This is a genomic window from Collinsella sp. AF31-11, assembly GCF_003475605.1.
Lineage (GTDB): Bacteria > Actinomycetota > Coriobacteriia > Coriobacteriales > Coriobacteriaceae > Collinsella.
In genome coordinates, this window is record NZ_QRQS01000004.1 from 45,529 (window position 1) to 103,199 (window position 57,671).

General features: G+C 59.8%; 49 protein-coding genes and 5 tRNA genes (1 of these 54 running past the window's edge). 37 read left to right on the plus strand and 17 right to left on the minus strand.

The window, feature by feature from the left end; genetic code table 11:
* Positions 1 to 162: 162 nt before the first annotated feature.
* From tatA to DWZ22_RS03320, 6 genes are all read left to right on the plus strand, one after another.
* Positions 163 to 438, plus strand: coding sequence for a twin-arginine translocase TatA/TatE family subunit (gene tatA, locus DWZ22_RS03295; RefSeq protein WP_022094895.1), 276 nt, complete (start codon positions 163 to 165; stop codon positions 436 to 438).
* 106 nt (positions 439 to 544) lie between these two features.
* Positions 545 to 1,015 carry a transcription elongation factor GreA gene (gene greA / locus DWZ22_RS03300; RefSeq protein WP_117798305.1) on the plus strand — a complete coding sequence of 157 codons (471 nt, stop codon included), beginning with the start codon at positions 545 to 547 and terminating at the stop codon, positions 1,013 to 1,015.
* Between the two features lie 79 nt (positions 1,016 to 1,094).
* Positions 1,095 to 3,059, plus strand: coding sequence for a lysine--tRNA ligase (gene lysS / locus DWZ22_RS03305; protein WP_117798306.1), 1,965 nt, complete (start codon positions 1,095 to 1,097; stop codon positions 3,057 to 3,059).
* A 387-nt stretch (positions 3,060 to 3,446) separates the two neighbouring features.
* Positions 3,447 to 5,015 carry a threonine/serine exporter ThrE family protein gene (locus DWZ22_RS03310; RefSeq protein ID WP_199583435.1) on the plus strand — a complete coding sequence of 523 codons (1,569 nt, stop codon included), beginning with the start codon at positions 3,447 to 3,449 and terminating at the stop codon, positions 5,013 to 5,015.
* A 300-nt stretch (positions 5,016 to 5,315) separates the two neighbouring features.
* Entirely contained in the window at positions 5,316 to 7,958 is a 2,643-nt protein-coding gene (locus tag DWZ22_RS03315) for an ATP-dependent Clp protease ATP-binding subunit (protein ID WP_117637594.1), read from the plus strand.
* 214 nt (positions 7,959 to 8,172) lie between these two features.
* The gene (locus DWZ22_RS03320) at positions 8,173 to 9,630 is read left to right on the plus strand and encodes an aminoacyl-histidine dipeptidase (RefSeq protein WP_117806094.1); all 1,458 of its coding nucleotides are present in this window, start codon (positions 8,173 to 8,175) and stop codon (positions 9,628 to 9,630) included.
* 125 nt (positions 9,631 to 9,755) lie between these two features.
* Here the strand turns inward: DWZ22_RS03320 and DWZ22_RS03325 are convergent, their stop codons facing one another.
* The 3 genes from DWZ22_RS03325 to DWZ22_RS03335 form a co-directional block, all read right to left on the minus strand.
* The gene (locus DWZ22_RS03325; RefSeq protein WP_118405432.1) at positions 9,756 to 11,060 is read right to left on the minus strand and encodes a type II toxin-antitoxin system HipA family toxin; all 1,305 of its coding nucleotides are present in this window, start codon (positions 11,058 to 11,060) and stop codon (positions 9,756 to 9,758) included.
* A complete protein-coding gene (locus DWZ22_RS03330; protein WP_158573291.1) occupies positions 11,061 to 11,492 on the minus strand; it encodes a helix-turn-helix domain-containing protein in 432 nt (143 codons plus the stop codon).
* Between the two features lie 128 nt (positions 11,493 to 11,620).
* Positions 11,621 to 12,199 carry a manganese efflux pump MntP family protein gene (locus tag DWZ22_RS03335; RefSeq protein WP_117635969.1) on the minus strand — a complete coding sequence of 193 codons (579 nt, stop codon included), beginning with the start codon at positions 12,197 to 12,199 and terminating at the stop codon, positions 11,621 to 11,623.
* A gap of 376 nt (positions 12,200 to 12,575) precedes the next feature.
* On the opposite strand from DWZ22_RS03335, the gene disA reads away from it, so the two are divergent.
* From disA to DWZ22_RS03370, 7 genes are all read left to right on the plus strand, one after another.
* Complete coding sequence (disA, locus tag DWZ22_RS03340) at positions 12,576 to 13,616, plus strand: DNA integrity scanning diadenylate cyclase DisA (protein ID WP_369831362.1); 1,041 nt, start codon at positions 12,576 to 12,578, stop codon at positions 13,614 to 13,616.
* Positions 13,616 to 14,344 carry a 2-C-methyl-D-erythritol 4-phosphate cytidylyltransferase gene (gene ispD, locus DWZ22_RS03345; RefSeq protein ID WP_118405434.1) on the plus strand — a complete coding sequence of 243 codons (729 nt, stop codon included), beginning with the start codon at positions 13,616 to 13,618 and terminating at the stop codon, positions 14,342 to 14,344. Before disA ends, ispD begins: the two co-directional genes overlap by 1 nt.
* The gene (ispF, locus tag DWZ22_RS03350; protein WP_006234975.1) at positions 14,334 to 14,828 is read left to right on the plus strand and encodes a 2-C-methyl-D-erythritol 2,4-cyclodiphosphate synthase; all 495 of its coding nucleotides are present in this window, start codon (positions 14,334 to 14,336) and stop codon (positions 14,826 to 14,828) included. The genes ispD and ispF overlap by 11 nt, the downstream gene beginning before the upstream one ends.
* Positions 14,829 to 14,831: 3 nt before the next feature.
* Entirely contained in the window at positions 14,832 to 16,298 is a 1,467-nt protein-coding gene (gene cysS / locus DWZ22_RS03355; protein ID WP_118405435.1) for a cysteine--tRNA ligase, read from the plus strand.
* A 255-nt stretch (positions 16,299 to 16,553) separates the two neighbouring features.
* Positions 16,554 to 17,474, plus strand: coding sequence for a 23S rRNA (guanosine(2251)-2'-O)-methyltransferase RlmB (gene rlmB, locus DWZ22_RS03360; RefSeq protein WP_118405436.1), 921 nt, complete (start codon positions 16,554 to 16,556; stop codon positions 17,472 to 17,474).
* Between the two features lie 3 nt (positions 17,475 to 17,477).
* Positions 17,478 to 18,155 carry an NYN domain-containing protein gene (locus DWZ22_RS03365; protein WP_055309418.1) on the plus strand — a complete coding sequence of 226 codons (678 nt, stop codon included), beginning with the start codon at positions 17,478 to 17,480 and terminating at the stop codon, positions 18,153 to 18,155.
* A 224-nt stretch (positions 18,156 to 18,379) separates the two neighbouring features.
* Positions 18,380 to 18,454: transfer RNA gene (locus DWZ22_RS03370), tRNA-Thr, on the plus strand.
* 532 nt (positions 18,455 to 18,986) lie between these two features.
* Here the strand turns inward: DWZ22_RS03370 and DWZ22_RS03375 are convergent.
* The 3 genes from DWZ22_RS03375 to DWZ22_RS03390 all read right to left on the minus strand — a co-directional run bounded on the left by DWZ22_RS03375 (position 18,987) and on the right by DWZ22_RS03390 (position 22,183).
* Entirely contained in the window at positions 18,987 to 19,523 is a 537-nt protein-coding gene (locus DWZ22_RS03375; RefSeq protein WP_118405437.1) for a PTS transporter subunit EIIC, read from the minus strand.
* Between the two features lie 362 nt (positions 19,524 to 19,885).
* The gene (locus DWZ22_RS03385; RefSeq protein WP_118405438.1) at positions 19,886 to 20,755 is read right to left on the minus strand and encodes a PTS transporter subunit EIIB; all 870 of its coding nucleotides are present in this window, start codon (positions 20,753 to 20,755) and stop codon (positions 19,886 to 19,888) included.
* 9 nt (positions 20,756 to 20,764) lie between these two features.
* Complete coding sequence (locus DWZ22_RS03390) at positions 20,765 to 22,183, minus strand: glycoside hydrolase family 1 protein (RefSeq protein ID WP_118405439.1); 1,419 nt, start codon at positions 22,181 to 22,183, stop codon at positions 20,765 to 20,767.
* A gap of 151 nt (positions 22,184 to 22,334) precedes the next feature.
* Between DWZ22_RS03390 and DWZ22_RS03395 the strand changes: the two genes are divergently transcribed.
* The 13 genes from DWZ22_RS03395 to DWZ22_RS03455 all read left to right on the plus strand — a co-directional run bounded on the left by DWZ22_RS03395 (position 22,335) and on the right by DWZ22_RS03455 (position 29,521).
* Entirely contained in the window at positions 22,335 to 23,168 is an 834-nt protein-coding gene (locus DWZ22_RS03395; RefSeq protein ID WP_158573292.1) for a MurR/RpiR family transcriptional regulator, read from the plus strand.
* Between the two features lie 429 nt (positions 23,169 to 23,597).
* A tRNA-Tyr gene (locus DWZ22_RS03400) sits at positions 23,598 to 23,679 on the plus strand.
* Positions 23,680 to 23,689: 10 nt separating this feature from the next.
* A tRNA-Thr gene (locus DWZ22_RS03405) sits at positions 23,690 to 23,765 on the plus strand.
* Positions 23,766 to 23,768: 3 nt separating this feature from the next.
* Positions 23,769 to 23,845: transfer RNA gene (locus DWZ22_RS03410), tRNA-Met, on the plus strand.
* 96 nt (positions 23,846 to 23,941) lie between these two features.
* Positions 23,942 to 25,132 carry an elongation factor Tu gene (gene tuf, locus DWZ22_RS03415; protein ID WP_089572520.1) on the plus strand — a complete coding sequence of 397 codons (1,191 nt, stop codon included), beginning with the start codon at positions 23,942 to 23,944 and terminating at the stop codon, positions 25,130 to 25,132.
* A 279-nt stretch (positions 25,133 to 25,411) separates the two neighbouring features.
* Positions 25,412 to 25,561 carry a 50S ribosomal protein L33 gene (gene rpmG, locus DWZ22_RS03420; protein WP_102372646.1) on the plus strand — a complete coding sequence of 50 codons (150 nt, stop codon included), beginning with the start codon at positions 25,412 to 25,414 and terminating at the stop codon, positions 25,559 to 25,561.
* Positions 25,562 to 25,574: 13 nt separating this feature from the next.
* A tRNA-Trp gene (locus DWZ22_RS03425) sits at positions 25,575 to 25,650 on the plus strand.
* 75 nt (positions 25,651 to 25,725) lie between these two features.
* Positions 25,726 to 26,064 carry a preprotein translocase subunit SecE gene (secE, locus tag DWZ22_RS03430; RefSeq protein ID WP_117583102.1) on the plus strand — a complete coding sequence of 113 codons (339 nt, stop codon included), beginning with the start codon at positions 25,726 to 25,728 and terminating at the stop codon, positions 26,062 to 26,064.
* A gap of 3 nt (positions 26,065 to 26,067) precedes the next feature.
* A complete protein-coding gene (gene nusG, locus DWZ22_RS03435; protein ID WP_006234984.1) occupies positions 26,068 to 26,604 on the plus strand; it encodes a transcription termination/antitermination protein NusG in 537 nt (178 codons plus the stop codon).
* A 120-nt stretch (positions 26,605 to 26,724) separates the two neighbouring features.
* On the plus strand, positions 26,725 to 27,153 hold the full coding sequence (rplK, locus tag DWZ22_RS03440) for a 50S ribosomal protein L11 (RefSeq protein ID WP_022093893.1): 429 nt from the start codon (positions 26,725 to 26,727) through the stop codon (positions 27,151 to 27,153).
* 117 nt (positions 27,154 to 27,270) lie between these two features.
* A complete protein-coding gene (gene rplA / locus DWZ22_RS03445) occupies positions 27,271 to 27,978 on the plus strand; it encodes a 50S ribosomal protein L1 (protein ID WP_022093892.1) in 708 nt (235 codons plus the stop codon).
* Between the two features lie 544 nt (positions 27,979 to 28,522).
* Positions 28,523 to 28,651, plus strand: coding sequence for a hypothetical protein (locus DWZ22_RS10385; RefSeq protein ID WP_233546434.1), 129 nt, complete (start codon positions 28,523 to 28,525; stop codon positions 28,649 to 28,651).
* A gap of 108 nt (positions 28,652 to 28,759) precedes the next feature.
* A complete protein-coding gene (locus DWZ22_RS03455) occupies positions 28,760 to 29,521 on the plus strand; it encodes an isocitrate/isopropylmalate family dehydrogenase (RefSeq protein WP_118405441.1) in 762 nt (253 codons plus the stop codon).
* A 49-nt stretch (positions 29,522 to 29,570) separates the two neighbouring features.
* On the opposite strand, the gene DWZ22_RS03460 is transcribed toward DWZ22_RS03455, so the two are convergent.
* The 10 genes from DWZ22_RS03460 to DWZ22_RS03505 all read right to left on the minus strand — a co-directional run bounded on the left by DWZ22_RS03460 (position 29,571) and on the right by DWZ22_RS03505 (position 41,529).
* The gene (locus DWZ22_RS03460; RefSeq protein WP_118405442.1) at positions 29,571 to 30,281 is read right to left on the minus strand and encodes a metallophosphoesterase; all 711 of its coding nucleotides are present in this window, start codon (positions 30,279 to 30,281) and stop codon (positions 29,571 to 29,573) included.
* Entirely contained in the window at positions 30,278 to 32,194 is a 1,917-nt protein-coding gene (locus DWZ22_RS03465; protein ID WP_118405443.1) for a BMP family ABC transporter substrate-binding protein, read from the minus strand. The genes DWZ22_RS03460 and DWZ22_RS03465 overlap by 4 nt, the downstream gene beginning before the upstream one ends.
* A gap of 93 nt (positions 32,195 to 32,287) precedes the next feature.
* Positions 32,288 to 33,055, minus strand: a complete 768-nt coding sequence (locus DWZ22_RS03470; RefSeq protein WP_118405444.1) for a mechanosensitive ion channel family protein — start codon at positions 33,053 to 33,055, stop codon at positions 32,288 to 32,290.
* Between the two features lie 128 nt (positions 33,056 to 33,183).
* The gene (locus DWZ22_RS03475; RefSeq protein ID WP_118405445.1) at positions 33,184 to 35,214 is read right to left on the minus strand and encodes a bifunctional UDP-sugar hydrolase/5'-nucleotidase; all 2,031 of its coding nucleotides are present in this window, start codon (positions 35,212 to 35,214) and stop codon (positions 33,184 to 33,186) included.
* Between the two features lie 72 nt (positions 35,215 to 35,286).
* Positions 35,287 to 36,081, minus strand: a complete 795-nt coding sequence (locus tag DWZ22_RS03480) for an ABC transporter ATP-binding protein (RefSeq protein WP_118272908.1) — start codon at positions 36,079 to 36,081, stop codon at positions 35,287 to 35,289.
* On the minus strand, positions 36,074 to 36,997 hold the full coding sequence (locus DWZ22_RS03485; protein ID WP_118345150.1) for an ABC transporter permease: 924 nt from the start codon (positions 36,995 to 36,997) through the stop codon (positions 36,074 to 36,076). The genes DWZ22_RS03480 and DWZ22_RS03485 overlap by 8 nt, the downstream gene beginning before the upstream one ends.
* A 204-nt stretch (positions 36,998 to 37,201) precedes the next feature.
* Complete coding sequence (locus tag DWZ22_RS03490; RefSeq protein ID WP_117734309.1) at positions 37,202 to 38,182, minus strand: ABC transporter substrate-binding protein; 981 nt, start codon at positions 38,180 to 38,182, stop codon at positions 37,202 to 37,204.
* A 160-nt stretch (positions 38,183 to 38,342) separates the two neighbouring features.
* Entirely contained in the window at positions 38,343 to 39,131 is a 789-nt protein-coding gene (locus DWZ22_RS03495; protein WP_118405446.1) for a hypothetical protein, read from the minus strand.
* 249 nt (positions 39,132 to 39,380) lie between these two features.
* Entirely contained in the window at positions 39,381 to 40,784 is a 1,404-nt protein-coding gene (asnS, locus tag DWZ22_RS03500; RefSeq protein ID WP_118405447.1) for an asparagine--tRNA ligase, read from the minus strand.
* Between the two features lie 181 nt (positions 40,785 to 40,965).
* A complete protein-coding gene (locus tag DWZ22_RS03505; RefSeq protein WP_117743083.1) occupies positions 40,966 to 41,529 on the minus strand; it encodes a PTS glucose transporter subunit IIA in 564 nt (187 codons plus the stop codon).
* 248 nt (positions 41,530 to 41,777) lie between these two features.
* Here DWZ22_RS03505 and DWZ22_RS03510 point away from each other — a divergent pair, with 248 nt between their 5' ends.
* The 5 genes from DWZ22_RS03510 (at position 41,778) to DWZ22_RS03530 (ending at position 48,838) form a co-directional block, all read left to right on the plus strand.
* Positions 41,778 to 42,680, plus strand: a complete 903-nt coding sequence (locus tag DWZ22_RS03510) for an alpha/beta hydrolase (protein WP_118272907.1) — start codon at positions 41,778 to 41,780, stop codon at positions 42,678 to 42,680.
* A 404-nt stretch (positions 42,681 to 43,084) separates the two neighbouring features.
* Positions 43,085 to 45,445 (plus strand): ferrous iron transport protein B, encoded by a 2,361-nt coding sequence (feoB, locus tag DWZ22_RS03515; protein WP_118405448.1) that lies wholly within the window; start codon positions 43,085 to 43,087, stop codon positions 45,443 to 45,445.
* 124 nt (positions 45,446 to 45,569) lie between these two features.
* Complete coding sequence (locus DWZ22_RS03520) at positions 45,570 to 46,766, plus strand: MFS transporter (protein ID WP_118405449.1); 1,197 nt, start codon at positions 45,570 to 45,572, stop codon at positions 46,764 to 46,766.
* Positions 46,767 to 46,894: 128 nt separating this feature from the next.
* Positions 46,895 to 48,271, plus strand: a complete 1,377-nt coding sequence (locus DWZ22_RS03525; RefSeq protein WP_118405450.1) for an alpha-amylase family glycosyl hydrolase — start codon at positions 46,895 to 46,897, stop codon at positions 48,269 to 48,271.
* A gap of 3 nt (positions 48,272 to 48,274) precedes the next feature.
* Complete coding sequence (locus tag DWZ22_RS03530; RefSeq protein WP_118405451.1) at positions 48,275 to 48,838, plus strand: uracil-DNA glycosylase family protein; 564 nt, start codon at positions 48,275 to 48,277, stop codon at positions 48,836 to 48,838.
* 1 nt (position 48,839) lies between these two features.
* Here DWZ22_RS03530 and DWZ22_RS03535 read toward each other — a convergent pair whose 3' ends face one another.
* Positions 48,840 to 49,502 (minus strand): hypothetical protein, encoded by a 663-nt coding sequence (locus DWZ22_RS03535; RefSeq protein WP_117743076.1) that lies wholly within the window; start codon positions 49,500 to 49,502, stop codon positions 48,840 to 48,842.
* Positions 49,503 to 49,595: 93 nt separating this feature from the next.
* Between DWZ22_RS03535 and DWZ22_RS03540 the strand changes: the two genes are divergently transcribed.
* The 6 genes from DWZ22_RS03540 to DWZ22_RS03565 form a co-directional block, all read left to right on the plus strand.
* The gene (locus DWZ22_RS03540; RefSeq protein ID WP_118405452.1) at positions 49,596 to 50,732 is read left to right on the plus strand and encodes a pyridoxal phosphate-dependent aminotransferase; all 1,137 of its coding nucleotides are present in this window, start codon (positions 49,596 to 49,598) and stop codon (positions 50,730 to 50,732) included.
* Between the two features lie 504 nt (positions 50,733 to 51,236).
* A complete protein-coding gene (rplJ, locus tag DWZ22_RS03545; protein ID WP_089572500.1) occupies positions 51,237 to 51,758 on the plus strand; it encodes a 50S ribosomal protein L10 in 522 nt (173 codons plus the stop codon).
* Positions 51,759 to 51,860: 102 nt separating this feature from the next.
* Positions 51,861 to 52,238 (plus strand): 50S ribosomal protein L7/L12, encoded by a 378-nt coding sequence (rplL, locus tag DWZ22_RS03550; RefSeq protein WP_006235005.1) that lies wholly within the window; start codon positions 51,861 to 51,863, stop codon positions 52,236 to 52,238.
* 314 nt (positions 52,239 to 52,552) lie between these two features.
* A complete protein-coding gene (locus DWZ22_RS03555; RefSeq protein ID WP_118405453.1) occupies positions 52,553 to 53,461 on the plus strand; it encodes a UTP--glucose-1-phosphate uridylyltransferase in 909 nt (302 codons plus the stop codon).
* A gap of 370 nt (positions 53,462 to 53,831) precedes the next feature.
* Positions 53,832 to 57,260 (plus strand): DNA-directed RNA polymerase subunit beta, encoded by a 3,429-nt coding sequence (locus DWZ22_RS03560; protein WP_233539369.1) that lies wholly within the window; start codon positions 53,832 to 53,834, stop codon positions 57,258 to 57,260.
* Positions 57,261 to 57,266: 6 nt separating this feature from the next.
* Positions 57,267 to 57,671, plus strand: partial view of a DNA-directed RNA polymerase subunit beta' gene (locus DWZ22_RS03565; protein WP_199583439.1) — the 5' end (the start) only. Its footprint extends 4,071 nt past the window's final position; the window shows 405 of its 4,476 coding nt (coding positions 1-405); its start codon is at positions 57,267 to 57,269; its stop codon lies beyond the right edge, outside the window.

Below are 57,671 nucleotides of genomic sequence, written 5' to 3' on the forward strand. Positions count from 1 at the left end.
GCACGATGGCTATCGGTCCGGGTTCGCAATAGGCGAACTGTACCCGACCAGAGCATGAGGAGGGACCGCTTCTTGCGGTCCCTTTTTTTAGCTATTGTTGTGATACCGCGATACCCGCGGTATACTCATTCGAGCTTGTCTCGCTGTATTGTGGAGGTCTACATGTTTGGACTGAGGGCTCCTGAGCTCATCATTATTCTCGTCGTTGTCCTGATTATCTTCGGGCCCAAGAACCTGCCGAAGCTCGGCAAGTCCCTCGGCTCTACCGTCAAGAATATCCGCGAGGGTATGGAGGGCGACGATAAGGCCGAGACCAAACAGGCCGAGGAGGTCGTGGTCGAGCAGTCCGAGGAGGACAAGGAGATCGCTGAGCTCGAGGCCAAGCTCGCTGCTGCCAAGAAGAAGCAGGCAGAGGACAGCGACGCGGACGCAGAGTAGTCCCATCCCTTTGGGGTGAGCACCTGACCGGCTTGCCCGCAGGCTAGCCGGTCTTTTTCGTTTTGTTGACAGTTGATTGTTTGATCAGAGTTGGGGAGATATCCGTATGGACGCAAGCCAGATCGTACTGACCGCTGAGGGCCGCCAGAAGCTCGTCGAGGAGCTCGCTTGGCGTGAGGGCGATTACGCCAAGGAGATCGTCGAGGACATCAAGGAAGCCCGCGCGTTCGGCGACCTTTCGGAGAACTCCGAGTATGACGCCGCCAAGGACAAGCAGGCCCAGAACGCCGCTCGTATTGCCGAGATCCAGGCCATCCTCGCCAACGCTCAGGTTGCTGCCACCGCGGGCGATCTGACCGTCTCCATCGGTTCCACCGTTTCTCTGATTGATCCCAACGGTGAGGTCATGGAAGTCACGCTCGTCGGTACCACCGAGACCAACTCGCTCGAGCACAAGATTTCCAACGAGTCTCCGGTCGGTCACGCCATCATCGGTCACGGCGAGGGCGACTCCGTCGAGGTCGTTACGCCTTCCGGCAAGACTCGCGTCTACACCATCGCCAAGATCGCACGCTAGACCACGGTCCCGCGTAAAGGTATGTTTTCGCTCCCTGGGACCGAATCCTGGGGAGCGTTTTAGTTTGAGGAGCTAACTTATGGCAGAGAACCAGAACGCCGCCGATCAGGCATCGACGCTCAACGACGAGCGCGCCACCCGCCTGGCCAAGCGCGCCGCCCTGTTCGAGGCGGGCCAGAACCCCTATCCCGAGCACTCTGAGCTTGAGGACTACGTCGCCGATATCGAGACTAAGTACGCCGAGCTTGCCGATGGCGAGGACACCGAGGACGTCGTGAAGATCGCCGGCCGCGTGGTCGCCAAGCGCGGTCAGGGCAAGATCATGTTCATCGTCGTGCGCGATGCGACTGCCGAGATTCAGCTGTTCTGCCGCATCAACGACATGGACGAGGCTGCCTGGAGTACGCTCAAGGCCCTCGACCTGGGCGACATCCTGGGTGTGACCGGCGTGGTCGTGCGCACCCAGCGTGGCCAGCTTTCCGTTGCCCCTAAGAGCGCGACCCTGCTTGCCAAGGCCGTTCGTCCGCTGCCCGAGAAGTTCCACGGTCTTTCCGACAAGGAGACCCGCTATCGCCAGCGCTATGTCGACCTGATCGCCAACGACGACGTTCGCGAGACCTTCCGTAAGCGTTCGCAGATTCTCTCCACCTTCCGCCGCTTTATGGAGTCCGACGGCTACATGGAGGTTGAGACCCCTATCCTGCAGACCATCCAGGGTGGTGCCACGGCCAAGCCGTTCATCACGCACTTTAACGCGCTCGATCAGGAGTGCTACCTGCGTATTGCCACCGAGCTTCACCTCAAGCGCTGCATCGTCGGTGGTTTTGAGCGCGTGTTCGAGATCGGCCGCATCTTCCGTAACGAGGGCATGGACCTTACCCACAACCCCGAGTTCACCACGATGGAGGCCTACCGTGCCTTCTCCGACCTCGAGGGCATGAAGGCGCTCGCCCAGGGCGTCATCAAGGCTGCGAACAAGGCCATCGGCAACCCCGAGGTCATCGAGTACCAGGGCCAGACCATCGACCTTTCTGGTGAGTGGGCCAGCCGTCCCATGACCGACATCGTCTCCGACGTGCTCGGCAAGCAGGTCACCATCGATACGCCGGTCGAGGAGCTTGCTGCCGCTGCGCGCGAGAAGGGCCTGGAGATTAAGCCCGAGTGGACCGCCGGCAAGATTATCGCCGAGATCTACGATGAGCTGGGCGAGGACACCATCGTCAACCCCACGTTCGTGTGCGATTACCCCATCGAGGTCAGCCCGCTTGCCAAGCGCTTTGAGGACGACCCGCGCCTGACGCACCGCTTTGAGCTGGTTATTGCCGGTCACGAGTACGCCAACGCGTTCTCCGAGCTCAACGACCCGGTCGACCAGGCTGAGCGCTTTGCTGCCCAGATGGCCGAGAAGGCCGGCGGCGACGATGAGGCCATGGAGTATGACGAAGACTACGTGCGCGCCCTCGAGTACGGTATGCCTCCCGCGGGCGGCATCGGCATCGGTATCGACCGCGTGGTCATGCTGCTCACCAACCAGGCTTCCATCCGCGACGTGCTGCTGTTCCCGCACATGAAGCCCGAGAAGGGTTTCCAGTCCGGTGCCGCTGCTGCCAAGGCTGCCGAGGCCGGCAACGCCGCGAGCCCGTTCGTTAAGTCGCTCAAGCCCACGGTTGATTATTCCAAGATTGCCGTTGAGCCGCTGTTTGAGGAGTTCGTCGACTTTGATACCTTCTCCAAGAGCGACTTCCGCGCCGTGAAGGTCAAGGCATGCGAGGCCGTCAAGAAGTCCAAGAAGCTGCTGAACTTTACGCTCGACGACGGCACCGGCACCGACCGTACCATCCTCTCCGGCATTCATGGCTACTATGAGCCCGAGGACCTGGTCGGTAAGACGCTGCTCGCCATCACCAACCTGCCTCCGCGCAAGATGATGGGTATTCCCAGCTGCGGCATGCTGATCAGCGCTGTCCACGAGGAGGAGGGCGAGGAGCGCCTCAACCTGATCCAGCTCGACGCTTCCATCCCCGCCGGCGCAAAGATGTACTAACTAGTTACGCGGTTCTACGAACCGCGTAACGGCTCGACGCTGCGCGGGCCGCATTTGGACAATCTGACCTTCAACTTCAAGGGCGCGACCAGAAGGTCAGCGCCCTTTCGTTTCACGTCACCTTGTCTCAAATGCGACCCGCTCGCTGACTTATGCTCAACCTATGGTGGCATCTCGTTTCAAAGCACCTTGCTCGCTCTGGCGGGCTTTCGCTGTCGTTGCCAGGGCATCGACGTTGCCTTGGCTGTCAATAGTCATTGGGGACGTTCTTAAACGACTACCCAACGGCTATTGCGCGCATGGCTCGCATGACAGTCGTCTCTTTTATGTTTCCTTTAGCCGTCGCTGCCTAGGATGGGGGTTAGTCGGTAGGAAGGGAGCGTCTATATGGACGACGCGAGCGAGCGTGCAATCGAAGAGGACATGCTCGATCAGTTCAATTACTTTGACGATGAGGATGAGGAGCTAATCGATCGTCGCGAGCCGGCATCGCTTGACTCATTTGATCTGGTCGATGAAGAGACTGATGAGGTTGAGGACGAATCAACGGAGTCCCCACAGTCTTCGCGCCTTGACTCGCTGCTTTCGAGAGCCCCCATGCACCACGGTGTTCGTGCCGGCGCACTCCATATGAAAACTGACTGGCACCAGATCGTGACGGCAGGCGATGAGCTTGCCGTCGATGCGCCGCTCACCGATAAGTCATCCATCATCTGCCGCACCGGTATGCTTATGCTCGCGAGCGGAACGGGTGCCTGGCGTGTACGCGATACCATGAATCGCGTCGCCGCCGTACTCGGTGTCACCGTCCACGTTGACTTAAGTCTTCTGTCGTTTGAGTGCACCTGCATCGAAGATGGCCACTGCTTTAACGAGGTTGTCAGCCTGCCCACAACGGGAGTCAATACCCATCGCATTTGGATGATGGAGAGCTTCCTAAAGGAAATCGAGACGTATGGGCGCCGGTTTACCGTGCACGAATACCACGAGATGCTCAAGACCGTTGAGAGTTCAAAACCCGATTACTCTCCCTGGCAACAGGGCCTTGCGGCAGCTTGTGCTTGCGGCGCCTTCGTCTTTTTGCTCGGCGGCGGCCCTATCGAGATGGCCTGCGCATTCGTAGGCGCTGGTGTTGGCAACTTTGCTCGCTCTCATATTCTCAAGCAGGGTCTTGGCCAGTTTAGCGCGCTGACGATTGGCGTTGCGCTCGCTTGCGTCTCGTATCTGCTGGCATTGCTCGGCCTTGGCCAGGTCGTACCGGGGGCAATGTCGCACCAAGAAGGCTATATCGGCGCCATGCTCTTTGTGATTCCCGGCTTTCCCCTCATTACGGCAGGCCTCGACATCGCTAAGCTCGATATGCGAAGCGGCATTGAGCGTCTTTCGTATGCCGTGTCGATTATTGTGATGGCGACCCTTGTGGGCTGGATGGTTGCCGAGTGTGTGGGGCTGGCACCGGATGATTTTGCCCCGCTCGGCCTTTCGCCGTTGGCTCTTACGCTCTTGCGCATACTGATGAGCTTTATCGGCGTATTTGGCTTCTCGGTTATGTTCAACAGCCCGGTAAAGATGGCAGCAGCGGCAGGGCTCATCGGCGCCGTGTCTAATACCTTGCGCCTTACGCTCGTCGATGCGCCGACGCTGCTTCCCTTCTTGGGCCTGAGTGCGGGCATGCCTCCCGAGGCGGCTGCGTTTACTGGTGCGTTGGTATCGGGGCTGCTCGCGAGCTTAGCCGAAATCAAGCTCACCTACCCACGTATCGCCCTCACGGTGCCATCGATTGTCATTATGGTGCCGGGCTTGTATCTGTATCGCTCGATGTATTACATGTGCACCTTCGACACGGTCAATATGCTCGGCTGGTTTGTGCGTGCAGTGCTCATCGTGGCGTTTTTGCCCGTTGGCCTGGGTGTGGCGCGTACGCTCACCGACCCTCGCTGGCGCCACACCAGCTAATTGGTGCAAATGAAACTGATCCGCAAAACATGAACGTGGATAATCTCCCGTTTTTGGCCTGTTTACGGGCTCAAAACGGGAGATTATCCACGCTCGTGGAATGGGTGTCCGAAAATCCACGCTCGTTGGGCCGATGCAGAGGCACCTGGCAATTCCTTTTTTGTAGACGTTGTCGCGCGGCTACGGGCGGGAAAGGTCCCAACGGTTAACATATACTCCATATGGGTAAAGAGACCAAAGCGCTGCCGCGGGGCGGCGCTTTGCGTTTGAAAAAAACTAGCTCGTCTAAGAGGAACTAGCATGTTAGACCGTTTTACCGATCGCGCGCGCAAGGTCATGTCCATGGCCAAGCAAGAAGCGCTCGATCTTCACTCAAATAAGGTGGGTACCGAGCACCTGCTGCTCGCACTCGCTAAGGAGGACGAGGGCATTGCCGCCGAGGCACTGCGTTCGCTCGACATCTCCTACGATGACATCATGGATACTCTCAAAGAGGTCCAGACCACGGTTCCCGAGCCCAGTGAGGAGACCGAGGCGGCCAAGCTCGCCTTTACGCCGCTCGTCATTAGCGTGATGGAGCGTTCATTCCGCGTGGCGCGTGAAAACAACCAGACCTACGTGTCGACCGAGCACTTGCTGATCGGCATCGTCGAAGAGGGCAACGGCATGGCCATGGACATCCTCATGCGCCTGGGTGTGTCGTCCGCCTCCATCAAAAAGGCTATCGAGAAACTCACCGCCAAGGACCAGGATAAGAAGCGCCCGCTCGCTGGCGCCGGTGCTGGTCGTCCCGGTACGGGCCTGCCGTTCTTTAGCGGCTCGGATGCCTCCCAGCAAAAGGGGAGCGGCACCGATACGCTTAAGCAGTTCGCGACCAACCTTACGCAGAAGGCGCGCGACGGCGAACTCGATCCGGTGATTGGTCGCGAAAAGGAAGTCCAGCGTATGATGGAAATTCTTTCGCGCCGCACCAAGAACAACCCACTCATTCTGGGCGACCCCGGCGTGGGCAAGACGGCCATCGTCGAGGGTCTGGCTCAGCAGATTGCAGCCGGCAACGTGCCCGAGAACCTTATGAACCAGAACATCTGGACGCTCGACTTGCCGGGCCTCGTGGCGGGCGCCAAGTACCGCGGTGAGTTTGAGGAGCGCCTCAAGAACGTAATCCAGGAGGCAACCGAAGCCGACGACGTCATCCTGTTTATCGACGAGATGCACACCATCATCGGTGCCGGTTCTGCCGAGGGCTCCATCGACGCGAGCTCCATGCTCAAGCCTGTGCTCGCGCGCGGTGCCTTCCAGATTATCGGCGCCACCACGGCCGAGGAATTCCGCAAGTACCTCACCAAGGACCCGGCCTTCGAGCGTCGCTTCCAGACCATCGATGTCGAGGAGCCGAGTGTCGAGGACACCGTCAAGATTCTGACTGCGCTCAAGCCACGCTACGAGGAGCACCACCACGTGCGTTACACGCAGGGTGCCATCGAGGCCGCCGCGAACCTCTCCAACCGCTACATCCAGGATCGCTTCCTGCCCGATAAGGCCATCGACCTCATTGACGAGGCCGGTGCCCGCGCTCGCATCGCCGCCAACCGCGCGCCCGAGCCGGTGCGCGAGGCCGAGCATCGCATAGAGGAGCTCAAGGCCGCCGCGCAGGAGGCCACCGAGAGCGACGACATGAACAAGGCCGCCGAGATCACCGAGCAGCAGAAGGCTGCCGAGATTGAACTCGCCGAGGCCAAGGCTGCCTGGACCGCCGAGCTCGACGCCAGCCCGCTCACCATCGATGTGAGTCAGATCGCCGATATCGTGTCCGTGACTTCGGGCGTGCCGGTATCCTCGCTTACCGAGAGCGAGAGCCGGCGCCTGCTGCAGACCGAAAGCGTGCTCAAGACGCGCATCATCGGTCAGGATGAGGCTGTCGAGGCCGTTGCCAAGGCCGTGCGCCGCAGCCGCTCGCCGCTCAAGGACCCGCGTCGCCCCGGCGGCAGCTTTATCTTCCTTGGTCCCACCGGCACGGGCAAGACCGAGCTTGCCAAGACGCTCGCCGAGTACCTCTTTGGCAGCAAGGACGCACTCATCAGCTTCGACATGTCCGAGTTCGGTAGCGAGTTCGAGGTCTCCAAGCTCATCGGCAGCCCTCCGGGTTACGTCGGTCACGATGAGGGCGGCCAGCTCACCAAGACCGTTCGTCGCCACCCGTACTCGGTCGTGCTGTTCGACGAGATCGAGAAGGCGCACCCCGATATCTTCAACATCCTGCTGCAGGTGCTGGAAGAGGGTCGTCTGACCGATAGCCAGGGCAAGACGGTCGACTTCCGCAACACCGTGATCATCATGACGTCCAACGTGGGCGCCCGCGAGATTGCGCAGGATGCAAGCGTTGGCTTTGGCACCACCGGCGAGCAGGGCCTCACCTCGAGTGAGATCCGCGGCCGCGCCATGGGCGAGCTCAAGCGCCTGTTCCGCCCCGAGCTGCTCAACCGCATCGACGACATCGTGGTGTTCCAGAAGCTCTCGGGCGAGAACCTGACCAAGATCGCTCACCTGCTGGTGGACGATCTGCGCCAGCGCCTGATTGCCAACGGCATGAACATCAAGCTCACCGATGCGGCCTATGACAAGATCGTGGCCGAGGGCACCGACCTCACCAACGGTGCGCGTCCGCTGCGCCGTGCTATTCAAAAGCTCATCGAGGACCCGCTGTCCGAGGAGCTTCTGGCCGGCGAGTGGGGTGAGGGCGATACCGTCCTGTGCGACGTGGCCGATGGCAAGTTTGTCTTTAGCCATGGCACGGGCGAGATCCCGGCACCGCGTCCGGCGGGCACGCTCGGTGGCGATACCGCCCCGGCGGCACCGCACACCGGCAACGCCGCGCCCGTGAGCGGCGGCGTGACCTCGGGCCCCGGTGGCATGATGCAAGCCGGTTCCGGCGCGCTGTAGGGCGTGGCGACAATTTGATACGCGCAATCGAGGCGCTCCGGAAAGGGCGCCTCGATTTGTAGAGCTGCGGTAGTTGTGACCGTTACGCTATGCGGTTCACCGTTAGCCGATGATGCAAGGGCGCTCGGCGTTTTCGACTGGTTTATGCACGCAAAGTCTGGGAATATACAAGGCGCATGTCTTACTGTCTAACCAGTTGCGCCAAGGAGGCACCATGGATTACAAGATCACCGGCTACGAGCCCGCCCAGCTGTTCCATTTCTTTGAGGAGGTCAGCGCGATCCCCCGTGGGTCTGGCAACGAGAAGGGCATCAGCGATTTCCTGGTTGCGTTTGCCAAGGAGCGCGGCCTCGATGTGTACCAGGACGAGGTCTACAACGTCATCATTCGCAAGCCCGCTTCTGCCGGCGCCGAGAATGCCCCGACTGTGATGCTGCAGGGCCACATCGATATGGTGTGCGACAAGTTGGGCTCTGTTGAGCACGACTTTACGACCGACGGTATCGACCTGGTCGTGAAGGACGGCGTCCTCACCGCTAACGGCACCACCCTGGGCGCCGACAACGGTATTGCTGTCGCTCTGATGCTTACTGTGCTCAACGACGATTCGATTGCTCACCCCGCCCTCGAGTGCGTATTCACCACCGACGAGGAGACTGGCCTGGTCGGCGCCGAGACGCTCGACAAGTCCCAGATTAGCGCCCGCACCATGATTAACCTTGACTCCGAGGAAGAGGGCGTTGCCACCGTCAGCTGCGCTGGCGGCGTCGTTGTTACCTACACCTGCCCCATCGTGCGCGAGCACAAGACCGGCAGCACCCTCACGCTCGACATCTCCGGCCTACTGGGTGGTCATTCCGGCAACGATATCAACCTGGAGCGCGGCAACGGCAACCTCATCATGGCCCGCATCATCGACCGCCTGATGGTCGCCGGCGAGCCCGCCATCGTTAGCTTTAACGGCGGCACTAAGGACAACGCCATCAACCGTGAGTGCAAGGCCGAGCTGGTTTACGCCGACCACGCTGCCGCCGAGGCCGCGGCCCAGATCGCAAAGGGCATCATCGCCGACGTCACTGCCGAGCTCGAGGTCTTCGACCCCGGCTTTACCTGCACCGTCGAGATTGCCGACGACGCCGAGGTCGAGGCCATGGATCAGAAGTCCGCGCTTGCCCTCATCCGCGCCCTGCGTCTTGCCCCTAACGGCGTGATTCGCCGCAACGTCGCCACCGACGGCTCCGTCGAGGTTTCCTCCAACATCGGCGTGGTCGCCACTTCCGACGACCAGGTCAAGATCATGCTGTCCCCGCGCTCCTCGATCACCTCGCTGCAGAACGAGTTCAAGGACCGCCTGCAGACGCTGGCCGATGTCTTGGGCTTCGACGCCAAGTTCGAGTTCGAGTATCCCGGCTGGAGCTATGCCGAGCATTCGCCGGTCCGCGACGTTTTTGTCGAGAGCTATCGCGAGCTCTTTGGCTCCGAGCTGCGCATCGAGTCCATTCACGCCGGCCTTGAGTGCGGCCTGTTTGCTGAGGCCCTGCACGGCCTGGACGCCATCGCCGTGGGCCCGACGCTCTCCGATGTCCACACCCCGGACGAGAGCATGGAGCTCGCTTCTGCCGAGCGCTTCTACGAGCTGCTCATCGACGTCCTCAAGCGCCTCGCTGCGTAAAGGTCGCGCTAGCAGCAGTTCGAGCCACGTGCTAGCGGATTGCAAATGACATTACGAGAGGGGGCATCCGAACTTTTGCGACGGGTGCCCCCCTCTTCTTTTAAGAAATGTGGATTGATTGGCGCCTAGCCCATATCCGCCTTGATGAGGTCGAGGGTGCGCTGGCAGTTTTCGCGGACGGGGCCGAGCATGTGCTCGCGCAGGTCCGCCATGCCGGGCAGGTCGGCGTATTCGTCCATGATCTCTTCCATGCAAATGGGCACCTCGTAGGCGAGGTCCATCATGGTCGCAAAGCAAAACTTCTCGGATAGCCCGGCATCGGTGAGCGCCGCCTCCAGCGCGGGGTCGCCCATACCGTGGTATCGGCGGATAGCGCCTGGACCGATACGCCCCACTCGATTTTCGCCGCCAACGCTCATGGCAAGGCGCGCCCGGCGGCGCATACGCTCGTACGCCAAGCCCGATGCGACATCGTACATGGGTGCGAGCGCTGCGTTTGTGCCTTTGCCTAGGATGAGCGAGTAGTTTTTAGCGTGTGCGTCAGGCGCTCCGATAATGGCGTTATAGAACAACATATAGGTAAAAAGCACAAGATTCATGTGGTGGGGGACTGTGTTAATCAGTCGTTCTTGGATGTCTCGCGTGGTTGGTCCTCCGTCGGCGGTGTATTTCTGGCTTGGCAATACACCGAGCGCCTGGCAAAAGTCCTCCTGATGCAGCCTTTCGATATTTCCGCTGCTATTGACCATTCTGTCGTACCGTTCAACGACGAGCGCGGCTTCGTCTTCAAATGTGCAATAGGAGACGTTGGCAGTTGGAATGCCAACACGCCGAGCCGTTTTCATGCAGACGAATTCGTTTAAGGCCTGATGTTTGAACCCAACGACACCATTTTTGAAGATATGGGTAGTGGGGGATGACCCTAGACATTCGCACCATTGGCCATCATGCCAAGCTAGTGCAAATTTGCCTTGGTTGCCGCCCAGGGACCAGCTTTCGTTGGAGCCCATCCATGTCTCTCTTTCGTCATCGCGAATTGCTTTGAGCTTGTGAGCGATTTGAGAATTGGTAAGCGGGCGGTATGTCGAGACCCTGCCGCGGGCGGCGCCTAATTGATCGGTTCGACAAAACTGAACGGCCCCTGCGCAGTCAAGACCGATATGGCACAAGAGGGCGACGGGGTTGTTGGATGCAACGTCATGCTCGGCGGCAATAGCGCGGCGCTGCTCTTGGCTGTCGGGCAAAAGGCCAAATAGGAACGGGCGGACGATGTTATGGCCATACGTGCGATTGGAAAGCGGCATTGTAAGCGATAGTGGTGCTCCGCGATAGGTTGGGGCGTATACAAAGCTGCAGAGTCCATGCTCGTCTTGCCGGAGAGTGCCTGCGATTTCGCCACAAATGAGGGTCGCAAGCTCCATCTCTGCCATTTATTTCACAACCTTACAGCCAAAGGAGAGGTCTGAAGTGTCGGAAAGGCCTTGCTCGGCTGCGATGTGGGCCAGCAAGGCACCATAGGAAGATGGCGTTCCCTGTCGAGCGGGTCGTCTGCCTACGCTTGGCTTTGGCAGGGCATTCGAGTTCGCGATAGGGAGGTCCGCTTTCGTCGTCGGATGTTCGGAGGGCGATGCGATGGAGTCGTTATCGCTTTGCGCAAAGAGACCTATGCCGAGTGCGTTAAAGACGGACAGCAACTTGTCGAGTCGAATGCCGGTGGCGTCTCCTAGCTCGAGCGATGCGAGCAGGCGCTCGGAAACACTGGCCGTTTTGGCGAGGGCGGCACGGGTGAGACCCTGAGCCTCGCGTGCCTGGCGCACGTAGATGCCAGCTTGGCGCGGTGTGGTGATGGGAAGGGTATTCACGGCGATCTCCTAACGTGCAGACTTTTGCATATCAGTATGACATGCAAAAGTCTGCACGAAAAGGCCTCATGCAAAACTTTGCATGAGGCCTTGTACTGGCGTTGAGTTTTGAGCGATTGTGTTTGGCGTTACAGCGCCAAAATCCCCAGATGCTCAAGCAAGATCTTAAGTCCGATGAGGATGAGCACGATGCCGCCCACGATGGTGGCAGGTTTTTCGTAGCGCGCGCCAAAGGTGTGGCCGATCGCTACGCCGGCGACGGAGAAGATAAACGTTGTGACGCCGATAAGCGATACGGCGGGAACGATGTCGACCGAAAGCGCGGCGAACGAGATGCCCACGGCCAGGGCGTCGATTGAGGTGGCGATGGCGAGGATCAGGTACTCGCTCAGTTCAATCTTTTCGGCATTCTTGCCGTCGCCTTCATCCTCGTCCTCGGTAAAAGCCTCCCACAGCATTTTGCCGCCGATGAAGGCCAAAAGGATAAAGGCAATCCAATGGTCGATGGGGCCGATGATGCCCATAAACTGGCTGCCAAGCGCCCATCCGATCACGGGCATGCCGGCCTGGAAGCCGCCAAAGAACAGGCCGAGCACTACGGCGACCTTAAGGTTGATCTTCTTCATGCCAAGGCCCTTGCAGATGGATACGGCAAAGGCGTCCATCGAAAGGCCAATGGCGAGCAGCACGAGCTCTACGAGTCCCATGGTTTGGCTCCCTCCTTGCGGGCGAACCCGCGTGTACTTCTGACAGGGGAGCAACAAAAAAGACCCGTGGCGTACGCGCTGCGCGTACAACCACGAGTCTCGTTCATTAAGGCAAGCCAGACCGTTTCGGCCAGTATGTTGACTTGCCGCGCCACCAGAGGCGAACCCGGTCACGCGACTACTCCCTCATTCATGTGAATCCCGATGCTACCACATGAACAGCTCATTTGGGTTGAGGCTCTCAGCGGTGTTCGCTCATTCTGTAAGCATCGGATTTCGCGAGCGCCGCGGGGACAAACCGTGAGAAACTATTTAGCGTTTATGGAGCGTATGCGATGGGAGCGATGCCTTGGATAAGAACGAGCTGCAAAAGCGTATGGAACAGGCCATCCGCCTGACGGCACCTGGTCAGCCGATCCGCACCGCCCTCGACATGATCATCGCCGGTCATCTGGGTGCCCTTATCTGCGTCGGCGACACCGAAAACGTGCTCGCTGCCGGTAACGACGGCTTCCCACTCAACATTTCGTTCACCTCGAACCGCCTGTTCGAGCTCTCCAAGATGGACGGTGCCATCGTTATCGACGGCGACCTCACCCAGATCCTGCGCGCCAACTTCCACCTCAATCCCGATCCCTCGCTTGCCACGAGCGAGACGGGCATGCGTCACCGCACTGCCGCTCGCATGTCGGTGCTCACCGATGCCATCGTGATCTCGGTCTCGGCCCGTCGTGCCGTCGTCAACGTGTACGTTCACGGCAAGAGCTATGAGATCCAGCCCGTCACCACCATCATGAGCTCGGTCAACCAGCTCGTCGCCACGCTTCAGACCACCCGTCAGTCGCTCGACCGCTCCCTGCTGCGTCTGACGGCCCTCGAGCTCGATGACTACGTTACGCTCGCCGATATCACCGGGATTTTCTCGAGCTTCGAGATCATGCAGCAGGCAAAGACTGAGCTTAAGGATTGCATTGTCAAGCTGGGCAACCAGGGCAAGCTCGTGCAGATGCAGCTCGAGCAGCTCGCCGGCTCCAGCATGGATACCGAGTACGACCTGATGATTCGCGACTATGCGAGTGATTCCTCCGAGGCCAATGCCGAAAAGATCCGCGCCAACCTGAGCCGTATGACGCCTAAGGACCTGTCCGACCCACAGCATGTGGCGGCGGTTCTGGGTTACGACGACCTGGACGAGGACTCCGTCATGACGCCGCTGGGCCTGCGCACGCTTTCGCGCGTGTCCGTCGTGCGCGACGGCGTGGCCGAGAAGATCGTCGACGAGTACGGCTCGCTGCAGGAGCTCATGGATGACATCAGCGAGGATCCGGAGCGCCTGGGCGACTTTGGCGTCAACAACCCTGCCATTCTTGCGGACTCCCTGTACCGCATGAAGGGCACCAAACAGGGGAACGCATAATGGCGCCCGTATGCGCCGTGGTCGTTGCCGGCGGCAGCGGTCAGCGCTTTGGAAATCCCGGCGGCAAGCAGCTCGTTAACGTGGCGGGTCGTCCGCTCATGAGCTGGTCCATCCGCGCGTTCGATCGTAGCGACAAGGTCGGCCACATCGTGGTGGTGTGCCCTGCCGAGCACCGTGCCGAGATGCGCCGCCTGGCCATCGACCCCTTTGACTATGACACGCCCATCAGTTTTGCCGATGCCGGCGATACCCGCCAGGACTCCACCCGTGCCGGCGTGCATGCGGTACCGGCGGGTTTCGAATATGTCGCCATCCACGACGGCGCCCGTCCGCTCATCACGACCGAGGCCATCGATCATGCGATTGACGTGCTTGTGGGTGACCGCTCGCTCGACGGCGTCGTGTGCGGCCAGCCCGCGATCGACACGCTCAAGATCGTCGACGGCGATAATATCGTCGAGACGCCGCCGCGCGAGCTCTATTGGACCGCACAGACGCCGCAGATCTTTATCGTCGACGCCATGAAGCGCGCTCACGCCGCTGCTATCGCCGAGGACTTTATCGGTACCGACGATTCATCGCTGGTTGAGCGCATGGGCGGGCGCGTCCGCTGTGTCCAGAGCCCGCGCGATAACCTTAAGGTGACGGTGCCCGAGGACCTGCGTCCCGTAACCGCGATTCTGCTTGGCCGTATGGCCGAGGGAGAGGACCTTCCCCATGTTCAGTAACCTGCGCATTGGCCACGGCTACGACGTCCACCGTTTGGTGGAGGGGCGTCGATGTATCATCGGCGGGGTCGACATTCCCTACGAGCGCGGCCTGCTGGGTCACTCGGATGCCGATGTGCTCGCACACGCCTTGGCCGACGCCATTCTGGGCGCCTGCCGCGGGGGAGACATCGGCAAATTGTTCCCCGACACCGATCCCGCCTACGAGGGTGCCGATTCGATGGTGCTGCTCGCTCGCGTGATGGACTATGCGCGCGAGCTGGGCTTTGAGTTTGTCGATGCCGATTGCACCATTGCCTGTCAGCAACCCAAGATCACTCCGCACCGCGATGCCATGCGCGCCAACCTTGCCCATGCCCTGGGCGTTGACGTCGAAAACGTGGGCGTCGCCGCCACTACGACCGAAAAGCTCGGTTGGGAAGGCCAGGGCGAGGGAATCGGTGCCTGGGCCGTCTGCCTGCTACAGAAAACCGTTAAGGAGTAACGAATGCGTATCTACAACAGCGCTACCCATAAAAAGGAAGAGTTCCAGCCCATCGAGTCCGGCAAGGTCCGCATGTACGTGTGTGGCCCCACGGTCTACGACAACATCCACATCGGCAATGCCCGCACGTTCATCAGCTTTGACGTGATTCGTCGCTGGCTCATCGCGAGCGGCTACGAGGTCACGTTCGCCCAGAACCTCACCGATGTCGACGATAAGATCATCAAGCGCGCCAACGAGCAGGGCCGCACTGCCGCCGAGGTCGCGACGGAGTTCTCCGACAAGTTCATTGGCGTCATGCGCGCCGCCAACGTGCTCGATCCCGATGTGCGCCCCCGCGCCACCAAGGAGATCGGCCCCATGATCGCCATGATCAAGACGCTTATCGAGCAGGGCCACGCTTACGCCGCCGATAACGGTGATGTGTACTTTGCCGTGCGCAGCGATCCCAACTATGGCCAGGTCTCGGGCCGCAACATCGATGACCTTATGGTTGGTGCGCGCATCGAGGAGAACGAGGACAAGAACGACCCGCTCGACTTTGCCTTGTGGAAGGCCGCCAAGCCCGGCGAGCCTAGTTGGCCGAGCCCCTGGGGCGAGGGCCGTCCCGGTTGGCACACCGAGTGCGCCGCCATGGTGCATCGCTACCTGGGCACCCCGATCGACATCCACGGCGGTGGCTCCGACCTTGCCTTCCCGCACCACGAGAACGAGTGCGCCCAGGCCACCTGCGCCTGGCACCAGGGCTTCTCCAACACCTGGATGCACACGGGCATGCTGCTGGTAGACGGCGAGAAGATGTCCAAGTCGCTCGGCAACTTCTTTACGCTGGCCGAGGTCCTCGAGCAGCACTCCGCTGCCGCCCTGCGCCTGCTGATGCTGCAGACGAGTTATCGCTCGCCGCTCGACTTTTCTTGGGAGCGCCTGGAGGGTGCCGAGAACTCACTCACGCGTATCGCCGGAACGGTCGAGAACCTGCGCTGGGCCGCGAACCATGCGACGGCCGATGCCGATGAGGCAGCATCCGAGGCGTTTGCCGCCAAGGCCGCCGAGACCCGCGCCACCTTTAAGGAGTGCATGGACGACGACTTTAACACCGCCGGTGCCATGGGTGCCGTCTTTGGCTTTGTGACCGAGTGCAACCAGTACCTGGAGCAGGCGGGCGACGCTGCCGACAAGACCGCTGCCCTGGCCGCCGCCGATACGCTGGTCGAGCTGCTCGATACATTTGGCGTTGAGCTCCCCGAGCCCAAGGTCGAGTTGCCGCTGGGTCTGCTAGGCGTTGCCGCCGGCTTGGTCGCCTACACGGGCGACGACGTGGACGAGGCTGCTGCCAAGATTCTCGAGGCCCGCGCCGAGGCCCGCGCCGCCAAGAACTGGGATCTGGCCGACGCCATCCGCGACCAGCTCAAGGACCTAGGCCTGACGATCGAGGACACTGCCGCCGGCACTCGTATCAAGTCTCTCTAATCCCTGCGGGTTTTCCAAGCACCCGACCTTGCCGTTCAAACCGTCGCTCGCGTACTCAAGTACGTGTCGCTCCTCTTTCACGGCCATCTCGGACACTTGGAAAACCCGTGCCGACCGCCCGAGCCACGGCACCTTGCCTTTCAATCGTCGGGCATGACCTCAAGGTCTATGCCCTCCTCTTTCAAGGCAATCTGCCGCACCTCGGGCGGTCGGTCTATTTGTTTCGTTTGATAGTTGTATTTAGGAGGTCGCTTTATGGCCGACAATCGCAAGCGTGCGCCTCGTGGTGGCAAACAGGCTGCTTCTGGCTCGCGCCCGATTCGCCGCAATGACCGCGCTGCCGCTTCCAAGGGCCAGCGCGAGCGCTCCCAAGCCCAGGCTGCGCGTCCGCAGCGAGATCGTAACCGCGACACTGTCCAGGCTCCCAAGGGCGAGTTTATCGAAGGTCGTCGTGCTGCCGCCGAGGCGCTGCGCACTGGTTTTCCCATCAAGTGCGCGCTCATCGCCGAGGGCGGGGAGCGCGATGCTGCTTTGTCTCGTCTGGTCGATGACCTCAACGCCGCGGGTGTCCGCATTAAGTATGTGCCGCGCGCGCAGCTCGATGTGCTGTCGAGCCATGGCGCTCACCAGGGTATTGCGCTCGAGGTGGGAAATTTCCCCTATGCTGATGTCGCCGATATCCTCGATCGCGCGGGCGAGGGTCCGGCTCTTGTCGTCGTGCTCGACCATGTGACCGACGATGGCAACTTTGGTGCGATCGTGCGCTCCGCCGAGGTCGTGGGCGCGGCGGGCGTCATCATTGCAAACAAGCGCGCCGCCGGTGTGACCGTGGGCAGCTACAAAACCTCTGCTGGTGCCGTTATGCATCTGCCCATCGCACAGGTTCCCAACATCGCTCGAGCGCTCGACGACCTCAAGGCTGCTGGCTTTTGGGTGGGCGGTGCTTCCGAGCACGCCGAGGGCAGCTGCTGGGATGCTCCCTTTGAGGGCCGCGTTGCGCTCGTCATGGGCTCCGAGGGCGACGGCATCTCGCGCCTGGTGCTCGAGAAATGCGACTTTTTGACCAAGCTTCCCCAGCGCGGCATGACCGAGAGTCTCAATGTGGCCCAGGCGACCACCGCGCTGTGCTTTGAGTGGCTGCGCCGCAATGCCGGCGAGCTCATGGGGGAGGAGTAGCGCATGTCCAAGAAGAACCGCGCCAAGTCCAAGGCCAAGCGCTTTGGCGAGGGCTCGGCCAAGCCGATTGTTTCGGCCGCGACCTACGGCGTGGGCGGCAATGCGTTTGCGCAGGCTATCGCCGACCCAGTCTCGACGGTGCACTCCAACAAGCCCGAGCTGCTGGTGGTCGACGGTTACAACGTGATCCACTGCACGCCGCGCTACGAAAAGCTCGTCTACGACCATTCCGACGATCCATATTCCAGCGACGTCCACGATATGGCGCGCACCGCGCTCATCAACGATGTTGCGGCGTTTGCCCAGGGCCGTTACGAGGCCGTGATCGTGTTCGACGGCGCGGGCAACATCTCCAACGAGCGCCCCAACCTACCGGCCCGCGGCGTGCGCATCGAGTTCTCGCCGACGGGCGTCTCTGCCGATACCGTGGTGCAGAAGCTCTGCATCGAGGCACGCGAGGAAGGCCGCGCGTGCTCCGTGGTATCGAGCGACGGTACGATTCAGGCCGTCGTCATGGGCAAGGGCGTCACGCGCATCTCGAGCCGCATGCTGGTGGACGAGATCAAACAGATCGATAACGACGTTCACGAGGCAGAGGAAGCCCCGCAGATCAAGATGACTCTGGGCAGTCGCCTGAGCCCCGATGCCCTGGCCAAGCTCAAGGCCCTTCGTGGCCGGTAGGGGAGTATCTGTAGAGACCAGCTACTCGGCTGGTCAATTCACTGGCTTGTAGTTATTGGATTGTGGACTTGCCATCGCCAAAACGAATAGTTTTTTGTTTTGGCGAACAGACGAAACTATTCGTTCTGGCGAATAGTTTTGAGATGTGGTCGGTCGAAGGGCCTGTTGCGCCCCATCCTCAATTCCTTTATCCTTAACAGGCTTCGCGCGAAAGCGCCAAGTGTGCCAGTGTGGCGCAACGGTAGCGCAACTGATTTGTAATCAGTGGGTTGCAGGTTCGATTCCTGTCACTGGCTCCATGAGAGTTTCGGGCTCTGTTCCCTTGTGGGACAGGGCCCGTTTCTTTGTAGGTGGTGTGCCATCGGGTTGGCGCCCATCCCGTTTTTGGTTTGTCTCGTCCTCTAGTTTGTCTAAATCTGTAACAACAAGACCGATATTTGGCATCTAACTGTTACAGATTGAGATGAAACTTAGGGTGTTTTAGGAATATCTTGATCTGTAACATGTAGAAGCGGAATAGGCCTCTTGCTGTTACAGATCGAGACAAGGGCGGGTGCGGACATGGGGTCCTGTTCGAGCGTGGATTTCTGGACACGCGAACGAAGAAAATCTCCCGACCGGAGAACGAGCGTGGATAATTAATTTGGATAGGGAGCTAAGGTAAACGCCGATTGTCTATCGACGGCTTTAGAAACAACGGCCCCGATTTCATTGTGGAATCGGGGCCGTTTGTGCCTCAGGAATCCGAATGGATTAATCGAGCTCCTAAGGAACTTCTTGGGTTCTTGCTAATGGTCTGCCGAGGATGTCCCCAATGCAAACAGCGGGCATCTACTCAATATAGCTGGGGTTCTTCTTGATGATCACGCGTGCAGCGATGAAGGAGACGACGATGGCGATGATGGCGACAACGCATGCCAGCACGAAGTTGCCCATGGACCCATCGGGAGCGATAAAGATGAGTGCCGAAAGAAGGCCGGGGCATGCTCCCGCAACATACTCTTTCAGAACAAAGATGCCTGCAGGGAGTCCAGCGCAGAGCGCGCCGATTGCCGTGCCGACAAGCAGGCGGGGACGCTCGATGAGGCAACCGTAGAACGCGGGCTCGGTTACGCCACAGAGTGCGGTGACGGCAACCGTGGTGACCATACCCCTCTTCTCTTTGTTTCCCTTCATGGCAGTTGCCAGGGCGAGGCTCGTGCCGCCAATGCAGAGGTTCGAGATGAATCCAAAGATAATGGGTGCCCAACCGAGCTGCGCCAGGCTCGTAACTTCGATTGCGATGTAAGCCTTATCGAGACCGAGCATGACGAAATAGGGGTTAAGGGCTGCCAGGATCGGAGTAGCGATAAATGCCACGTTGTCCATAAGCCACGTGACGGCATCGCTCAGCGCTGTTAGTGTCGGAAAAATTTAGCCAAATATAGTCGGCCGAGATTGACCAATCCCGGCCGACCCATTTTGGCCAACACGCCCGCATCTATGACTTTCCTATCGCATTCCTACATCCCCTCGGGCTGGATCCCCCTCACCTTCACCGCCTGGGGGACGGCCTCCACCGAGTACGTGTCGAGCCCCCTGCCGCGGTAGCTCGGGCCCCGCATCACGAACACCGACGCCTTGTCGAGCAGCCTGTCGAGGGCGGCGTGTTGGCGCCACCAGCGTAGTGGCGGCGGGGAGGCACGGTGGCCATTATTCGGTGACCGGGATTGGTCAAAATCGGTTGACTATTAGCGGCTAAAATCGCCCGGCGCTAACAGCGCGTAGCCCATCATGCTGCCGGCGGGGCCAAGGATAATCAGCTCGACAGGCACGACGATGATCATGGTGAGCAGCGGCTTCAAGAACAGTTTGGTAACGTCGGGGATTATTTTCTGAAGACCGCGATCGACGAAGTACATGAACACGACGCCCAGTACGATTGGCACCACCGTGCTCGAGTAGTCATTCGTCGGGATGGGGATGCCAAGAAAGTCGAGACCCTCAGCACCGCTAATGGACGAGCTGATCATGATCGCGCCCAGCAATGCGCCCATGATGGGCTGCATCTTCATGACGGCTGCGAGCTGATAACCAAGATAAACGGGCAAGAAGCTAAACGAAGCGCTAAAGATCGCCAACAGGACCTGGGCGGTTCCGCTATCGGTGCTCAATCCGCAATAATTGACCAGGAGATTCTTGATCGAAAGAATGAGTCCGCCAACGATGAGCGCCGGGACGATGGGCATGAATACCTGTGCAGAGACGTTCCCGAATTTCTCAATCAAGCCCATGGCGGTGTTACCGCTTTTAATGCCTTCTGCAAGGTCTTTGGCGGTTTGGGCATCGTCGGCAACCGTGCCACCGCCGACTTCGATTCCCGCGAAGTCGAGGAAGTCGTTGTAAGCCTCGGTGACGTTGGGGCCGATGATCACCTGAAGCTGGCCACCGCTGACTACTGCCCCGAGCGCCTGATCGGCCGATTTGGCGAGCTGGAGATCGATGATCGAGGTGTCTCGTGCGTCGATGCGAAGGCGCGTCGCACAATGAGTTACCGATGTAATGTTCTCTTTGCCGCCAACAGCCTTTAGGACTGTTTCGGACATTGCCTGATATTTCATCTCTTTCTCCTAACCTTCCTGCTCCTGATACTTCGAGATAAGGTCTCGGTACCAATACCAGCTCTTTTTGGGGGTGCGTTCCAGATTGTTCTCGAAGTCGATATGGACAAGTCCGTATCGTTTTTCGTAGCCGTTGATCCAGCTATACAGATCCATCGTCGACCAGAGGTAGTAGCCCTCAACGCGCGCGCCGTCGCGCTTGGCCCTCATCATGTGCTCGATGAACTGGCCCAGAAGCTCGATGCGGTCATCATCGTGGATCATTCCGTCTGCGTCTGGTTGCTCATAGGCGCCATGTCCGTTTTCCGTAATAAAGATGCGGGGCGCGTCATAGCGCTCGTGGACATCCATGATGGTTGAATACATGCAACCTGGGAGTATTTCGCGGCCCCATTTATTGCGGGGAACATTGCTGTCGCGGGCGCTTTCAAACAAGGGCGCAATGCATTTTCCTTCGACCTTTTTGCTCGAACCGCCCTTATTGTTCGCCGAAACGGCAAGCTCTCCACCGTGCCAGTCGGTTACATACTCTCGGCAATACACGTTGAGTCCAATAAAATCGACTTTACCGTCTCTGAATTCTTCTACGTCATTTGGGGATCGATAGAGCGAGACGCCAAGTTTTTCAAGGATTTCGTCCATTTCTGGCGGCAGTTGACCCTGAAGCGCTGGTGCCAGAATCATGCGATTGGCGAAAAAGTCTGCGTATCGAAATACGTCATCAGGGTGCTCGGTTGCCGGGTCGAGTTCGACAACGCCGCCATCGTGGACGGCGCCGATGATGCCGTCGTAGCCCATTTGACGATATGTTCGGACTGCGAGTGCGCTTGCGCGCATCAGGTTGTACTGAAACTGCATGTACGACTGAACGTCGAGTGATCGATTGGGGGGATAGTTGCCCAACATGTTTACGCAGTAGCTGTAGAAATGCGGCTCGTTAACGGTAGCCCAGATTTTGACGCGGTCTCCAAAGCGCTCAAAGCAAATCTTGGCGTATTTGCAGAACCACTCTGCCATGTCGTTGTTCAGCCATCCGCCTTTGCAAGCAAGCGTGAATGGCAGATCGTAATGGAACAGCGTAACGTTGGGCTCTATGCCATTTTTGAGGCAGCAATCAATGACCCGATTATAAAAATCGATACCCTCTTCATTTACTTCGCCGATGCCCGTGGGGATGATTCGACTCCATGAAAGAGAGAAGCGATAGGTGTTTTGTCCGCCTTCTTTCATCATGCGGATATCTTCTTCATAGCGATGGTAGAAGTCGCAAGATACATCACCGTCAACATGGTTGATGTTCTTATTGCTTGTGTGGCTAAAGAAATCCCACTCGCCAAGGCCTTTGCCGTCTTCGTTCCAGGCACCCTCGCACTGATAAGACGCCGTGGCGGAACCCCAGAGAAACGGCATGTTGTTCACGTTGCTCATGAATCCCCTTTCCATCATTCAACACGGTGGATACGTGTGGCGGAATTACGATTAAGATGACGTCAACTGATTTGAATCATAGGAGAACGACCAAAGCTGTTTGATTCAATAAATGAACTATGATTTCGAGGAGAGCGGAAAGAGGGATCACGTGAATATCAATGACTTCGATGTGCTCAATCGCATTAGCTCCATCATCAACAGCGAGTTTGGGTCAAACGATGCCGCCATCGCTCGATATCTCATCGCTCACATTAGGCGTTCGAGCGAAATCAATGTTGCCGCAATAACCCGCGATGCATTCGTGACCCGTTCCGCTGTTCGTCGTTTCTGCAATCGATTGGGCTACCAGTCTCTTAGCGATTTGAAAGAATCATTTACTCAATCAGTCTTTCCAAGCGACTTAAGCCATCGAGAGGAGGAATTTGGCTACGAGGAGTACAGGGCAGAGCTCGACGTTCGCATGATCGAGATGTTCGCTGAGGTTGAAAGCGGCGTGTCCGATATCGCTATTAAGCACCTTGCCGACGAAATTGATGGCCATAAAAACGTTGAAATCTGGTGCACCAATAATGTGAGCGCCAATCTCGTACGATTTCAGCAGGAAATGTTTTATGCGGGCAAGATAGTTTGTATAGTTGCTGGGGCTAACGTCGCGGAATTGAAAAACATGGGAGACGCTTCGCAGTCATTGATAATTCTCGTATCGGTCTCCGGGCTATTTGCGTCACAGGCGCGTGAGTATCTTGATTGCCGTTCGGGCAGGAAGATTCTAATTACTGCGTTTAGCAACGATGACAAATCGAGGTCTTTTGACCGTGTATATCGTCTTGGTAATGCGGGAAACGGAATTGACCGACTCGGCGTTTATTCGAAATATGCCATGACTTATTTCTTCGACTTGCTATCGTCGTGTTACTTGAGTCGCTACCCCTGCACCAAGGGGGAGCCGCTCTATGGGTCTACTTTGGCCTGGCCCGAGTAGTTGCGGCTCTATAGTTCTCCCGTCTGGAGAATGAGCGTGGATAATCTGCCACTTTGGCTTAGAGCCGCGCTAAAAGCGGGAGAAAGTCCACGCTCGATTTCAAACGGGAGAAAATCCACGCTCGATCAAGCCAGGGAAGTCCGATCGCGACCTATGCAATAGTGCAAGAGGGTCGTTATCGAAGGTCATGCTGTAGGCGTACTCCACCGTGCCAAAGTGTTCCCTTGGGAAATGTCGCCAGCGCAGCCAAATCCGCCGTCCTTCATATCTAAATTCAGCAAAACCGCAGGTCAGAGGTATATAGATACGCCCGGGGCCGTGTATCTAGAGGTTTTCGTTGACAGCCCCCAAGGTGGCATCGTATTATCTTCTTCGTTCGCGGGGGCGGCGGTCCAAAAGACCAAAGAACCTGCGGATACTTGAACGATTGGGAGTTTGCCCGAGTGGTTAATGGGGACGGGCTGTAAACCCGTTGGCTCTGCCTACATAGGTTCGAATCCTATAGCTCCCACCCGTCAAGTGCCTGTATAGCTCAGTCGGTAGAGCACTTCGTTGGTAACGAAGAGGTCACCAGTTCAAGTCTGGTTGCAGGCTCCATCCGGCGGTGTAGCTCAGTTGGTTAGAGCACACGGTTCATACCCGTGGCGTCACTGGTTCGAATCCAGTCACCGCTACCATAGGTAACACGGTGGCTTCTCAATAGTATGTTGAGAGGCCACTATGGTATAAAGGCAAAGTCCCGTCCGGGGACGACCTGTTAAGAGGAGGGCTTTATGGCCAAAGAGAAGTTTGAGCGCACTAAGCCGCATGTTAACATCGGCACCATTGGTCACGTCGACCACGGCAAGACCACGCTGACCGCTGCCATCACCAAGGTTCTCTCCGAGACCGAGGGCTGCAAGGCTGACTTCACTGCGTTCGAGAATATCGACAAGGCTCCCGAGGAGCGCGAGCGCGGCATTACGATCTCCGTCTCCCACGTTGAGTACGAGACCGCTTCCCGTCACTACGCTCACGTTGACTGCCCGGGCCACGCTGACTACGTCAAGAACATGATCTCCGGTGCTGCTCAGATGGACGGCGCTATCCTGGTCATCGCCGCTACCGACGGCCCCATGGCTCAGACCCGCGAGCACATCCTGCTCGCCCGTCAGGTCGGCGTTCCCTACATCGTCGTCTTCCTGAACAAGTGCGACATGGTCGACGATGACGAGCTCATCGACCTTGTCGAGATGGAGACCCGTGAACTCCTCTCCGAGTACGATTTCCCCGGCGACGACATCCCCGTCATCCGTGGTTCCGCTCTGGGCGCTCTCGAGGGCGACGCCAAGTGGATGGACGCTATCCGCGAGCTCATGAACGCCGTCGACGAGTACATCCCGACGCCTGCTCGTAACAACGACCTCCCCTTCCTGATGGCCGTTGAGGACGTTATGACCATCTCCGGCCGTGGTACCGTTGCTACCGGCCGTGTCGAGCGCGGTGAGCTCAAGCTCAACGAGCCCGTCGAGATCGTCGGCATCAAGGACACCCAGAACACCGTCGTTACCGGTATCGAGATGTTCCGTAAGTCCATGGACTTCTGCGAGGCTGGCGACAACGTCGGTCTGCTGCTCCGCGGCATCAAGCGCGAGGACATCGAGCGCGGCCAGGTTCTCTGCAAGCCCGGTTCGGTTACCCCGCACACCAAGTTCACCGGCGAGATCTACGTTCTGACCAAGGAGGAGGGCGGCCGTCACACCCCGTTCTTCGATGGTTATCGTCCTCAGTTCTACTTCCGTACCACCGACGTTACCGGTACGGTCAAGCTTCCCGAGGGCACCGAGATGGCTATGCCTGGTGACCACATCACCATCGAGGGCGACCTCATCCACCCGATCGCCATGGAGGAGGGCCTGCGCTTCGCTATCCGCGAGGGTGGCCACACCGTCGGTTCGGGCATCGTCTCCACGATCATTGAGTAAATTAGCTCTCTGATATAGCTGACTTAGAGAACCCGGCACTTATATGGGTGCCGGGTTCTTTTCTGCAATGGACATTGAGTCGTTGCTGGTGTCGAGAGGATCGATAATGGTCCTGGGTACACCGTCGATTAGCTCTCGCTGGCTTCATTGATGTGTTCCAAATATGAATGGATCCACCGAGAACCAATTGACTCGAGGTTTTCGTTGACAGCCCTTACGTAGAGCTGATAAAGTACCATCTCGTGCCCGTACGGGGCGGAAATGAAAGGTTCAGGATACATGCGTACTCTAGTTACTCTTGCGTGCACTGAGTGCAAGCGCCGCAACTATACGACCACCAAGAACAAGGCGAACATGCCTGATCGTATGGAGATCAAGAAGTATTGCCCCTGGTGCCGTCACCACACGCTGCACAAAGAGACCCGCTAGTCTCTAGTCACATACGCCAGTAGTTCAATTGGTAGAGCATCGGTCTCCAAAACCGAGTGTTGAGGGTTCGAGTCCTTCCTGGCGTGCCAGTCATTATTCCGTAAGCTCCCATTGGGGGCTTACGGTTTACTCATGTATAAGCGCATTGCGCGGAGGTAACCCAAATGGCCAACAAGAAGAACAAGAAGAAGGCTCAGCAGCCGGCACCCGCCAACAACGCTGCCGCCAACTCCAAGGTTGAGGCCAAGAAGGCCGTTGCCAAGAAGAACGAGAAGGCTGCGAAGTCCAAGAAGAACGAGAAGCCTGGCTTCTTCGCCCGCACCAAGAAGTATTTCGCTTCGGTCAAGTCCGAGATGAAGCGCGTCACGTGGCCCGATAAGAAGGAGCTCGTGAACTACTCGGTCGTCGTTTGCGCTTCTCTGATCGTCGTCGGCGTCGTCATCGCTCTGCTCGATGCTGGCTTTGGCGAGGCTCTTGCTCTGTTTTCTGGATTGAGGGGCTAAACCATGTCTAAGCGTTGGTACGTCGTTCACACTTACTCTGGATACGAGAACCGCGTTAAGTCTGATCTCGAGCATCGTATCGAGACTATGGGCATGCAGGACCGTATCTTTGATATCGAGATTCCTATGGAGCGCGTTACTGAGATTAAAGAGGGTGGCAAGCGCGAGACCAAGGATTCCAAGATTTTCCCGGGTTATGTTCTGGTCCGTATGGAGATGGATGACGATGCATGGACGTGCGTTCGCAACACGCCCGGCGTCACCGGTTTCCTGGGCGGCAACGGCAAGCCCGCTCCGCTTTCCCGCGACGAGTACAATAAGATGACTCGTCGTCCCGGTAAGGGCGATTCGCCCAAGCGTACCTCGGTTGATATTCAGGTCGGCACGTCCGTCCGCGTCACCGATGGCCCGCTTACCGACTTTGATGGCAAAGTCTCTGAGGTTAACACCGAGGCTGGCAAGCTCAAGGTCACGCTGATGATCTTTGGCCGCGAGACGCCGGTCGAGCTCGACTTTAACCAGGTCGCTGTCATCGCTTAAGTTTTCGTCCGTTCGCGCGAGCGTGCTTCTTCTGTGACTGCTCATCTCAGGAGTGCTTCTAACACGTGCGTGCTTACGATATAGCAAGTACTTCACACTCGTGATTCGAAAGGAATGACCATGGCTGAGAAGAAGGTTGCCAACGTCATTAAGCTCCAGATTCCTGCTGGTGCCGCTAACCCCGCTCCTCCCGTCGGCCCTGCCCTGGGCGCTGCTGGCGTGAACATCATGCAGTTCTGCCAGGCCTTTAACGCCGAGACGCAGGACAAGAAGGGCGACATCATCCCCGTTGAGATCTCTGTCTACGAGGATAAGTCCTTCTCCTTCATCACCAAGACCCCGCCGGCGGCTCACCTCATCAAGAAGGAGCTGAACCTCAAGTCTGGTTCCGCTAAGCCCCAGGCCGACAAGGTTGGTCAGCTCTCCCAGGAGCAGCTCACCAAGATCGCCGAGATCAAGATGCCGGACCTCAATGCCAACGACATTGACGCCGCCAAGAAGATCATCGCCGGTACCGCCCGCTCCATGGGCGTCACCATCGCTGAGTAGCGATTTCTTTAGGTAATGACGGGTGTTCCGACCGGGGCGCCCGTTATATGTGTGCAATAGGGCACACGATACGATGTGGGAGGGCTCACGCCCGTTTAACCACAGGAGGTATTGCACATGGCTAAGCATGGTAAGAGCTATAACGCCGCTGCCGAGAAGATCGACCGCGCCACGCTCTACACCCCCCTTCAGGCTGCCAAGCTCATCAAGGAGCTCGACACCGCCAAGTTCGACGAGACCGTCGAGGCCCACTTCCGTCTGGGCATCGATACTCGTAAGGCTGACCAGAACATCCGTGGTTCCATCTCCCTGCCCCACGGCACCGGCAAGACCGTTCGTGTTGCCGTCTTCGCCGAGGGCGAGAAGGCCCGCGAGGCCGAGGCCGCCGGTGCCGACATCATCGGTTCCGACGAGCTCGTCGCCCAGATCCAGAAGGGCGAGATCAACTTCGACGCCGCTATTGCTACGCCGAACATGATGGCCAAGGTTGGCCGCATCGGTAAGATTCTTGGTCCCCGTGGCCTTATGCCGAACCCCAAACTCGGCACCGTGACCATGGACGTCGCCAAGATGGTCTCCGAGCTCAAGGCTGGCCGCGTTGAGTACCGCGCCGACCGCTACGGCATCTGCCACGTGCCCCTGGGCAAGAAGTCCTTCTCTGAGCAGCAGCTCGTCGAGAACTACGCTGCCCTGTACACCGAGATCCTGCGCGTCAAGCCCTCTTCTGCTAAGGGCAAGTACGTCAAGTCCATCTCCGTGTCTTCCACCATGGGCCCTGGCGTCAAGGTCGATCCCGCTGTCCAGCGTGACTTCCTGGCTGAGTAACTGCTAGTTACTGCCTCAGCAAAGCAAGCATTGCTAAAGAAACCCGGTTCTGCCTCGTGCAGGACCGGGTTTCTTGCTATCTCGGGCCAAAACCGCCACAAAGGGGACAGGCACCTTCGTGGTGGTTTTGCCTCGGTTGCTCCAAAATCCCCATTGTGCGTCGTTTCGACTGTGTTGCACTTTAGCGCGATGTAGTGAATACCCGAGGTTGAAAGGAGCCAGACATGTTCTATAACACGCAGCAGCTCCTAGGCCTAGCGCTACTAGATGGGATAGCGCGCTAGGGTTGCAATCTCGCTATAACGATGAGTTATAGCGGGTGCGCTATCGTCCGCTGCTTTTGGGCGTGATGAGCGACACGGGTATTTTTCTATCTTGGGGCACTCCATCTCTCCTGAAAGCCATCTGTATCTCAGGCCTATCAGGAGGAAATCATGAGTCGCAAAATCGCAATCTTTGACACTACGCTGCGCGACGGGGAGCAGCCTCCCGGCGTCAGCATGAATACTGAGGGAAAATCGTTATCGCACGTCAGCTGGTGCGCATGAACGTCGATGTGATCGAGGCGGGCTTTCCCATCTCGAGCCCCGGCGATTTTCGCTCGGTGCAGGAGATTGGCAAGATCGCGGGCGACCGGTGCACGGTATGGAGTCTCACCCGTGCGGTCGACTAGGATATCGAAGTGGCCGCAGAAGCCCTCAAGACGGCTCAGAGGCCCCGTATCCATACTGGCCTGGGATAAGCCCCAGCCATCTGCTCGACAAGCTCCATATGACCGAGGATGAGGCTAGCATCAGTCGGTGGCCCTAAGTGGGATTCGACCGATCCGGCGGCCCCACGCCGCGAGCTTACCGGCGGCATTTACTTTGGCAAGCACGATCGTTTCTACGACGAGGACGGCGCGGGCGCTAATGGCGCTGCGGGCCAGCGTGCGGTCGATGTGATGGAGTACCGCGAGTTCGAGGTGGAGCGCATTGCCCGTCAAGCGTTCGAAGCGGCCCGCAAGCGTCGCGGTGACGTGACGAGTGTGGATAAGCGCAACGTGCTGGAGACGAGCCGCATGTGGCGCGAGGTCGTGCATCGCGTGCATGATGAAGAGTGCCCCGATGTGCAGCTCGAAGACCTGCTCGTCGATAACGCCGCTATGCAGCTCATCAACCGACCGGGCGACTTTGACGTCGTAGTTACGGAGAACATGTTCGGCGACATTCTCTCCGACGATGCTGCACAGATTACGGGCTCGCTCGGCATGCTCGCCTCTGCTTCGCTGGGCGACGGCGTTTCGCTGTTCGAGCCGAGCGCTGGCAGCGCGCCCGATATCGCAGGGTTCGGTATTGCCAATCCGCTCGCACAGATCCTGTCGGCGGCAATGCTGCTCACGTACGCGCTCGACATGGGCGAGCAGGCCGTCTTAGTCGAAAATGCCGTGGCCCATGTGCTCGACGAGGATTGGCGTACCCGCGACATCGCCGACGCCAACACCCCTGCCGAAAAGATCCTCCGCACCGCTCAGATGGGCGATAAGGTCATCGCCGCCCTATAGCGTCGAGAGTCCGGAACCACCACAAAGGTGCCTGTCCCCTTTGTGGTGGTTACCAGGGGGTTCTGGCGGTCGAGGACTCGATGGCCTCGTGGCGCTTGAGCTCGCGGCGCATGGTTTGCGAATTGAGCCAGGCTGCTTGCCAGCCACGGATGGGGTAGCGCGTCTCGTCGAGTTCAAACTGCGTATAGCCGCAGGCGTTGATGATCGTTGCCCCGCATGCGTGCTGACGCTCGCGCTGAAAATCGCAACCGTAGCTTTGGTGCACATGCCCGTGCACCATGTAGTCCGGATTCCAGGATTCGAGTGCCGTGTTAAAGCATTCGAATCCTCGATGCGGTAGATCATCCAGATCGCCCACGCCGGCGGCGGGCGCATGGGTGAGCAAGATGTCGCAGCCGCCGACCATCCTCACTTTGTGGGACAGCTTGCGCACGCGCTTGGCCATCTCGCGTTCGGTGTACATGTTGGCGCCATCTCGGTAGCGCATGGAGCCGCCAAGCCCCGCAATGCGAACGCCGCGATACACGTACACGGTGTCTTCGACACAGATGCAGCCGCCCGGTGCATGACGTGCGTAGCGGTCATCGTGGTTGCCGCGGACGTAGATGAGCGGTTTGTTGATGACCGTGACCAAAAACTCAAGATAGTCCGGGTCCAGGTCGCCGGCAGACAGAATCAGGTCGACACCCTCAAGGCGCTCCTTGCGAAAGCACTCCCAAAGGCATCGTTCTTCGGTATCTGCTATGGCAAGGATCTTCATAGGGCGGTAACCCCCGGCTCATCGTCGAGCTGCGGAATGGTGCCCACCACGTTGTCCGCCAGCCAATTCATCTCGACAATCTGCGTGCTCGGCAGTGGGGGAAAGCCCTCAATCTGCACCACGCCGTCTTGGCTATGGAGCTCGCCGCCAAATGGATTGATGGAGCCCTCGACGATGCCATTGCGGAGTAGCTGAACAAGCTTGCGCGTCTGGTAGGGTAGGCCCGGAGCATAACGGATGTCGATAACACCTGAGCTCATGCCGTACCAGTAGTTGACGGCGCGAACCTGGCTGTCGTCACTGGTCTCATCCCAGGTGCCATGCAGCAGGCTTCGCACGATAAGCTCGTAGTATCGGCCCCAGTTCCATACCGGCATGGCAATGCCGACAGCCTTGCCTTCGACCAGACGGTGGAGTCCGTAGGCCGTGGGGTCTTCGAGTGACTTTGACATGTCGGCGCCGGTCATGACGCTCACACCTTCGCGGCACATGGCCTCGGCAAGGCCTCCGGCGGGCACATCGCCCCAGGTCAGGATAATTTGCGCACGGGGGTCGAGCAGCGAGGCGCCAATCGCAAAGGCGTTGATCTCGCTGAGCGCGCCCGAGGCGAAGACCGACGCGTGGTAACCGATGCGGTGGTTGTCCGCCATGCTGGCGGCAAGGGCGCCCAAGAGAAATTTGGCCTCGTACATCTTGCCAAAGTACGAACGGACGCTTTGGTGGGGAAGGCCGATAGAGCAGTTGAGGAATCGCACCTGAGGATACTCGACGGCAGCCCTGAGCGTGTATTCCATCAGGCGGTGCGAGGTCGAGAAAATGACGTTTGCTCCATGTATGACAGCCGTTTCCACGGCGGCGTAGAACACGTCCGGATCGTGGCAGTTTTCGAACGCCTCGGTGCGCACGATGCCGCCAAAGTGCTCGTCAAGATATTGGCGCCCTTGATCGTGCAGGCTGACCCAGCTCGATGTCGCACAGGGGAATTCGTGGATAAAGGCGATGCGCAGGGGATTGGTCGCCGAGTAGACGGTCTTGCCCATAAAGAAGTTGAGCACGCCGGAGGTGGACTTGGCGGGCGACTCTTCCTCGTTGGGTTGAGGGGCTTCGACAAGATCGACCTTGTCCTCGTCACTTTTGCCGGCAATGACCAGCTCGCGCCAAATCTTGCACAGGCGGTTAACGACGATATCCGTCGGCGTATCCAGCAGGCGGTCCTGGTTGTACACATTGAGGTAGACGAGCATGGCGTCGGCGGGCGTAATGTCCAGATGGTCGCCACCTGCGCGAAGGTAGGCGCGCTTAAAGAGCAGGAAGGTGTGGCGCAGGTAGTCGACCTTTTTCTGCGGCCATTTTTCGATAAGGTTCTGACCGAGCATCTTGGCGAGCGTCTCGTAGCTTCCCTCGCGCGAGAACTCGATCTCGTATAGGGGACAGACGTGCCAAAACGCACAGAACTCACCGTACAGGCGGCTTTCGACGGAATCCCATTTGCCGGGGTAGAGACGGGTGACCTTGGAGGAAACCGTTGGGGCGTCCAGGAATTTGAGGACACTGACGCGCTTGTTGCCCTCTTGGACGTAAAACCGATGCATGAACTCGGTTACGATGACGGGATCGCGATAGCCCTCGGTCACCTGGATGTCGTAGAGGTTGGACCACTTGCGGGCGAACTCGGTGTTAAACGGCAGCAGGGGCATAAAGTTGCACGAAAAGGCGGACTGGCGGCCCTTGGTAACCGTACCGGCGACCATTTCGAGCGGAATATCCCGCAGGCCGACGTTCTCTCGCTGACCTAAGGAGAGCTGAGCAACCAGGCTATCGAGGTCCGTAAGGTACGGGTGCTCGCTTTGGCTGATGGCGCGACGGCGTCCCTGCTCGCCGCGCTTGCGTGCTTGACGATAGGCCTCTTCCATGGTGTCTACTCCCTTAGTCGTTTAAACAACTATATATACCATGGTACCACGAATGAAAACCACCACAAAGGTGCCTGTCCCCTTTGTGGTGGTTTAGGCAATGATGGGGGCGATGGCGCGGATGCAGGCGTCGGCAGCGGTGAAAGTGGTGCTGTCGTCGCTGACGATAAAGATAATCTTTCCTTTGATGCCAAAGTCGCCGATCTCGCTAAAGAGCACGTAGGGCTCCTTATCAAAGCCCGAGATGGGCGAGACGGCCGTTTTGGTTGCGCTCGTGAGCTCGTCTGCCAGCGCGTCAAGGGAAGCCCATTTAGACGTGTCCTTTACGGCAACGGGCACGGCCACGCGCCCAAAGGGCATCAGATGCACGAGTGTGTTCTTGGAGATGTTGGAGTTGGGCACAATGATGGTCTGTCCACAGGCATCTTCGATGGTCGTGTGGCGCCAGGTGATGTCTTGGACCACGCCGGATACGCCGCCGACCTCGATATTGTCGCCGGGCTTGATGATGCCCATAAACGTCACTTGCATGCCGCCGATAAGGTTTGAGAGAGTGTCCTGAAAGCCGAGCGAGATGGCGATGCCGCCGACGCCAAGAGCGGCGACGAGTGCGTTTGCGTTGATGCCAAAACAGTTGTCGAGGATAAAGCTGCCGCCGATCATCCAGATGACGGCGCGCGCGATGTTGATGAAGATGCTCGATGAAGGGAGTGGGTTATCGTCGCGGTTAAGCAGGTGGTGCAGGGTCTTGGACGCGACTTTGGCGGCAACGGCGGTGCCGATGGCCAAGATGCCGGCCCAGATGATGTTGTGGACCCATCGTTGTGCAAAGAAATGAAGAATTGGCTCAAACAATTCCATGTAGGGAAACCTCCTCATGATCGTCCAACCATGATACCCACCAAGAAGCCCGTCCGATCAAATTCTGACGGGCTTCTGTGCTCGATATAAGGTTTGCACGGCGGGCCTGCAAGGCCCGGCGGTGTAGCTTAGCGTCGACGCTTCCAGATAATGCCGAGAATGATGATGACGATGCCGCCGATGAGGCATGCGCCGACCATAGCCAGCGTGCGGTCTCCCGTTGCGGCGAGCTTACCGGTCGTCTTCTTGGTGATGACCTTCGTGGTCGTCGTATCCGTCTGAGGCGAGGGCTCAGGCGTCGGGGCCGGTGTGGGCGTGGGGTCCACGGCGGCGGAGCCAAAGCTGATGGTGCCCGCGAGCGAGGCCATCTTGCTCTCCCAGCTGTTCTGCCCGATCAGCGCCCTTAGTGCTGACTCGCAGGTACCCCACTCGGTGTGCTTGGTGGCGTTTGCGAAGGTGGGGAAGTCGGTCGTGTTGGTGATGATGTAGTTGTTGGTGGCGACGGTATAGGTCTTGGCGGGGTCGAGCGTGCTGCCATCCTTGGTGAGTGTGGCACTCACGATGCGCTTGCCTTCGGACTGCGTCCAATCGATTGTCACGTTGATGCCGCCGAAGGAAAGGACACTGCCGGAGTCGTCGCGCCACTTGTACATGTCTTGCGCCTCCTGCTCGGTGTGGCCGGCCGCCACGTAGGCTTGCTGAAGCTCGTAGCTGTGATTGCACTCGTCACTGATCTGCAGCGAGTGCTCGAGCGCTGCCAGGAAGTCCGCACCGGTCATGGTCCAGGTCTCCACGGTGTTGCCGTAGGGCGAGATAGCGATGACGTTGCCGGCGGTCACATTGCCCGCCGCGATGCCGCCGCGGATGCCGCCCGCGTTCTCGATGGCAAGGTCTGCGCCCGTCAGGTCAAGATAGGAGCCGCAGATCACATGTCCGATGGTCTGGGTCTTGGTGGTGTCGCCCTTCTTGCTGGGACGGAAATCGGTGGTGCGCACCATTTCCCAACCATGCGTGCCTGCGGCGTCCTCGCCGTAGAAATAATTGGTAGAGCTCGTGCCGAGCACCTCGCTCGATGCGGCGCTAAAGGCATCGTCGAGCGGCTTGATCTTGTTGTTGCTGACCTCATCAAGGATGCTCTGATAGGTGGAGCCCTTGTTGGGGTCGGTCAAAAGAACGTTTACGTCCTTGGCGGTATAGAGCTTCTCGTCGCTTTTGCCTGCGTATACCGCCACCGTGTCATCGTCGGTGCTTTCGGTGCCCTTGGTGTCGTACTCGTAGGGGACGGAAAGCAGTCCCACCTCGGCAAAGGCACTGCCCGCCTCGACAACGTGGATTGTCTTGCCGTCGGCTCCCGTCACCTTCTCGTTAAGGTTGATGTGCTCGTGGCCTGCGATAAGGGCATCGACGCCACGGAGCCGCGTGGCAAAGGTCTTGGCGTCGAGCGTGTGCGCGATACACACAACAACATCGCAGCCCTCCTTGCGCAGCTGCTCCGCCTCGGCATTGATGGCGTTCGCGGCACTCGAGAAGCTGGTGCCCGCGACCAGGTCCGCGCGCAGCGAGGAACCTAGCGACTCATCCATGGCTCCGACGACGCCGACCTTAATCTTGTAGTTAAACGTGGAACTGTCCTCGCCGTCCTTCCAAGTGCGGTTGAGCGTCTTGGTGATGCTCGAGCTCCATACGCCGTTCGAGGACGTTGCATTCGCGCAAAGCATGGCGAAGGGCGTGCCGGTGGTGCTGTGGCCGGTCATGGCGCGGAGCTTGTCCGCGCCGTAGCTCCAGTCGTGGTTGCCCGGCGTGGTCGCGTCGTAGCCGTCGGCATAGAAGGTGTCCATGAGCTCGGCGATGCTTTTGCCCTCGCTCATGGTGGCGAAGGACTGTCCATGGAAGGTGTCACCAGCATCGAGCAGAAGATCGGGGGCGTTGCCCTGGGCACTATAGAGGACTGCCAGTCCGTCAAAGCCCACAGTGTCGGTGCCCTTGCTTGCGTTGTAGCTGTACTTGTAACTGCCGTGGATATCGTTGGTGTGCATGACGGTCACGGAGTCGTTGATCGCCTGGGGCAGATTGCTCGCAAGGGCGAGGCTGGGTGCGCCAGCGAACACGCCGGCAAGCAGCGCGGCGGTTAACGCAAGGCGGGGGACGAATCTTTTCATGGCAGTCTCCTTAGTCCTTAACAAAAACCACCACAAAGGTGCCTGTCCCCTTTGTGGTGGTTTTCTAAGTCGTTAGCTTAGCAGCATGCGGTCGTTGGCGAGCTCGCCGCCCGAGACCTCCTCGAACTTCTGCAGCAGGTCGGCGACGGTGAGCGACTTTTTCTCGTTGCCTGCCACATCGTAGATCACGTGGCCCTCGTGCATCATGATCAGACGGTTGCCCAGACGGATGGCGTCGTTCATGTTGTGTGTGACCATGAGTGTGGTCAGGTGGTTCTCGTCGACGATTTCCTCGGTCAGGTTGAGCACCTTCGATGCCGTCTTGGGGTCGAGGGCCGCCGTGTGCTCGTCGAGCAGCAGCAGGCGCGGCTTGGTGAGCGTGGCCATCAGCAGGGTGAGTGCCTGGCGCTGGCCACCCGAGAGCAGGCCGACCTTAGCGTTGAGGCGCGTATCCAGACCAAGGTCCAGACGCTTGAGCAGCTCAACGTACTCGTCCTTCTCGGCCTTGGTGACGCCCCACGAAAGACCGCGATGCTGGCCGCGGCGCTTGGCGAGGGCCAGGTTCTCGGCGATCTGCATGTCGGCTGCGGTGCCGCGCATGGGGTCCTGGAACACACGGCCCAGGTACTTGGCGCGCTGCGACTCGCCCAGGCGCGAGATATCGGTGCCGTCGAGCTCGATAACGCCCGAATCGAGCGGATACACGCCGGCGATCATGTTGAGCAGCGTGGACTTGCCGGCGCCGTTGCCGCCAATCACGGTTACAAAGTCGCCGTCGTTAAGGGTGAGGTCGACGCCGGTGAGCGCGCGCTTCTCGGTGACGGTGCCCTTGTTAAAGGTCTTCTTGACGTGTGAGAGCTTAAGCATCTGCCTCATCTCCCTTCGTGTAGGAGCTGCGGAGCTTATAGCGCTCCCAAACCACGGGCACGCACAGGGCCACGGCCACGATCACGGCGGAGAGCAGCTTCATGTCGTTGGCGTCCATGCCCAGCTGCAGCACGATGGCGCGGATAAGGAAGTACACCACGGAGCCAAAGACGGCGGAGGCAAGACGGACGCTAAACTGCGTGAGTCCGCCGGGTAGCAGGCGACCGAGCACCTCGCCGATGACGATGGCGGCAAGGCCGATAACGATGGCGCCTGTGCCCATGCCAATGTCGGCATACTTTTGGCTCTGGCAGATAAGCGCACCCGAAAGGCCGATGAGGGCGTTGGAGAGCACGAGAGCGATCATCTTGGTGGAGTTGGTGTTAACGCCCAAGGCGCGGATCATGTACTCGTTGTTGCCGGTGGCGCGAAGCGCCGAGCCGATCTCGGTACCAAAGAACCAGTACAGGATGGCAACGATGGCCACGGCGAGCAGGATGCCCAAGATGATGGCAACGGTGGACTGCGGCAGGCCCGTCATGTTGCTAACAGACGAGAAGATGGTGCCCTTGGCAAGGATGGGCGTGTTGGATTTGCCCATGATGCGCAGGTTGACGGACCACAGGCTGATCTGGGTGAGGATTCCGGCGAGGATCGCGGGAATCTCGAAGACGGTGGTCAGAATGCCCGTGACCGCGCCTGCGATGGCGCCGGCGCACATGCCGGCCAGCACGGCGAGCAGCGGGTCGACGTTATTGTTGACGATGAGTACGGCGCAGACGCAGCCGCCGAGGGCAAAGCTGCCGTCGCAGGTCATATCGGGGATGTCGAGCAGGCGGAACGTGATAAACACGCCAAGCACCATAATGCCCCAGAGGACGCCCTGCGAAACGGCGCCCTGCAATGCAATGAGCATGCTTCATACCTCCTAGGATAGGGTGGACACGTGATGTTCCATAATAGCGGTAACAATGTATAAAAGAGCTGCGGACGGTTGTTTTGTCTCATCCGAAACAAGCAGGGCGAACGCCGGTCTTTAGCGTTCGCCCCAAGGACTCAGATATTGAATAACGCAGCTATGGCGCGAGAACGAACCCTAGATGCGTTATGGCGCATGGTGCTACTCGTCCAGGGCGGAAAGGTCGATGCCCAGCACCTCGGCCATCTCGTCGTTCTTGACGACGACCAAGTCCTTGCTCGAGAGGTGCTCGATAGCCATATCCTCGGGCTTGGCCTCGCCCTTCAGGATCTTAACGGCCATCTCGCCCGCGGCATAGCCCAGGTCCTCATAGTTGATGGAGAGGGTGAACAGACCGCCGGCCTTGCACATGCCCTCCTCGCCGGTAACGAAGGGGAGCTTGTTCTCCTTGCAGATCTGACCGACCTGCGAAGCGCCCGCGGCGATGGTGTTGTCGGTGGGGGAGTAGAGCGCGTCGACCTTGCCCACGGCGGACTCGACGACGGACTGGATCTCGTTGGAGCTCGAGACGGTGAAGTCGGTGTACTCCAGGCCAAGCTTGTCGAGTTCCTTCTTGGCGGCCTTGATTTGGACGTCGGAGTTGGACTCGGCGGTGCAGTAGAGCAGGCCGACCTTCTTTACGTCGGGCAGGACCTTCTGCATCATCTCGAGTTGCTCGGCGACCGGGGTAAGGTCGGAGGCGCCGGTGACGTTGGTGCCGGGCCTGTCGTTGTCCTGGACCAGGCCGGAGGCGGCGTAGTCGGTGATGGCGCAGCCCACGATGGGGATATCCGCCGTGGCACCGGCAGCAGCCTGTGCGGCGGGCGTGGCGATGGCGTAGATCAGGTCGACGCCATCGCCCACGAACTTGTCGGCGATGGACTTACACGTGGACTGGTCGTTCTGGGCGTTCTTCTGGTCGATCTTGACCTTAAGGCCGCTTTTCTTGATGGCCTTGACAAAGCCGTTGTTGGCGGCATCGAGTGCGGAGTGCTCGGTGAGCTGCAGAACGCCGATGGTGTAGTCGGAACCGGCGGCAGCAGAGCCGGAACCAGAGTTGCCGCCGCATCCGGCGAGCGGGGCGAGCGCGAGCAGGCCGGCGGAGACCAGAAGGCTCCTGCGGCTGATGGTGATGTCCTTCATATCATTACCCCCAGTATAAAAATGGCTGGAAACACTGCACTGGGACAAAGTGCAAGTGGAACTATAGTAACGCCGATGTCCATTTTTACAACAGCCTGGCGGGTTTTTTAATACAGAACCGGATAGGCGGTACGGGTAGTCGAATGGGTGACGGAGATGCTTATGCGGCGGAGACGGCGTCATCATCCTCGTCCAGGGCGGCAAAGAGTTTCTTGCCGTCAAGGAGGCGCGTGCTGACGTTTCTCATACGGGTGATCTCGACGGTGCGCAGCGTATCGTCGGTGCCTCGGGCGTTGTAGACCGTTCCCAGCAGATACGAGATGCCATCGCGCTGCCTGATGGCAAAGGGTCGGAGCGTCATCCGCACCGCTTCGGTTTCGCCACGGGCGAGGGTGCTCGAGATATCAAAGCTGACGGTCGTTCCGTGGTCGATGGCCTGCTCGATGAGCTCGCACGTGTCGATGCGCTTGATGGGCGTGCGTGTTGCCTTGGTAGCCTTGCTGCTTGCGCTTGGAGCGGGTTCGGGTGTATCGAGGTAGTCGCGAACGTCGGCACTCGCCATGGCAACTAAATGCTGCGCCATGCTCTTGCGGATAGCGATAGGCGTGGAGCGGTTGCGCATGACCATGCCGTGGAGCCGGATGATCTCTTCATCGGTGAGCGGGCGGGTAAGAAGTTTGTAGCCCACGCCGCGTTTGTAGTCGATTTCGTATCCGGCGTGACGAAGCGCGGATATCGAGGTGTAGATGCTGCGCCGCGCCGCCGAGATGGGCATGCGGGTGGGGTCATCGGGGTGGGCGAGGTGCTCGATTAACTCATCGGAAAGCAATGCCTTGTCTTCGCCGGTGTTTTCGCTCAAGAGCTGCAGGATGCGCACGGCGCGATAGGCCGCCATCGAGGCGGCGCCTCTGGTCGTGGTCTCATAGTTTTCAACAACGGCTTCGGTCATAACGCCCACGTCCTTTCCATTTTGGGTGGCGACGGTACGGAGCCTAGGACGCGGGGCTTGCCTAGGGGCGCAAGGCGCTCTGGGCGGTCGGTAGTTGTCGGCAAGCGGCGGGTCGAGTTTTCAACAGCCCTGCTCAACTAACCAAAAACTTGCCAAAAGCTTGACGGATGCTGTTGAAAAAAGCGCCCCTCGGCTTGCCGAGAGGCGCTGACGCGATGTGCTGTAACGCGCTGGGTGGCGCTGTGGCGATTAGAAGTCGGCGTTGCCCACGGTACGCGGGTGCGGCAGGACGTCGCGGATGTTGCCCACGCCGGTGAGGTACATCACCAAGCGCTCGAAGCCCAGACCGTAGCCGGCGTGCTTGCAGGAACCGTAGCGGCGCAGGTCAAGGTAGTACTTGTACTGCTCGGGATTCATGCCCAGATCCTTGATGCGGGCCTCGAGCAGATCCAGGCGCTCCTCGCGCTGGGAGCCGCCGATAATCTCGCCGATACCGGGAACCAGGCAGTCGGCGGCGGCGACGGTCTTGCCGTCCTCGTTCATGCGCATGTAGAACGCCTTGATCTCGGCAGGGTAGTCGGTTACGAAGGTCGGGCGCTTAAAGTGCTCTTCGGTCAGGAAACGCTCGTGCTCGGTCTGCAGGTCGATGCCCCAGCTCACGGGATAGTCAAACTTGTGGCCGGCGGCGACGGCCTGCTCCAGGATCTCGACGGCCTCGGTGTAGGTAACGCGGGCAAAGTCGGAGTTTGCCACGTGGTCCAGGCGCTCGATCAGGCCCTTGTCCACAAACTTGTTGAGCATGTTGAGCTCGTCGGGGCAGGTGGCCATAACGTCCTTAAGGACGTACTTGAGCATGGCCTCGGCGTTATCCATGTAGTCGTTAAGGTCGGCAAAGGCCATCTCGGGCTCGATCATCCAAAACTCGGCGGCGTGACGCGTGGTGTTGGAGTTTTCGGCGCGGAAGGTGGGGCCAAAGGTGTACACGTCGCCAAAGGCCATGGCAAAGTTCTCGGCATTGAGCTGACCGGACACGGTGAGGCTCGCATGCTTACCAAAGAAGTCCTGGCTCCAGTCGACCTCGCCGGACTCGGTGAGGGGCGGATTTTTGGGGTCGAGCGTGGTCACGCGGAACATCTCGCCGGCACCCTCGCAGTCACTCGTGGTGATGATGGGGGTGTTGACGTAGACAAAGCCCTGCTCCTGGAAGAACCGGTGGATGGCGGCAGCCGCGACAGAGCGGATGCGGAACACGGCGCGGAACAGGTTAGTGCGCGGGCGCAGGTGCTGCTGGGTGCGCAGGAACTCGACGGTTGCGCGCTTCTTCTGCAGCGGGTAATCCGGGGCGCTCGTGCCCTCGACCTCGATGGAGGTGGCAGAAAGCTCGAAGGGCTGGGGCGCATCGGGGGTCAGTTTGACGGTGCCAGTGCAAATGAGTGCGGCCGAGACGTTTTGGTGGGCGATTTCGTCGTAGTTGTCGAGCGCCTCGCGGTTCATGACGACCTGCAGGTCGCGGAAGCAGCTGCCGTCGTTGAGCGTAACAAAGCCAAAGTTCTTCATGTCGCGGACGGACTTGACCCAGCCGGCGACAGTGACGGTCTGGCCGCCGAGCGACTCGGCATCGGCATAGAGCTGCGCGATTTTGGTGCGGTTCACGTATCCTCCCATAGCGGTTGAATGATAGTTATCCATACAGTTCGATATTCTAGCAGCTCGGCTCATTTGGGCTATACAGATAAGGCATTGGCGGGATGGTTTTTCAAACGAAAAGCGCCCGCGGCCAAATGGTCGCGGGCGCTTGACGAGGTGCCTTTTGGCTGTGTGGCACGGGGCCTGGCTACTTGGTCTTGGCTACCAGCAGTGGGTCGCCAAGCTTGACGAGCGGGTTGCCGCCGATAAGCGTTCCAGACTCGCCGACATGGTCGATGCTCTTAAGACGATCGAGCTCGGAGACGATGACGGTCACGATGTCCTCGTGACCGGCGGCCTTAATAGCCTCGCGGTCGAAGCTGATGAGCGGCTGGCCTGCCTTGACCACATCGCCCATCTCGACAAAGCGGGCAAAACCCTTGCCGTTCATTTCCACGGTGCCCAGGCCAACATGGATGAACACGCGAAGACCGTCCTCGGTGATCATGCCGATGGAGTGGTTGGTGACGGTGGTGGCGCCGATGCGGCCGTTGGCGGGCGCATAGATGGTGCCGGTGATGGGCTCGATGCCATAGCCCTGACCGAGCATGCCCGCGGCGATGGTCTCATCGGGAACCTCGTCCAGATTGACGAGTACGCCGTTGACAGGGGCATAGATGACGCCTTCGCGGGTAGCGAAGCTTGCTGAGGGCGGAACGGACGCCTCGCCCGACGAAGTGAACGTGGACTTGAGCGAATCGAGCAGACCCATAGTTGCCTCCAACGTATCAAGCGCGCCTGTTGCACGCGTGTAATGTAGCCGGAAACGTTACGTATGTGTTTCCCGGCACGGTCAGCGTCCCTATTTTACGCTGTGAAACGATAGTGCTGAGCTGGGATTATGTGATATATCAGTTGAAAGGGAACTTATTGCGGGAGTGTTTCTGCGCCGTGGGTCCAACTGGGGTACGCTTGAGGACGAAAAAATAGTGCGCACGAATTGCGCGAAGGGAGCACCAATTGATTATCGAGAGTCATGCGCTGTGGGGCGAGGAGCCGACTGAGGAGTATCCGGCGACGTTTACCTATTTGGGCGCCGAGCCGCTGCCTGATAAGCCTAATGGTCGTCGCCCGGCAGCGATCATCTGCGGCGGAGGCGCGTTTACGCACATCGCTCCGCATGAGCAAGATCCGGTGGCGTTTGCGTTTTTGGATCACGGGTACCAGGCTTTTGTGCTCAACTATGTGACAAGCGGCACGGGCGACGTGAGTTTTCCGCACCCGCAGGCCGATCTTGCCAAGATGGTCGCCACGGTGCGCGCTAATGCCGACGAATGGCATGTCGACCCCAAGCGCGTGTGCGTCGTGGGCTTTTCGGCGGGCGGCATGATTTGTGCCTCGTTAGCAACGCAGTGGAAGACCGGTCCCTTTGCGGCGCTTGCCGGGGTGCGTCCGGATGATATTCGCCCCGATGCCGTGGTGCTGGGCTATCCATTGCTCGACCTTGCCTATGTGCGCGACATGCAGACGCGCGATCCGCGCATTGACCTGCGCGTGCCCAAGACGGGCGGCAAGACGGGACGTGATTTGCTTAACGACTACCTGTCGATGGTGACGGGCGGTGAGGCAACCGACGAACACTTGGCCGACATCTGCCCCACCACGCATGTTTCGCGCCAGATGCCGCCGACCTTTGTGTGGGGCGTGTCCGACGACAAGACGGCGCCGATCGCGCAGGTCTACCCGTTTGCGCAGCGCATGGCCGAGGAGGGCGTCGCATGCGAGATGCACGTCTTTGACCAGGGCGGCCACGGCCTTTCGCTCGGCAACGCCAACACCGCAGTCGACAACGAGGACAAGCAGGTGGCGGTCCGTCCTTGGATTCGTCTAGCCTTCCGCTTCCTCGAGCGTCACGGGTTTTAGTTACGGCGTTTTACCAAACGCCGTAACTGCTCGACGCTGCAAGTCCGCTAGGGCGGCAATCTGCCTTTCAACTTCGGCGGCATAACCAGAAGGTCAATGCCGCCTCGTTTCAAGGCACCTTGCTCGCTCTGGCGGGTTTTCGCTGTCGGTTCCAAGAACATCGAGGTAGTCATTGGGGACGTTCTTAAGCGACTAGTCGAAAGGGACACTCTTGCGGCACTTGGCACTCGGGGACGTTCCTTTTGTGCCGGCACTTGGGGACGGTCCTTGCACCGATCTGTCGATTGAACATCGTTGCATGTTCGCGCTATCATGCATGGTTAAAAATGGTTAGCCATGGCAAACGGTTAGCCACGGTGAACATAAAAACAACGCCCTGTGGGCGCCGGGGGAGGAACACGGACGTGAAGCTCGATACACTCGAGATTGGAAAGGACGCCGTTGTCGCATCGGTGGCATCGGACGATCAGGCACTCCGACAGCATATTTTGGACATGGGTCTAACGCCGGGCACCGAAGTCACCATGATGAAGTACGCCCCTATGGGCGACCCGCTCGAGATTCGTCTGCGTGGCTACGAGCTGACGCTGCGCAAGGACGATGCCGCTCGCATTGAGCTCGTGGGCATCCACGACACCGATACGGGTCCGCGCGTGAACGCCGCTATTGGCACAACGGAGCACCCGGCCCTCGGCGAGGGGACGTATTCGCCCCGCGCGGCAAAGACGGCCGTGCCCGAGGGCGCGCCGCTGCACTTTGCCCTCGCCGGCAACCAAAACTGCGGCAAGACCACGCTGTTCAACCAACTGACGGGCTCCAACCAGCACGTCGGTAACTTTCCCGGCGTGACGGTCGACCGCAAAGACGGCACCATCCGCAACCATCCCGAGGCAAGCGTTACCGACCTGCCCGGCATTTACTCCCTGTCGCCGTACACGGGCGAAGAGATTGTGAGCCGCCAGTTTATCCTGGACGAGCATCCCGACGCCATCATCGACATCATCGACGCTACTAATATTGAACGCAACCTGTACCTAACGCTGCAGCTTATGGAGCTCGATCGCCCCATGGTCATCGCGCTCAACATGATGGACGAGGTGACGGCCAACGGCGGCGCCGTGGACGTCAACCTGCTCGAGAGCCTGTTGGGCGTGCCTGTTGTCCCCATTAGCGCTGCCCGCAACGAGGGCATCGGCGAGTTGGTGGATCATGCCTTGCACGTGGCGCGGTTCCGTGAGCGCCCCGGTCGCCTGGACTTCTGTGCGCCCGATGGCCCGGACGGCGGAGCCCTGCACCGCTGCATCCACGGTATCGCCAACCTTATCGAGGACCATGCCGTGACGGCGCATATCCCGGTGCGTTTTGCGGCGACCAAGCTGGTTGAGGGCGACGAGCTGGTGACGGAGGCGCTTCACCTGGACCGCAACGAGCTCGACGCCATCGAGCACATTATTTCCCAGATGGAGGGCGAGGCCGGCACCGACCGCCTGTCCGCGCTGGCCGATATGCGCTTTAGCTTTATCGGCGACGTGTGCGGGCGCTGCGTCGTCAAGCCGCACGAGAGCCGCGAGCACGTGCGTTCCGTCAAGATCGACCGCATCCTGACGGGTCGCTACACGGCCATTCCGGCGTTCCTGGTAATTATGGGCCTCGTCTTTTGGCTGACGTTTGGCGTGATCGGCGCAGCGCTGCAGGGACTCTTGGAGGACGGCATCGCTGCCATCATCGCTTCGGCCGATGCGGGCCTCAAAGCGTTCGGCACCAACGACGTGGTGCGCTCGCTGGCTGTCGACGGCGTGCTCACAGGCGTGGGCAGCGTGCTCACCTTCCTGCCGATTATCGTCGTGCTCTTCTTGTTCCTCTCCATTTTGGAGGACTCGGGCTACATGGCGCGCGTGGCCTTTGTCATGGATAAGGTGCTGCGCCGCTTTGGCCTGTCGGGTCGCAGCTTCGTGCCCATGCTCGTCGGTTTTGGCTGCACCGTGCCGGCTATCATGTCGACCCGCACGTTGCCGTCCGAGCACGACCGCAAGATGACCGTCATGCTCACGCCGTTCATGAGCTGCTCGGCCAAGCTGCCGGTCTACGGTCTGCTGTGCGGGGCGTTTTTCCCACAGGCGACGGTTCCCGCTATGGTCTCGCTTTATCTGATCGGCATTGCGGTTGGTTGCATCGCGGCTTTGGTGCTTAACCGCACGGCATTTAAGGGCGACCCGGTGCCGTTTATCATGGAGCTTCCCAATTACCGCCTACCGAGCGTCAAGACGACGGTGATGCTGGCATGGGATAAGGCCAAGGACTTTATTACCAAGGCCTTTACCATTATCTTTGCCGCTACCGTGGTCATCTGGTTCCTTCAGACGTTCGACATTCGCTTTAATGTGGTCGCCGATCAGTCGCAGAGCCTACTTGCCGGTCTGGGTAGCATTATCGCACCGGCGCTGACGCCGCTTGGGTTTGGCGACTGGCGTGCATCCACGGCGCTTGTTACTGGACTTATCGCCAAGGAGAGCGTTATCTCGACCCTCACGGTGCTTTTGGGTACAACCTCGCCCGCGGCACTGTCGACCATGTTCTCGCCGTTTACCGCCTACGTGTTCCTGGTCTTTACACTGCTGTACCCGCCTTGTGTGGCGGCAATCGGCGCCGTCAAGAGCGAGTTGGGCGCGCGCTATGCCGTGGCCGTGTTCGCGTTTCAAGTGATAGTCGCCTGGATCGTGGCATTTGTCGTGCATTCGGCGGGCATATTGCTGGGGTTGGCTTAGTTATGTATTGACGGCGCAACCTCTGTGTATCGAATTGTTTTCGGCCCTGCATCTGTACTGACGGATGCGGGGCCGTTGCTATATAATCGCCCACCGCTCAAGATAATCGGAGAGGTTTTCCTATATGGCTCAAACAAAGCAAGATGGCATCTCGCTCAAGCAGTGGCTCCCGCTTATCGGGCTCGCCTGTTGCGCGTTCGTGTTCAACACGTCGGAGTTTATGCCCATCGGCCTTCTGACTGATATCGCCGCGTCGTTCTCGCTCACCGAGGCCCAAGCCGGCATCATGATTTCGGTCTATGCCTGGGGCGTCATGCTGCTGTCGCTGCCACTCATGGTGTTTGCCTCGCGCTTTGAGTTCAAGCGTATGCTGCTCGGCGTGCTCGCCGTGTTTTCTCTGGGTCAGTTCCTGTCTGCTGTGGCACCGACATATCCCATCCTGGTCTGTGCGCGCCTGGTGGTCGCTTGCGCACATGCCGTGTTCTGGTCGGTCGCCTCGATTATGGCCTCGCGCCTGGTTGACGCCCGCCACGGGGCGCTCGCCATCAGCATGATCGCCACGGGCTCGTCTATCGCGCAGATTTTCGGCCTGCCCCTCGGTCGTGCCATCGGCCTGGCCGTGGGCTGGCGCATGACGTTCGCCGCGGTCGGGGCCTTCTCTGCCGCCGCGGTGGTGTACCAGGCCGCGGTGTTTCCGGCCATGCCGGCGGGTGAGCGCTTTACCGTTAAGCAGCTGCCCGAGCTGCTCAAGAACCCGTTCCTGATCGCGCTCTACGCGGTCACGGTCTTTATGGCGACCGGCTATTACGCAAGCTACAGCTATATCGAGCCCTTCCTGGCGCAGGTCGCACACGTCGATGCGGGCGCCATCACCATGACGCTGACGGCGTTTGGCTGTTCTGGTCTGCTCGGAAGCTGGCTGTTTGGCCGCCTGTTCGATGGGCATCGCTTCCCGTTCTTGGCTATCACGCTCTCCGGCGTGCCGGTGGCTCTGCTGCTTATGGCCCCCGCAGCCTCGGCACTCGTGTTGGTGCTTGCCGTCTGCGCACTATGGGGCTGCTGCGCCACGGCCTTTAACGTGGCGTTTCAGGCCGAGCTCATCAAGTACACGCCGGCGGACTCGTCGGCCGTCGCCATGTCGATCTTCTCGGGCCTGTTTAACCTTGGTATCGGCACGGGCACCGCGATCGGCGGAGCCGTGGCGTCGGGCCCCGGTATCGCCTGGATCGGCTACGCGGGCGGCACGATTGCCGTCGTGGGCGTCATCCTCGCCATCACCGTGCTGTTCCCGGCCATACGCCGCGCAAAGCCTGTCGCCTAACCACACCCCCTCATCAGTTGCGGCGGAATGCGGACTGGATTGGGTAGCTAAAAAAGCCCCGTCCCAAATTAGCTACCCTGCTGGGCATACAATGGATGTCGTTGTGTTGAGCTTACCGGGAGGCTGTTATGTGGGCATACGAGACGACGTTCTATCAGATCTATCCGCTGGGCTTTTGCGGGGCTCCGCGCGAAAACGCCGCGCCTGTTGCCGAGGATGAGCTCTTCCAAGCTGCCGGTACCGCGCCCAATCCCGATGCCCCCATCATGAAAATCGCCCAATGGGCCGATTACCTGCAGGAGTTCGGTATCGGTGCCGTGTTGATCAACCCTCCGCTTGAGTCCGATAGCCATGGCTACGATACGCGCAGCCTGCGCCATATCGACCGCCGCCTGGGTGGAGATGCCGATTTTGCCGCCGTATGCGAGACACTGCACGCCCATGGCATCCGCGTGGTGCTCGATGCGGTCTTCAACCATGTGGGCCGTGGCTTTTGGGCCTTCCGCGATGTGCAGGAGCGCAAGTGGGACTCGCCCTACAAGGACTGGTTCCACATTAGCTTTGACGGCGAATCCTGCTATGGCGACGGCTTTTGGTACGAGGGCTGGGAGGGCCATTTTGAGCTCGTGAAGCTCAACCTGCAAAATCCTGCCGTAGTCGATTACCTGCTCGAGTCTGTGCGCCGTTGGGCCGATGACTTTGGCATCGACGGCCTGCGCCTGGACGTCGCCTACATGCTCGACCGCGACTTTATGCGCCGCCTGCACTCCTTTACCCGCGAGCTCAAGCCCGACTTTGTACTGATCGGCGAGACGCTCCACGGCGACTACAACCAGATCGTCAACGACGAGATGCTCGACTCCTGCACCAACTACGAGTGCTACAAGGGCCTGTATTCCAGCTTTAACTCAGTCAATATGTTCGAGATCGCCCATTCGCTGCATCGCCAGTTTGGCTGCGACCCGTGGTGCATCTACCGCGGTAAACACCTGCTGAGCTTTGTCGACAACCACGACGTACCGCGCCTGGCGAGCATTCTCACCGACAAGCGCTGTCTGCGTCCCGCCTATGCCATGCTGCTTGGTATGCCGGGCATTCCGTGCGTCTACTATGGCAGCGAGTGGGGGATTGCCGGCGAAAAGGGCGGACCCGATGGCGACTGGGCGCTGCGACCCGCACTCGACGAGCCCGCGCCTAACGAGCTGACAGGCTTTATTGCGCAGCTTGCACACCTGCGCTCGACAAACGATGCGGCGGCACGCGCTCTCAACTACGGCGCGTACCGTAACGTGGTGATTCAAAACAAGCAGCTGCTGTTCGAGCGTGCCTGCGACGACGCCACGGTGCTCGTGGCGGTGAATGCCGTGGACGAGACCTATTCCTTTACAGCCGGCGAGCTCAACGGGTCCTTTGTCGACCTGCTTGTCGACGACGCGCCCGCGGTCGAGCTGGCGGGCACGCTTGAGCTTGCGCCCTATGAGGTGCGTTATCTGCTGAGGGTCTAGCCCATGCCTGCGTCTGACGAGGGCTATCAACATATTGAGCATGGGTTTGAGCCCGTGTTCGACCGGCACTCGCGCGTTTTGGTGCTCGGGTCGTTCCCCTCGGTGCTTTCGCGCGCCAATGCCTTTTACTATGGCAACCCTCAGAACCGCTTTTGGCGCGTGATAGCGGCATGCCTCGGTGCGCCTGTGCCACCCAATGAGGGCGATCCTTTGGCGGACGGTACGCCGGCGACACTCGACGCCTCGATTGCCGCCAAGCGATTCATGCTCCTCGACGGCGGCGTAGCCCTGTGGGATGTGATCGAGAGCTGCGATATCAAGGGCTCGAGTGACGCTAGTATTCGTAACGTCGTGCCGGCACACATCGAGCTCATCACCAGCAGCGTGTCCATTGAGCAGGTAATATGCAACGGTGGCACGGCGGGGCGCCTCTACAAGCGCTATCTACAGGAGCGGACGGGCCTGCCCGCTGTCATATTGCCGTCAACAAGTCCCGCTAACGCGGCCTGGCGCCTGGAGCGCCTCGTTGAGTGCTGGCGCGAGGCCGTTGACTGGGGTGCTCGATAATTTAGATAGTTGATTGAGCACGGGTGCCGAGACGTTTGATGATGGCGTGCCAGATTGGCGTGGGCACGGCGGGCTTGGCGAAAACCACGCCATCTGCTGTGACATCCCCGGTGTCGCCGCCGCCGAGTCGTTGGGCGTGCTCAACCGAGCAGCCCATGCGCACGGCGCCTACCAGCTTATCCATCGCTTCGGAAAACGGCCGTCGCAGAAGTCCCATGCGTGGGGAATGGTGAAGCGCCGCGATGCCGCTGCCGGCACAGATGACAACGCCGCCGCACCACGTTAGCCTACGGAGTTCGCAAGCTTGGCGCAGGCACTCGATATACCGGTGCGCCTCCTCGGTGCGCCCACAGGTGGCTTGAACGACGACATAGACGCGCGTTCCCGTATTGCCAAAGCGATCGAGTGCTTGTTGAGCGGCGGATGCCGCCTCATCGTTGGGCTTATCCGTAATCGCGAGCACAATGCCATCGACGGCGGCATCGGCGTCATTCGCCTTCAAGTCGACCGGGCGGGGGAGCGCGGTGCCGGAAAGCCGGGCATAGGCCGCGATGGCATCCTGCAGGTCCCAGAGCAAAAACTCAAGATCGGCGCTATTGGGAATACTGACGTATGCAATCTTCTGCAGTGTTTTGGGCTTATTGCCCTGCGGGTCTGTCTCCATGCCGCCTCCTTTCCGGTTCGTTTCCGTTTAGGTTACACCGTCTGGCGGCGCCTCGCCGCGCTATCCTAGTGCAACCCTTACGAAAGGAACGCCATGCGCCTGCCCATGAATACCTCGCTTGCCACGCTCAAGCCTTCCGGCATCCGCCGGATCAACGCGCTCGCCGCTCAGCACCCGGGGTGCATCGCGCTCGCGCTTGGCGAGCCCGATTTTCCCACGCCCGATGTGATCAGCGCCGAGGTGGCCGCCTCGCTGGACCGCGGTGACACACACTATCCGCCCAACAACGGTCGCCCCGCCCTGCGCGAGGCGCTGTCTGCCTACATGGACGACGCGGGTCTTACGTTTTCTGCCGACGAGGTCATCCTGACCGACGGCGCGACCGAGGCCCTGTCGGCAACATTCATGGCTATGCTCAATCCCGGCGACGAGGTCATTATCCCCACGCCGGCCTTTGGCCTGTACGAGAGCATCGTCGTGGCCAACCACGCTAAGGCGATCTTTTTGGATACGGAGCCCGCGCAATTTCAAATTGACGAGGACGCCCTTCGCGCCTGCGTGACACCGGCGACTAAGGCCATCGTCATTTGCTCGCCCAACAATCCCACGGGCTGTATCCTCAACGCGGCTTCGCTCGACGCCGTGGCGCGCGCGGCGGAGCAGACGGGCATCTACGTGGTCTGCGACGACGTATACAACCGCCTGGTCTATGTGGATGGCTACGAGCGGTTTGCCCAGCGACACCCGGAGCTGCGTGATCAGACGGTGGTCATCGAGAGCTTTTCCAAACCCTGGGCCATGACCGGCTGGCGCTTGGGCTGGCTCGCAGCCGCAGCCCCCGTCATCGCCGAGATCGCAAAAGCTCACCAATACTTAGTATCGAGTGCCGTCTCCTTCGAAATGGACGCCGCAGCCAGAGCCCTCACCGTCGACCCAACCCCCATGCTCGAAGTCTACCGAGCCCGCCGCGAGCGCGTACTCGCAGCCTTAGACGCCATGGGCCTCGACGCAGTAGAACCAGCAGGAGCCTTCTACGCCTTCCCCAGCATCAAACAGTACGGCCTAACAAGCGAAGATTTCTGCATCAAAGCCATCAAAGAAGCAAACGTAGCCCTAGTCCCAGGCGACTGTTTCGGCTGCGAAGGCCACATCCGCCTAAGCTACTGCGTAAGCGACGAAAACCTAGACAAAGGCCTAAATCGCCTGTCCGCCTTCATTTCGACTTTGTAGTCCTCAGGAATGCAACACATCAGCCCACCGACATAAGGGTTATGCGTGGGGCGCGTCGCTCAACGGACACGAGGATTCGCAGCAAAGGCAACGTAGCTCCGGCCGGGAGGGGCAGGGCGAGTTTTCCGTAGATTCCGCACGAGCCGAAGGCCACTTAATGTGGCCTTCGTGCGAGCCCAGGACTTGACCGAGCGGAAAACTCGCCCTGCCCCTCCCGGTCGGAGCGTATGCAGGGTTTGTGTACGAATCCTCGCGCCCGTTGACCGACGCCGGGGTCCCCGCCATAATACTTTCGGTTCACGCACGAATCCGCTGCCAGAGACAGCCGGTGCAAACGGGCTTCGCCCGCAAGCTTAATGGGACATCCCGCCAGCCGAGGTGGTCGAGTAGATATGTCTTCTCGCCCCCGTCGCTCATGCAGCGCGGGGGCTTTCTTTTTGGACATGCCCCCGTCACGTCCTTGTGGCGGACCGTGCCCGGAAAGAATTCGAGGAGGTGTAATTCATGCCCCAGCAGTACAAAATCGACAAGGTTGCAGAGATCGAGTCCCGTATCGCCGAGAACGCCGGTCTGTTCGTCGTCAACTACAACGGTCTGACGGTTAAGCAGGCTCAGGAGCTGCGTCATCAGCTTCGCGAGTGCGGCGCCGAGATGAAGGTCTACAAGAACAACCTGGTCAAAATCGCTCTCAAGAACCAGGAGCAGCCCGAGCTCGACGAGATTCTCGCCGGCCCCGTCGCTTATGTGTTCTACGAGACCGAGCCGGTCGAGGCCGCTAAGGCCCTCAAGGACTTCTCTGCTAAGTCCAAGGGCGTCCTTGAGATCAAGGGCGGTATCTCCGACGGCAAGGCCGTTTCCGCTGATGATGTTAAGGCTATCGCCGAGCTGCCCACCAAGGATCAGCTTCTCGGCCAGATCGCCGGTCTCATCTCCGGTTTCGCTCGCGACATCGCTGTCTGCGTCAACGGCGTTTCCTCTGGTCTCGCTCGTTCGATCCAGCAGGTTTCCGAGCAGAAGGCAGCCTAGTCGCTGTTTTCACCCGCGGCGGCAACGCCGCACCCCTGGCGCATTCGCGCCGTGTTTTAACTGATCTCCGTGCACAGACACGGAAACCGAAAGGACTTAGAAATGGCTAAGCTTACCACCGATGAGATCATCGATGCTCTTAAGGAAATGACCCTTCTCGAGGCTTCCGAGCTCGTCAAGGCTATCGAGGACACCTTCGGCGTTTCCGCCGCTGCTCCTGCTGCCGTTGTCGCCGCTCCCGCTGCTGGCGCTGCTGAGGCCGAGGAGAAGACCGAGTTTGACGTCGTGCTCGAGGGCTTCGGCGACAACAAGATTCAGGTCATCAAGGCCGTCCGTGAGCTCACCAACCTTGGCCTGAAGGAGGCCAAGGAGGTCGTCGAGGGCGCTCCCAAGGCTGTTCTCGAGGGTGCCAAGAAGGAGGACGCCGAGGCTGCCAAGGAGAAGCTCGAGGCTGCTGGCGCTGCTGTCACCCTCAAGTAATCAGGCTTTCTCGCCAGATTTCTTTGCAGACGGGGTTCGCATTGCGAGCCCCGTCTTTTTTGTTTTTCGGTCCCTCGGCATCGGTTGCTCAAACTACCATGTTCTGTGATTTGCGTCGTATCGGGTGCCCTGCCGTTGGACAATAAAATTGCACCATTCGAGCAATAATTTGCGTTGACCTGCTGAAGAATTGTCTCTGCCTTGTAGCGACATGTAGTTCCAGCGGTAAGATGCTTGGGTATCGCAATTTGGTCTGCGGCTGTGTGCCGCACGCATGGGGCGCTTTTGCGCCTGCGAAAGGATCTTTGAATAACATGAAGGCAATCATCCCCGCCGCCGGTCTTGGCACGCGTTTTCTGCCTGGCACCAAGTGCACGCCCAAAGAGATGCTGCCGGTGCTCGACAAGCCCGTCATTCAGTACGTCGTCGAGGAGGCGCTCGAGCCCGAGGAGGTCGACGATGCCATCATCGTTACTTCTCCCGGTAAGCCCGAGCTGCTGAGCTACTTCCAGCCCGATCGCTCGCTCGAGAACCTGCTGCGCGAGCGCGGCAAGAACGCCTATGCCGATGCCGTAGCCCACGCTGGCGGTATGCCGGTCGACTTCCGTTATCAGTACGAGCCCAAGGGCCTCGGCCATGCTATCCGCTCTGCTGCCGACGCCGTGGCGGGGGAGAACTTCCTGGTTCTTCTGGGCGACTACGTTGTGCCTAACCGTGACATCTGCGACAAGATGCTCGCCGTTTCCAAGGAGCACGGTGGCGCTTCGGTTATCGCCGTCGCTGCTTGCTCGCCCGAGGAGGTCAGCCGCTACGGCGTTATCGCCGGTGAGCGCGTCGGTTCGCTCGAGGGTGCCGAGGACGTTGCCGATGCTGAGCCGGGCGCTGTCTGGCGTATCGGCGGTCTGGTCGAGAAGCCCGCTCCCGAGGCTGCTCCGTCCAACCTGTACATCGTCGGTCGTTACCTGCTGAGCCCGCTGGTCATGGACCTGCTTGCCGACCAGCAGGCCGGTAAGGGTGGCGAGATCCAGCTGACCGACGCCATGGCCCGTTCGCTCGACCGCGAGGCCATGTATGCCGTCGTCATCGACCCGCTGTCGGGCTACGACACCGGCACTCCCTCTGGCTGGATGGCCACCAACGCCCTCATGGCCGCAGACGACCCCCGCTTTGCCGATGCCTTCTGGGACGCCATCGACGAGCGCGGCGGTCTTAAGCGCAACTAGCACGTGCCACGGGTGCGGACTTCGGTTCGCACCCGTTTTTTGTTCGCGGGCCATGTACGCCGTTGCGGGAGGCCGTCGTTGTCCTGCAGGAGAGTGTGCGTTCACAGAAAATATATGAACGCATGTTCGATATAACACCATCTACCTGCTCGTTTTCTGTTGAAAAACTTTGCTACTCCAAAAACTCAATCGCGTCAAGGCTTTTCTTGCCCAACGGTCGGTACCTGATAAACTATTAGGTTGCGATAACTGGCGAAGCTATGCCTCGCCAACCCACCGAGCATTTCCGTGAAGGAGGAAAAACCTGGTGACCTACGCATACACTGCCACTGAGCGCAAGCGCGTCAGCTTCGGGAAAATCCCGGAGGCCATGGAGCTCCCCAACCTTATCTCTGTTCAAAGGGAATCCTTTGAGCGTTTTAAGGACGAGGGCCTTCGTGAGGCGTTCAAGGAATCCAGCCCCATCCAGAGCCAGAACCATGTTCTCGAGGTTACCTTCGGCGAGCATCAGTTCGGCGATCCCGCGCACACCGTCGAGGAGTGCCGCGAGAAGGACATGACCTATCAGGCTCCGCTTCTGACCGACGTCCGTCTCACCAACAAGGAGACCGGCGAGATCAAGGAGCAGCTCGTCTTCATGGGCGACTTCCCCATGATGACTGATCAGGGCACCTTTATCATCAACGGTACCGAGCGTATCGTCGTCTCGCAGCTCGTCCGCTCCCCGGGCGTGTACTACAGCTCCGAGATGGATTCGGGCAAGCAGATCTACAAGGCCCAGATTATCCCGTCCCGCGGTGCCTGGCTCGAGTTTGAGGTCGACAAGCGCGATCAGCTCATGGTCTCCATCGACCGTAAGCGCAAGCAGAGCGCCACGATGTTCCTACGCGCCCTTGGCATCGCCGTCACCAACGACGACATCATCGAGCTGCTCGGCAACTCCGATGTGATCAAGCGCACCCTCGAGCGCGATACCGCCCTTACCCGCGAGGATGCTCTTATCGAGATCTACCGTCGCCTGCGCCCGGGCGAACCTCCCACCGTGGATGCCTCCCGCAGCCTGCTCGAGGGCCTGCTCTTCAACCCGCAGCGCTACGATCTGGCCCGCGTCGGTCGTTACAAGGTCAACAAGAAGCTCAACCTCACCACCGAGGAAGAGGTCACGGTGCTCACCGACGAGGATATCGTCGCGACGCTGCGCTACCTGCTGTCCCTCGCTGCCGGCGAGCAGGGTTTCAAGGTCGACGACATCGACCACTTTGGCAACCGCCGCATCCGCACCGTCGGCGAGCTTGTCGCCAACCAGTTCCGTATTGGCATGAGCCGTATGGAGCGCGTCGTCCGTGAGCGCATGAGCTCCCAGGACATCGACGAGATCACCCCGCAGTCGCTCATCAACATCCGCCCGATCGTGGCCTCCATCAAAGAGTTCTTCGGTTCCTCGCAGCTCTCGCAGTTCATGGACCAGGCGAACCCCCTGACCGGTCTGACCCACAAGCGCCGTCTGTCCGCACTCGGCCCTGGCGGTCTTGCCGGCCACAAGTCGGGCTCCAGCCGCCGCACCAACGTGCCGACGGCCGTCCGCGACGTTCACAACTCGCACTACAGCCGCATGTGCCCGATCGAGACCCCCGAAGGCCCCAACATCGGCCTGATCGGCTCGCTTGCCCTCTACGCCCGCGTCAACGAGTATGGCTTCATCGAGGCCCCGTTCCGTCGCGTCGAGAACGGCGTTGCCACCGATCAGATCGACTGGATGACCGCTGACGAGGAAGAGAAGCACGTCATCGCGCCGGCCAACACGCCGCTCGATCCCAAGACCAACGAGTTCATCACGACCGATGCCGAGGGCAAGATCGTTCGTCCGCACACCGTGATCGCCCGTACCCGCGACTTCGACGGCTCCTTCGGCGCTCCCGCCGACGTGCCCGTCGAGGACGTCGACTACATGGACGTCTCGCCGCGTCAGATGCTCTCCGTCGCGGCCACGCTGATTCCGTTCCTGGAGCACGACGACGCCAAGCGTACGCTGATGGGCGCTAACATGCAGCGTCAGGCCGTGCCGCTGGTTCACCCTGCCGCTCCCTATGTCGGTACCGGCATGGAGCGTCGCGCCGCCCTGGACTCCGGCGAGGTCACCCTGGCCAAGAACGCCGGCGAGGTCATCTTTGCTGACGCCGCCAAGATCATCGTCAAGCATGCCGGCGGCATGGACGAGTATCACCTGGCCAAGTACCAGCGCTCCAACCAGTCCACCTGCATCAACCACCGTCCGCTCGTGCGTGTCGGTGATACCGTTGAGCAGGGCGAGCCCCTGGCTGACGGTCCTTCGACCGATCATGGCGAGCTCGCACTGGGTCAGAACCTCACTGTGGCCTACATGCCGTGGGAAGGCTTCAACTACGAGGACGGTATCGTCGTGTCCGAGCGCCTGGTGGCCGAGGACCTGCTGACGACCATCAACATCACCCGTCACGAGATCGACGCCCGCGACACCAAGCTCGGCCCCGAGGAGATTACCCGCGAGATCCCGAACCTCTCCGAGGACATGCTTGCCAACCTCGATGAGGACGGCATCATCCGCATCGGCGCCGAGGTCGGCCCTGGCGACATCCTGGTCGGCAAGGTCACGCCTAAGGGCGAGAGCGCTCTGACCGCCGAGGAGCGCCTGCTGCGCGCCATCTTCGGTGCCAAGGCCCACGACGTCCGCGACACCTCCCTAAAGATGCCTCACGGCGCTTACGGCCGCGTCATCGACGTCGTCCGCTTTAGCCGCGAGAACGGCGACGACCTGGCTCCCGGCGTCAACGAGCAGGTGCGCGTCTACGTCGCCCAGCGTCGTAAGATCCAGCAGGGCGATAAGATCGCCGGCCGCCACGGCAACAAGGGTGTTATCTGTAACGTTCTGCCGGTCGAGGACATGCCCTACATGGCTGACGGTACCCCGATCGACGTTATCCTCAACCCGCTGGGCGTTCCTTCGCGTATGAACGTCGGCCAGCTGCTCGAGTGCCACCTTGGCTGGGCTGCTGCCTGCGGTTGGGATACCGAGCAGGCCGACTCCGACAAGTATGTCCCCGGCCCGTTCTTCACCGCGACGCCCGTCTTCGACGGCGCCAAGGAGGACGAGATCGCCGAGGTCATCCGTCGTGCCAACAAGAACATGCTCAACAAGGCCACCGCTGCCTTTGGCGATCACATGCGCCCCGAGTTCGTCACCCAGCTTGACGAGCGCGGCAAGACCCGCCTGTTCGACGGCCGCACCGGCGAGGAGTTCCGCGAGCCCATTACCGTTGGTACGTCCTACATCCTCAAGCTCGGCCACATGGTCGACGACAAGATCCACGCTCGTTCGACAGGCCCTTACAGCCTGGTTACCCAGCAGCCTCTGGGCGGCAAGGCTCAGTTCGGCGGCCAGCGCTTCGGCGAGATGGAAGTTTGGGCACTGTACGCTTACGGTGCTTCCAACGTCCTGCAGGAGATCCTGACCGTCAAATCCGACGATACCGTGGGCCGCGTCAAGACCTACGAGTCCATCGTCAAGGGCGAGAACGTTCCTGTCCCGGGTATCCCCGAGTCCTTCAAGGTTCTCGTTAAGGAGATTCGCTCCCTCGCGCTGGACATCGAGCCCATGCACGATGCCGACGAGGACGCCTCCGCCCCTGTGACCGCCGAGGAGACCTCTGCTCTCGACGACCTGGCTGCGCTCGCTGGCATTGACGCCGACGTCGAGGCCCAGGATGCCGAGACCGCCGAGGCACCCGAGGCCGTCGCCGCCACGACCACTGATAAGGAGTAGTTGACTGTGGCAGATTTCGAAGCTACTGATTTTGACTCGGTAAAGATCTCCCTTGCCTCCGCCGACCAGATCCGTTCCTGGTCGCACGGTGAGGTCAAGAAGCCGGAGACCATCAATTACCGTACCCTCAAGCCCGAGAAGGACGGCCTGTTCTGCGAGAAGATCTTCGGTCCCGCCAAGGACTGGGAGTGCTCCTGCGGCAAGTACAAGGGCATCCGCTTTAAGGGCATCGTCTGCGAGCGCTGCGGCGTCGAGGTCACCTCGGCCAAGGTGCGTCGCGACCGCATGGGCCACATCGAGCTCGCCGCTCCGGTGTCCCACATCTGGTACTTCAAGAGCCCCACGAGCTTCCCGATGAGCCGTATGCTCGACATCAAGTCCAAGGACCTCGAGAAGGTTCTGTACTTTGCC

Excerpts from the sequence above, each read along its gene's own strand:
- DWZ22_RS03520 (WP_118405449.1), top strand. The coding sequence starts at position 45,570 with ATGGCTCAAACAAAGCAAGATGGCATCTCGCTCAAGCAGTGGCTCCCG.
- DWZ22_RS03475 (WP_118405445.1), bottom strand. The coding sequence starts at position 35,214 with ATGAAAAGATTCGTCCCCCGCCTTGCGTTAACCGCCGCGCTGCTTGCC.
- DWZ22_RS03525 (WP_118405450.1), top strand. The coding sequence starts at position 46,895 with ATGTGGGCATACGAGACGACGTTCTATCAGATCTATCCGCTGGGCTTT.
- rplK (WP_022093893.1), top strand. The coding sequence starts at position 26,725 with ATGGCTGAGAAGAAGGTTGCCAACGTCATTAAGCTCCAGATTCCTGCT.
- DWZ22_RS03375 (WP_118405437.1), bottom strand. The coding sequence starts at position 19,523 with ATGGACAACGTGGCATTTATCGCTACTCCGATCCTGGCAGCCCTTAAC.
- DWZ22_RS03495 (WP_118405446.1), bottom strand. The coding sequence starts at position 39,131 with ATGACCGAAGCCGTTGTTGAAAACTATGAGACCACGACCAGAGGCGCC.
- nusG (WP_006234984.1), top strand. The coding sequence starts at position 26,068 with ATGTCTAAGCGTTGGTACGTCGTTCACACTTACTCTGGATACGAGAAC.
- rplJ (WP_089572500.1), top strand. The coding sequence starts at position 51,237 with ATGCCCCAGCAGTACAAAATCGACAAGGTTGCAGAGATCGAGTCCCGT.
- ispD (WP_118405434.1), top strand. The coding sequence starts at position 13,616 with ATGGCGCCCGTATGCGCCGTGGTCGTTGCCGGCGGCAGCGGTCAGCGC.
- DWZ22_RS03530 (WP_118405451.1), top strand. The coding sequence starts at position 48,275 with ATGCCTGCGTCTGACGAGGGCTATCAACATATTGAGCATGGGTTTGAG.
- tuf (WP_089572520.1), top strand. The coding sequence starts at position 23,942 with ATGGCCAAAGAGAAGTTTGAGCGCACTAAGCCGCATGTTAACATCGGC.
- DWZ22_RS03310 (WP_199583435.1), top strand. The coding sequence starts at position 3,447 with ATGGACGACGCGAGCGAGCGTGCAATCGAAGAGGACATGCTCGATCAG.
- DWZ22_RS03535 (WP_117743076.1), bottom strand. The coding sequence starts at position 49,502 with ATGGAGACAGACCCGCAGGGCAATAAGCCCAAAACACTGCAGAAGATT.
- DWZ22_RS03505 (WP_117743083.1), bottom strand. The coding sequence starts at position 41,529 with ATGGGTCTGCTCGATTCGCTCAAGTCCACGTTCACTTCGTCGGGCGAG.
- DWZ22_RS03325 (WP_118405432.1), bottom strand. The coding sequence starts at position 11,060 with ATGGCAGAGATGGAGCTTGCGACCCTCATTTGTGGCGAAATCGCAGGC.
- DWZ22_RS03315 (WP_117637594.1), top strand. The coding sequence starts at position 5,316 with ATGTTAGACCGTTTTACCGATCGCGCGCGCAAGGTCATGTCCATGGCC.
- DWZ22_RS03465 (WP_118405443.1), bottom strand. The coding sequence starts at position 32,194 with ATGGAAGAGGCCTATCGTCAAGCACGCAAGCGCGGCGAGCAGGGACGC.
- DWZ22_RS03365 (WP_055309418.1), top strand. The coding sequence starts at position 17,478 with ATGTCCAAGAAGAACCGCGCCAAGTCCAAGGCCAAGCGCTTTGGCGAG.
- rplA (WP_022093892.1), top strand. The coding sequence starts at position 27,271 with ATGGCTAAGCATGGTAAGAGCTATAACGCCGCTGCCGAGAAGATCGAC.
- DWZ22_RS03540 (WP_118405452.1), top strand. The coding sequence starts at position 49,596 with ATGCGCCTGCCCATGAATACCTCGCTTGCCACGCTCAAGCCTTCCGGC.
- DWZ22_RS03480 (WP_118272908.1), bottom strand. The coding sequence starts at position 36,081 with ATGCTTAAGCTCTCACACGTCAAGAAGACCTTTAACAAGGGCACCGTC.
- DWZ22_RS03390 (WP_118405439.1), bottom strand. The coding sequence starts at position 22,183 with ATGAGCAACGTGAACAACATGCCGTTTCTCTGGGGTTCCGCCACGGCG.
- disA (WP_369831362.1), top strand. The coding sequence starts at position 12,576 with ATGGAACAGGCCATCCGCCTGACGGCACCTGGTCAGCCGATCCGCACC.
- greA (WP_117798305.1), top strand. The coding sequence starts at position 545 with ATGGACGCAAGCCAGATCGTACTGACCGCTGAGGGCCGCCAGAAGCTC.
- tatA (WP_022094895.1), top strand. The coding sequence starts at position 163 with ATGTTTGGACTGAGGGCTCCTGAGCTCATCATTATTCTCGTCGTTGTC.
- rpmG (WP_102372646.1), top strand. The coding sequence starts at position 25,412 with ATGCGTACTCTAGTTACTCTTGCGTGCACTGAGTGCAAGCGCCGCAAC.
- DWZ22_RS03485 (WP_118345150.1), bottom strand. The coding sequence starts at position 36,997 with ATGCTCATTGCATTGCAGGGCGCCGTTTCGCAGGGCGTCCTCTGGGGC.
- rlmB (WP_118405436.1), top strand. The coding sequence starts at position 16,554 with ATGGCCGACAATCGCAAGCGTGCGCCTCGTGGTGGCAAACAGGCTGCT.
- secE (WP_117583102.1), top strand. The coding sequence starts at position 25,726 with ATGGCCAACAAGAAGAACAAGAAGAAGGCTCAGCAGCCGGCACCCGCC.
- DWZ22_RS03560 (WP_233539369.1), top strand. The coding sequence starts at position 53,832 with ATGGAGCTCCCCAACCTTATCTCTGTTCAAAGGGAATCCTTTGAGCGT.
- rplL (WP_006235005.1), top strand. The coding sequence starts at position 51,861 with ATGGCTAAGCTTACCACCGATGAGATCATCGATGCTCTTAAGGAAATG.
- DWZ22_RS03470 (WP_118405444.1), bottom strand. The coding sequence starts at position 33,055 with ATGGAATTGTTTGAGCCAATTCTTCATTTCTTTGCACAACGATGGGTC.
- cysS (WP_118405435.1), top strand. The coding sequence starts at position 14,832 with ATGCGTATCTACAACAGCGCTACCCATAAAAAGGAAGAGTTCCAGCCC.
- DWZ22_RS03490 (WP_117734309.1), bottom strand. The coding sequence starts at position 38,182 with ATGAAGGACATCACCATCAGCCGCAGGAGCCTTCTGGTCTCCGCCGGC.
- DWZ22_RS03460 (WP_118405442.1), bottom strand. The coding sequence starts at position 30,281 with ATGAAGATCCTTGCCATAGCAGATACCGAAGAACGATGCCTTTGGGAG.
- DWZ22_RS03335 (WP_117635969.1), bottom strand. The coding sequence starts at position 12,199 with ATGGGACTCGTAGAGCTCGTGCTGCTCGCCATTGGCCTTTCGATGGAC.
- DWZ22_RS03455 (WP_118405441.1), top strand. The coding sequence starts at position 28,760 with ATGAGGCTAGCATCAGTCGGTGGCCCTAAGTGGGATTCGACCGATCCG.
- DWZ22_RS03385 (WP_118405438.1), bottom strand. The coding sequence starts at position 20,755 with ATGAAATATCAGGCAATGTCCGAAACAGTCCTAAAGGCTGTTGGCGGC.
- DWZ22_RS10385 (WP_233546434.1), top strand. The coding sequence starts at position 28,523 with ATGAACGTCGATGTGATCGAGGCGGGCTTTCCCATCTCGAGCCCCGGC.
- lysS (WP_117798306.1), top strand. The coding sequence starts at position 1,095 with ATGGCAGAGAACCAGAACGCCGCCGATCAGGCATCGACGCTCAACGAC.
- DWZ22_RS03555 (WP_118405453.1), top strand. The coding sequence starts at position 52,553 with ATGAAGGCAATCATCCCCGCCGCCGGTCTTGGCACGCGTTTTCTGCCT.
- DWZ22_RS03320 (WP_117806094.1), top strand. The coding sequence starts at position 8,173 with ATGGATTACAAGATCACCGGCTACGAGCCCGCCCAGCTGTTCCATTTC.
- ispF (WP_006234975.1), top strand. The coding sequence starts at position 14,334 with ATGTTCAGTAACCTGCGCATTGGCCACGGCTACGACGTCCACCGTTTG.